This is a genomic window from Shinella sumterensis (assembly GCF_004514425.2).
Classification (GTDB): domain Bacteria; phylum Pseudomonadota; class Alphaproteobacteria; order Rhizobiales; family Rhizobiaceae; genus Shinella; species Shinella sumterensis.
In genome coordinates, this window is the sequence record NZ_MYFN02000002.1 from 559,272 (window position 1) to 613,961 (window position 54,690).

General features: G+C 63.9%; 60 protein-coding genes (2 of these 60 running past the window's edge). 24 read left to right on the plus strand and 36 right to left on the minus strand.

From position 1 onward, the window contains the following. Positions 1-430, plus strand: the end of a protein-coding gene (locus B5M41_RS06465) for a hemolysin family protein (RefSeq protein WP_134647016.1). The gene continues 851 nt to the left of window position 1, outside the view; only the last 430 of its 1,281 coding nucleotides appear in the window; the start codon falls outside the window, past its left edge; the stop codon is at positions 428-430. Between the two features lie 6 nt (positions 431-436). Here B5M41_RS06465 and soxR read toward each other — a convergent pair whose 3' ends face one another. Continuing rightward, complete coding sequence (gene soxR / locus B5M41_RS06470; RefSeq protein WP_134647017.1) at positions 437-907, minus strand: redox-sensitive transcriptional activator SoxR; 471 nt, start codon at positions 905-907, stop codon at positions 437-439. Between the two features lie 70 nt (positions 908-977). On the opposite strand from soxR, the gene B5M41_RS06475 reads away from it, so the two are divergent. Next, positions 978-1,550, plus strand: a complete 573-nt coding sequence (locus B5M41_RS06475; protein WP_134647019.1) for an NADPH-dependent FMN reductase — start codon at positions 978-980, stop codon at positions 1,548-1,550. Then, positions 1,547-2,782, plus strand: coding sequence for an MFS transporter (locus B5M41_RS06480; RefSeq protein WP_134647021.1), 1,236 nt, complete (start codon positions 1,547-1,549; stop codon positions 2,780-2,782). The genes B5M41_RS06475 and B5M41_RS06480 overlap by 4 nt, the downstream gene beginning before the upstream one ends. 19 nt (positions 2,783-2,801) lie before the next feature. On the opposite strand, the gene B5M41_RS06485 is transcribed toward B5M41_RS06480, so the two are convergent. Next, positions 2,802-3,263: a tRNA (cytidine(34)-2'-O)-methyltransferase gene (locus tag B5M41_RS06485; protein ID WP_134647023.1), complete on the minus strand. Its 462-nt coding sequence runs from the start codon at positions 3,261-3,263 to the stop codon at positions 2,802-2,804. A 429-nt stretch (positions 3,264-3,692) separates the two neighbouring features. Between B5M41_RS06485 and B5M41_RS06490 the strand changes: the two genes are divergently transcribed. Then, complete coding sequence (locus B5M41_RS06490; protein ID WP_134647025.1) at positions 3,693-5,549, plus strand: ABC transporter ATP-binding protein; 1,857 nt, start codon at positions 3,693-3,695, stop codon at positions 5,547-5,549. Positions 5,550-5,585: 36 nt separating this feature from the next. On the opposite strand, the gene B5M41_RS06495 is transcribed toward B5M41_RS06490, so the two are convergent. Both B5M41_RS06495 and B5M41_RS06500 read right to left on the minus strand, forming a co-directional pair. After that, positions 5,586-5,876, minus strand: coding sequence for an addiction module antidote protein (locus B5M41_RS06495; RefSeq protein WP_134647027.1), 291 nt, complete (start codon positions 5,874-5,876; stop codon positions 5,586-5,588). Position 5,877: 1 nt separating this feature from the next. Continuing rightward, on the minus strand, positions 5,878-6,105 hold the full coding sequence (locus B5M41_RS06500; RefSeq protein WP_329959079.1) for a type II toxin-antitoxin system RelE/ParE family toxin: 228 nt from the start codon (positions 6,103-6,105) through the stop codon (positions 5,878-5,880). A 190-nt stretch (positions 6,106-6,295) separates the two neighbouring features. Here B5M41_RS06500 and B5M41_RS06505 point away from each other — a divergent pair, with 190 nt between their 5' ends. From B5M41_RS06505 to B5M41_RS06525, 5 genes are all read left to right on the plus strand, one after another. Then, complete coding sequence (locus tag B5M41_RS06505) at positions 6,296-8,164, plus strand: ABC transporter ATP-binding protein (RefSeq protein WP_134647029.1); 1,869 nt, start codon at positions 6,296-6,298, stop codon at positions 8,162-8,164. A gap of 265 nt (positions 8,165-8,429) precedes the next feature. Continuing rightward, positions 8,430-9,008 carry a ubiquinol-cytochrome c reductase iron-sulfur subunit gene (gene petA, locus B5M41_RS06510; protein WP_134647031.1) on the plus strand — a complete coding sequence of 193 codons (579 nt, stop codon included), beginning with the start codon at positions 8,430-8,432 and terminating at the stop codon, positions 9,006-9,008. 14 nt (positions 9,009-9,022) lie between these two features. Next, entirely contained in the window at positions 9,023-10,291 is a 1,269-nt protein-coding gene (locus B5M41_RS06515; protein WP_134647033.1) for a cytochrome b, read from the plus strand. A gap of 26 nt (positions 10,292-10,317) precedes the next feature. Next, positions 10,318-11,196: a cytochrome c1 gene (locus B5M41_RS06520; RefSeq protein WP_134647035.1), complete on the plus strand. Its 879-nt coding sequence runs from the start codon at positions 10,318-10,320 to the stop codon at positions 11,194-11,196. A gap of 107 nt (positions 11,197-11,303) precedes the next feature. Next, on the plus strand, positions 11,304-11,846 hold the full coding sequence (locus B5M41_RS06525) for an adenine phosphoribosyltransferase (protein WP_134647037.1): 543 nt from the start codon (positions 11,304-11,306) through the stop codon (positions 11,844-11,846). A gap of 35 nt (positions 11,847-11,881) precedes the next feature. Here the strand turns inward: B5M41_RS06525 and B5M41_RS06530 are convergent, their stop codons facing one another. Continuing rightward, positions 11,882-12,349, minus strand: a complete 468-nt coding sequence (locus B5M41_RS06530; RefSeq protein ID WP_134647039.1) for a MaoC family dehydratase — start codon at positions 12,347-12,349, stop codon at positions 11,882-11,884. Then, entirely contained in the window at positions 12,336-12,806 is a 471-nt protein-coding gene (locus B5M41_RS06535; RefSeq protein ID WP_370359282.1) for a MaoC family dehydratase, read from the minus strand. The genes B5M41_RS06530 and B5M41_RS06535 overlap by 14 nt, the downstream gene beginning before the upstream one ends. Positions 12,807-12,918: 112 nt before the next feature. Here B5M41_RS06535 and B5M41_RS06540 point away from each other — a divergent pair, with 112 nt between their 5' ends. Further along, positions 12,919-14,034: a hypothetical protein gene (locus B5M41_RS06540; RefSeq protein ID WP_134647043.1), complete on the plus strand. Its 1,116-nt coding sequence runs from the start codon at positions 12,919-12,921 to the stop codon at positions 14,032-14,034. A gap of 37 nt (positions 14,035-14,071) precedes the next feature. Here the strand turns inward: B5M41_RS06540 and ychF are convergent, their stop codons facing one another. Then, a complete protein-coding gene (gene ychF / locus B5M41_RS06545; RefSeq protein ID WP_134647045.1) occupies positions 14,072-15,175 on the minus strand; it encodes a redox-regulated ATPase YchF in 1,104 nt (367 codons plus the stop codon). A 157-nt stretch (positions 15,176-15,332) separates the two neighbouring features. Between ychF and clpS the strand changes: the two genes are divergently transcribed. Beyond that, positions 15,333-15,644 carry an ATP-dependent Clp protease adapter ClpS gene (gene clpS, locus B5M41_RS06550; RefSeq protein WP_134647047.1) on the plus strand — a complete coding sequence of 104 codons (312 nt, stop codon included), beginning with the start codon at positions 15,333-15,335 and terminating at the stop codon, positions 15,642-15,644. A gap of 26 nt (positions 15,645-15,670) precedes the next feature. On the opposite strand, the gene pth is transcribed toward clpS, so the two are convergent. From pth to B5M41_RS06570, 4 genes are all read right to left on the minus strand, one after another. Continuing rightward, the gene (pth, locus tag B5M41_RS06555) at positions 15,671-16,384 is read right to left on the minus strand and encodes an aminoacyl-tRNA hydrolase (RefSeq protein WP_134647049.1); all 714 of its coding nucleotides are present in this window, start codon (positions 16,382-16,384) and stop codon (positions 15,671-15,673) included. Between the two features lie 74 nt (positions 16,385-16,458). After that, positions 16,459-17,208, minus strand: a complete 750-nt coding sequence (locus tag B5M41_RS06560) for a substrate-binding periplasmic protein (RefSeq protein WP_167718813.1) — start codon at positions 17,206-17,208, stop codon at positions 16,459-16,461. Positions 17,209-17,230: 22 nt separating this feature from the next. Continuing rightward, positions 17,231-19,615 carry a putative bifunctional diguanylate cyclase/phosphodiesterase gene (locus B5M41_RS06565; protein ID WP_134647250.1) on the minus strand — a complete coding sequence of 795 codons (2,385 nt, stop codon included), beginning with the start codon at positions 19,613-19,615 and terminating at the stop codon, positions 17,231-17,233. A 217-nt stretch (positions 19,616-19,832) separates the two neighbouring features. Beyond that, a complete protein-coding gene (locus tag B5M41_RS06570; protein WP_134647053.1) occupies positions 19,833-20,441 on the minus strand; it encodes a 50S ribosomal protein L25/general stress protein Ctc in 609 nt (202 codons plus the stop codon). 230 nt (positions 20,442-20,671) lie between these two features. Here B5M41_RS06570 and B5M41_RS06575 point away from each other — a divergent pair, with 230 nt between their 5' ends. After that, on the plus strand, positions 20,672-22,126 hold the full coding sequence (locus tag B5M41_RS06575) for a hypothetical protein (RefSeq protein WP_134647055.1): 1,455 nt from the start codon (positions 20,672-20,674) through the stop codon (positions 22,124-22,126). Here the strand turns inward: B5M41_RS06575 and B5M41_RS06580 are convergent, their stop codons facing one another. Further along, on the minus strand, positions 22,127-23,311 hold the full coding sequence (locus B5M41_RS06580) for a benzoate/H(+) symporter BenE family transporter (protein ID WP_134647252.1): 1,185 nt from the start codon (positions 23,309-23,311) through the stop codon (positions 22,127-22,129). A 200-nt stretch (positions 23,312-23,511) separates the two neighbouring features. Here B5M41_RS06580 and B5M41_RS06585 point away from each other — a divergent pair, with 200 nt between their 5' ends. From B5M41_RS06585 to B5M41_RS06595, 3 genes are all read left to right on the plus strand, one after another. Further along, positions 23,512-24,471, plus strand: coding sequence for a helix-turn-helix domain-containing protein (locus B5M41_RS06585; RefSeq protein WP_134647057.1), 960 nt, complete (start codon positions 23,512-23,514; stop codon positions 24,469-24,471). 150 nt (positions 24,472-24,621) lie between these two features. Beyond that, positions 24,622-26,130: an aldehyde dehydrogenase gene (adh, locus tag B5M41_RS06590; protein WP_134647059.1), complete on the plus strand. Its 1,509-nt coding sequence runs from the start codon at positions 24,622-24,624 to the stop codon at positions 26,128-26,130. A 134-nt stretch (positions 26,131-26,264) separates the two neighbouring features. Then, positions 26,265-26,639: a DUF779 domain-containing protein gene (locus B5M41_RS06595; RefSeq protein ID WP_134647254.1), complete on the plus strand. Its 375-nt coding sequence runs from the start codon at positions 26,265-26,267 to the stop codon at positions 26,637-26,639. A 59-nt stretch (positions 26,640-26,698) separates the two neighbouring features. On the opposite strand, the gene B5M41_RS06600 is transcribed toward B5M41_RS06595, so the two are convergent. The 7 genes from B5M41_RS06600 to lgt form a co-directional block, all read right to left on the minus strand. After that, positions 26,699-27,379: a Kazal-type serine protease inhibitor domain-containing protein gene (locus B5M41_RS06600; protein WP_134647061.1), complete on the minus strand. Its 681-nt coding sequence runs from the start codon at positions 27,377-27,379 to the stop codon at positions 26,699-26,701. A 143-nt stretch (positions 27,380-27,522) separates the two neighbouring features. Then, positions 27,523-28,455: a ribose-phosphate pyrophosphokinase gene (locus B5M41_RS06605; protein ID WP_134647063.1), complete on the minus strand. Its 933-nt coding sequence runs from the start codon at positions 28,453-28,455 to the stop codon at positions 27,523-27,525. Positions 28,456-28,580: 125 nt separating this feature from the next. After that, positions 28,581-29,354 (minus strand): hypothetical protein, encoded by a 774-nt coding sequence (locus B5M41_RS06610; protein WP_134647256.1) that lies wholly within the window; start codon positions 29,352-29,354, stop codon positions 28,581-28,583. Between the two features lie 108 nt (positions 29,355-29,462). Then, positions 29,463-30,614, minus strand: coding sequence for a M24 family metallopeptidase (locus tag B5M41_RS06615; RefSeq protein WP_134647065.1), 1,152 nt, complete (start codon positions 30,612-30,614; stop codon positions 29,463-29,465). A 37-nt stretch (positions 30,615-30,651) separates the two neighbouring features. Further along, positions 30,652-31,443 carry a peptidoglycan editing factor PgeF gene (gene pgeF, locus B5M41_RS06620; RefSeq protein WP_134647067.1) on the minus strand — a complete coding sequence of 264 codons (792 nt, stop codon included), beginning with the start codon at positions 31,441-31,443 and terminating at the stop codon, positions 30,652-30,654. Positions 31,444-31,543: 100 nt separating this feature from the next. After that, positions 31,544-32,644 carry a class I SAM-dependent methyltransferase gene (locus B5M41_RS06625; RefSeq protein WP_134647069.1) on the minus strand — a complete coding sequence of 367 codons (1,101 nt, stop codon included), beginning with the start codon at positions 32,642-32,644 and terminating at the stop codon, positions 31,544-31,546. Positions 32,645-32,657: 13 nt separating this feature from the next. After that, the gene (gene lgt, locus B5M41_RS06630; RefSeq protein ID WP_134647258.1) at positions 32,658-33,470 is read right to left on the minus strand and encodes a prolipoprotein diacylglyceryl transferase; all 813 of its coding nucleotides are present in this window, start codon (positions 33,468-33,470) and stop codon (positions 32,658-32,660) included. Between the two features lie 238 nt (positions 33,471-33,708). On the opposite strand from lgt, the gene B5M41_RS06635 reads away from it, so the two are divergent. From B5M41_RS06635 to B5M41_RS06650, 4 genes are all read left to right on the plus strand, one after another. Further along, complete coding sequence (locus B5M41_RS06635) at positions 33,709-33,966, plus strand: accessory factor UbiK family protein (protein ID WP_134647071.1); 258 nt, start codon at positions 33,709-33,711, stop codon at positions 33,964-33,966. A gap of 391 nt (positions 33,967-34,357) precedes the next feature. After that, a complete protein-coding gene (locus B5M41_RS06640; protein WP_134647073.1) occupies positions 34,358-34,858 on the plus strand; it encodes a type III secretion system chaperone family protein in 501 nt (166 codons plus the stop codon). Between the two features lie 2 nt (positions 34,859-34,860). Beyond that, positions 34,861-35,679 carry a pyrroline-5-carboxylate reductase gene (gene proC, locus B5M41_RS06645; RefSeq protein WP_134647075.1) on the plus strand — a complete coding sequence of 273 codons (819 nt, stop codon included), beginning with the start codon at positions 34,861-34,863 and terminating at the stop codon, positions 35,677-35,679. Positions 35,680-35,787: 108 nt separating this feature from the next. Continuing rightward, the gene (locus B5M41_RS06650; RefSeq protein WP_134647077.1) at positions 35,788-36,129 is read left to right on the plus strand and encodes a tRNA-binding protein; all 342 of its coding nucleotides are present in this window, start codon (positions 35,788-35,790) and stop codon (positions 36,127-36,129) included. A gap of 7 nt (positions 36,130-36,136) precedes the next feature. Here the strand turns inward: B5M41_RS06650 and B5M41_RS06655 are convergent, their stop codons facing one another. The 4 genes from B5M41_RS06655 to B5M41_RS06670 are packed head-to-tail and all read right to left on the minus strand — an operon-like array spanning position 36,137 to position 39,367. Next, on the minus strand, positions 36,137-36,721 hold the full coding sequence (locus B5M41_RS06655; protein ID WP_134647079.1) for a DUF1349 domain-containing protein: 585 nt from the start codon (positions 36,719-36,721) through the stop codon (positions 36,137-36,139). Positions 36,722-36,733: 12 nt separating this feature from the next. Further along, a complete protein-coding gene (locus tag B5M41_RS06660; protein WP_134647081.1) occupies positions 36,734-38,116 on the minus strand; it encodes an ATP-binding protein in 1,383 nt (460 codons plus the stop codon). Positions 38,117-38,147: 31 nt separating this feature from the next. Then, a complete protein-coding gene (locus B5M41_RS06665; protein ID WP_134647083.1) occupies positions 38,148-38,855 on the minus strand; it encodes a response regulator in 708 nt (235 codons plus the stop codon). Between the two features lie 23 nt (positions 38,856-38,878). After that, the gene (locus B5M41_RS06670) at positions 38,879-39,367 is read right to left on the minus strand and encodes a MarR family winged helix-turn-helix transcriptional regulator (RefSeq protein WP_134647260.1); all 489 of its coding nucleotides are present in this window, start codon (positions 39,365-39,367) and stop codon (positions 38,879-38,881) included. A gap of 254 nt (positions 39,368-39,621) precedes the next feature. Between B5M41_RS06670 and B5M41_RS06675 the strand changes: the two genes are divergently transcribed. Then, positions 39,622-40,509 carry a branched-chain amino acid aminotransferase gene (locus B5M41_RS06675; RefSeq protein WP_134647085.1) on the plus strand — a complete coding sequence of 296 codons (888 nt, stop codon included), beginning with the start codon at positions 39,622-39,624 and terminating at the stop codon, positions 40,507-40,509. Positions 40,510-40,573: 64 nt separating this feature from the next. Here the strand turns inward: B5M41_RS06675 and B5M41_RS06680 are convergent, their stop codons facing one another. Continuing rightward, positions 40,574-40,843 carry a hypothetical protein gene (locus B5M41_RS06680; RefSeq protein ID WP_134647088.1) on the minus strand — a complete coding sequence of 90 codons (270 nt, stop codon included), beginning with the start codon at positions 40,841-40,843 and terminating at the stop codon, positions 40,574-40,576. 290 nt (positions 40,844-41,133) lie between these two features. Between B5M41_RS06680 and B5M41_RS06685 the strand changes: the two genes are divergently transcribed. Beyond that, the gene (locus B5M41_RS06685; protein WP_160869681.1) at positions 41,134-41,298 is read left to right on the plus strand and encodes a hypothetical protein; all 165 of its coding nucleotides are present in this window, start codon (positions 41,134-41,136) and stop codon (positions 41,296-41,298) included. 74 nt (positions 41,299-41,372) lie between these two features. Continuing rightward, positions 41,373-42,014 carry an MBL fold metallo-hydrolase gene (locus B5M41_RS06690; protein WP_134647262.1) on the plus strand — a complete coding sequence of 214 codons (642 nt, stop codon included), beginning with the start codon at positions 41,373-41,375 and terminating at the stop codon, positions 42,012-42,014. A gap of 49 nt (positions 42,015-42,063) precedes the next feature. On the opposite strand, the gene B5M41_RS06695 is transcribed toward B5M41_RS06690, so the two are convergent. The 6 genes from B5M41_RS06695 to B5M41_RS06720 form a co-directional block, all read right to left on the minus strand. Beyond that, positions 42,064-42,498, minus strand: a complete 435-nt coding sequence (locus B5M41_RS06695; protein ID WP_134647090.1) for a BA14K family protein — start codon at positions 42,496-42,498, stop codon at positions 42,064-42,066. Between the two features lie 136 nt (positions 42,499-42,634). Continuing rightward, positions 42,635-42,850 (minus strand): cold-shock protein, encoded by a 216-nt coding sequence (locus B5M41_RS06700; protein WP_134647092.1) that lies wholly within the window; start codon positions 42,848-42,850, stop codon positions 42,635-42,637. A gap of 400 nt (positions 42,851-43,250) precedes the next feature. Then, positions 43,251-44,153, minus strand: coding sequence for a DMT family transporter (locus B5M41_RS06705; RefSeq protein WP_134647094.1), 903 nt, complete (start codon positions 44,151-44,153; stop codon positions 43,251-43,253). 87 nt (positions 44,154-44,240) lie between these two features. Then, complete coding sequence (locus tag B5M41_RS06710; RefSeq protein WP_230640005.1) at positions 44,241-45,410, minus strand: PQQ-dependent sugar dehydrogenase; 1,170 nt, start codon at positions 45,408-45,410, stop codon at positions 44,241-44,243. 72 nt (positions 45,411-45,482) lie between these two features. After that, entirely contained in the window at positions 45,483-45,686 is a 204-nt protein-coding gene (locus tag B5M41_RS06715; RefSeq protein WP_134647098.1) for a hypothetical protein, read from the minus strand. A gap of 175 nt (positions 45,687-45,861) precedes the next feature. Continuing rightward, positions 45,862-46,770, minus strand: a complete 909-nt coding sequence (locus tag B5M41_RS06720) for an EAL domain-containing protein (RefSeq protein ID WP_167718819.1) — start codon at positions 46,768-46,770, stop codon at positions 45,862-45,864. Positions 46,771-47,094: 324 nt separating this feature from the next. Between B5M41_RS06720 and B5M41_RS06725 the strand changes: the two genes are divergently transcribed. Further along, positions 47,095-48,297: a pyridoxal phosphate-dependent aminotransferase gene (locus B5M41_RS06725; RefSeq protein WP_134647101.1), complete on the plus strand. Its 1,203-nt coding sequence runs from the start codon at positions 47,095-47,097 to the stop codon at positions 48,295-48,297. Between the two features lie 112 nt (positions 48,298-48,409). Here the strand turns inward: B5M41_RS06725 and B5M41_RS06730 are convergent, their stop codons facing one another. The 5 genes from B5M41_RS06730 to trxB all read right to left on the minus strand — a co-directional run bounded on the left by B5M41_RS06730 (position 48,410) and on the right by trxB (position 53,616). Further along, a complete protein-coding gene (locus B5M41_RS06730; RefSeq protein ID WP_134647103.1) occupies positions 48,410-49,504 on the minus strand; it encodes a calcium:cation antiporter in 1,095 nt (364 codons plus the stop codon). A 148-nt stretch (positions 49,505-49,652) separates the two neighbouring features. After that, positions 49,653-50,774: an alkene reductase gene (locus tag B5M41_RS06735; protein WP_134647105.1), complete on the minus strand. Its 1,122-nt coding sequence runs from the start codon at positions 50,772-50,774 to the stop codon at positions 49,653-49,655. Further along, positions 50,771-51,115 carry an ArsR/SmtB family transcription factor gene (locus B5M41_RS06740; RefSeq protein ID WP_134647107.1) on the minus strand — a complete coding sequence of 115 codons (345 nt, stop codon included), beginning with the start codon at positions 51,113-51,115 and terminating at the stop codon, positions 50,771-50,773. Before B5M41_RS06740 ends, B5M41_RS06735 begins: the two co-directional genes overlap by 4 nt. A gap of 501 nt (positions 51,116-51,616) precedes the next feature. Then, positions 51,617-52,513: a LysR family transcriptional regulator VtlR gene (locus B5M41_RS06745; protein ID WP_134647264.1), complete on the minus strand. Its 897-nt coding sequence runs from the start codon at positions 52,511-52,513 to the stop codon at positions 51,617-51,619. A gap of 113 nt (positions 52,514-52,626) precedes the next feature. Beyond that, positions 52,627-53,616: a thioredoxin-disulfide reductase gene (trxB, locus tag B5M41_RS06750; protein WP_134647109.1), complete on the minus strand. Its 990-nt coding sequence runs from the start codon at positions 53,614-53,616 to the stop codon at positions 52,627-52,629. 252 nt (positions 53,617-53,868) lie between these two features. Between trxB and B5M41_RS06755 the strand changes: the two genes are divergently transcribed. Beyond that, positions 53,869-54,336 (plus strand): Lrp/AsnC family transcriptional regulator, encoded by a 468-nt coding sequence (locus B5M41_RS06755; RefSeq protein ID WP_134647111.1) that lies wholly within the window; start codon positions 53,869-53,871, stop codon positions 54,334-54,336. A 6-nt stretch (positions 54,337-54,342) separates the two neighbouring features. On the opposite strand, the gene B5M41_RS06760 is transcribed toward B5M41_RS06755, so the two are convergent. Next, positions 54,343-54,690 carry the final stretch of a glycosyltransferase family 4 protein gene (locus B5M41_RS06760; RefSeq protein WP_268998284.1) on the minus strand. 720 nt of this gene lie beyond the right edge of the window, so 348 of the gene's 1,068 nt are visible here — the last part of the coding sequence; the start codon falls outside the window, past its right edge — the gene reads right to left on this strand; it ends in the stop codon at positions 54,343-54,345.

Genomic DNA, 54,690 nt, shown 5'->3' on the forward strand with positions numbered 1-54,690 from the left:
GCCGATCGTGCCGGATACGATGGATGCGATGCGCGTTCTGGAAACGCTGCGCAATTCGGAAGTGCCGATCCTGCTCATCCACGACGAGTACGGCCACTTCGAGGGCGTCATCACGCCCGCCGACGTTCTGGAAGCGATCGCCGGCGTGTTCCGCTCCGATATCGAGGAGGGGGACGACGAGTACGCGGTCCAGCGCGACGACGGTTCGTGGCTCATTTCCGGCGCCATGCCGATCGACGAGATGGCCGACCGGCTCGGCCTGTCGCTTCCGGCCCGCCGCAGTTACCAGACGGCCGCCGGCCTGGTCATCGAATCGCTGCAGAAGCTGCCGAAGACAGGTGAGGTCACCGAAACCCAGGGCTGGCGCTTCGAGGTGGTCGACATGGACGGCCGCCGCGTCGACAAGCTGCTGGTCACCCGCCTGGACTGACCTCGGCTAGACGGCATCGGGCTCGAGCAGTCTCGGGCCCGGGCCTTCCGCGCCAAGCGTATCCATCGGGTTGCGCAGCGGGCACTCCTGCATGGACAGACATCCGCAGCCGATGCAGCCGTCGAGCTGGTCGCGCAGCCGCGTCAGCCGCTCGATGCGCTCGTCCAGCGTGCGGCGCCAGGTCCTGGAGAGCGCGCTCCAGTCCTTCACGGTCAATGGCCGGTCGTGCGGCAGCACGGCCAACGCTTCAGCGATTTCGGCAAGCGGTATGCCGGTGCGTTGCGCCACCTTGATCACCGCGACGCGCCGCAGGATGCTGCGTGGGTAGCGCCGTTGGTTGCCGCGGTTGCGCTCGCTGCGGATCAGCCCCTTCTCCTCATAGAAATGCAGGGTGGAAACCGCCACCCCGCTGCGTTCGGCGACCTCGCCGACGCTGAGTTCCCGGGACATCACGCCGTTGGGACATTTTTCCGTCATGGTGTTGACCTCAAGTTTGGTTGAGGTTTTATACCACGCGCTCCCAGTTTTCAAACGGAGCCCAAAACACATGACGACACGACTGACCATCGCCCTCATCTATGGCAGCGGCCGCGAGGGGCGTTTCGCTGATACGGTCGCGGGGTGGCTGGAACCGGAGCTCGCCGGCTTTTCGCACTATGATATCGTGCGTATCGACGCCGCCGAGCTGGCCTTCACGCCCGGCGGTCTTGACGAGGCGTCGGCGGCGCTGGTGGAAAGCCGCATTTCGCAGGCGGACGCCTTCCTCATCGTCACGCCCGAATACAACCACGCCTATCCGGCGGCGCTGAAGGCGATCATCGACAGCTGCTTCCGCCCCTGGCATGCCAAGCCTGTTGCCTTCGTATCCTATGGCGGCATCTCGGGCGGTTTGCGCGCTGTCGAGCAGTTGCGGCTGGTCTTCGCGGAGCTGCATGCGGTGACCATCCGCGAAACGGTCAGCCTCGCCCATGCATGGACGCAGTTCGACCCCGCCGGCAATCCGTTCCGCCCCGGCATATTGAACGGCCAGCTCGCCATGCTGATGTCACGCCTTGCCTGGTGGGCGCATGCCTTGAAGACGGCGCGGATCGCAACGCGCTACGACGAGGTGGCGGCATGAGACCGGCCAAAGCCGCGCAGATCGCGCATTCGCCGCAGGACTATCGCCGGAACACGACGATGCTTCTGGTCAGCACGCTCACCATCATGTCGGGCGCGACGATTTCCGCCTCTTTGCCGGGCATCGCTGCGCGTTTCGCCGATGTCGATAACGTGGCGCTGCTCAGCCGGCTGGTGCTGACGCTGCCGGCGGCGTTCATCGCGCTCTTTTCGCCAGCCGCCGGTTTTCTGGTCGATCGTTTCGGCCGCAAGCCGCTCCTGCTCGCGTCGCTTCTCCTCTTCGCGCTGGCCGGGGCGTCTGGTCTCTTTGCCGACACTCTGCCCGGACTGCTGGCGGGGCGTGCCATGCTCGGTATCGCGGTCGGCGGCATCATGACGGTGATGACGGCGCTTGTCGGCGATTTCTTCCAGGGAGCCGCACGTGATCGCTATATGGGTTTGCAGCAGGCCTTCGTGGGGATCGGCGGGACGATCTTCCTGACAGGCGGGGGCTTGCTGGCGGAGGTTCACTGGCGGGGGCCGTTCCTCATCTACACGGTGGCGATCCTGCTTCTGCCGGCAGCCGTCGCCTTCCTGCCGGAGCCGCGTCGCATGCCGGCGAAGGGGCCGGTCGAAGGCGCGGGGCGGCTTGGCGGGCGCGAGGTGGCGTTGCTCGCGCTGCTGTTTGGAGCGGCGATCATCAACATGATCGCGTTCTACATGATCCCGACGCAGCTGCCGTTCTATCTGGCGTATCTCGGTTTTGCGGCGCCGAGCCTTGCAGGGACGGCGATCGGCGCCGGCCAGCTTGTCGGGGTGGTCTGTGCGCTTGCCTTCGCGCCCGTCCGGCGCGGGCTCGGCATCATGGGCGTGTTCGGCCTCGGCTTCGTTTCCGCCGGGCTCGCCTTCCTTCTGCTGTCGAATGCCGAAAGCTATGCGGGCGTGCTGGTCGCCATGGCCGTCTCCGGCGTTTGCATGGGCACGATCATGCCGAATTTCGCGGCCGCCGCGATGGTTCTGGCGCCGCCTGCACTGCGCGGCCGCATCTCCGGCCTGCTGGTCGCGAGCATCTTCGCGGGCCAGTTCCTGTCGCCTGTGGTTTCGCAACCGCTCATTTCCGCCTCGGGTTTCGAGGGTGCATATGCTGTTGTCGGAACCATTGTTTTGGTCGTCGGCATCGCGGCCTTCGCGGCCCGGCTTCTGCTTCGGAGACAGGATGATAGGAGTGCGCGGGCACGCGGCGAGCATGCCTAGCGATCTGTCGGAACGCGCTTCAGGCGAAACCGGTCTGGCGCAGCGCCTCACCGCAGATCATCGCGGCGGAGAGGGCGACGTTGATGGAGCGCTGGCCCTCGACCATCGGGATGAGAACGCGCCCGTCGGCGATGTCGTGCACATGGTCCGGCACGCCGGCGCTTTCGCGGCCGAAAAGCAGGATGTCGTCGGGGCGGTAGGCGAAGTCGGTGTAGAGGCCTGCGGCCTTGGTGGAGGCGAGGATCAGGCGGCGGCCGGTCTCATTGCGCCAGTCCTCGAACCTGTCCCAGCTGACATGGCGCGTCAGCGTCACCGCGGCGAGATAGTCCATGCCGGCGCGCTTCAGGCTGCGGTCGGAAATGTCGAAGCCGGCCGGCTCGATGATGTCGACGGAAAGACCCATGCAGGCGGCGAAACGCAGCATCGTGCCGGTGTTGCCGGCGATGTCGGGCTGGTAGAGGGCGATGCGCAGTGCAGACATGCGCGCTTCGCTACAGCAATTCACGATCCGATGCGATGCCGTTCTGCAAGCCGCGCGGCGAAATGGTGGGAGACACAGCGCCTGGGGAGGCGGGGCCGATGGATGTGGCGGCAGGGCAACAGGATTGGCCGCAGATGGGAAATCGCGCCGAAGCGTCTGGAAAATTGCATCGTTTCGGGTTAACCACGGCACATCTGAAACGCGAGAAAGGGAGGAACATGATGATTAATGCCCATCGGCTGCGCCTCCCGGCTGGAATCACGCCTCTTCTCGCTTAGGCATTTCGCCGCCCCCATTTCCTTCGTGCCTGCATATCAATTCGCCGTGTGACGCTTTCGTCGCCCCGCGGCACACCAAGCGGAATCCCGCTCCCGACTGCGCCCCTTTGCGCCGTCCGTGCCGGTTCCGTCCCATATTACGGAGAAAGCCATGTTCGGCTGGTTCGAAAGACGTTTGAATCCCTACCCCTCGGCGGCGCCCTCGCTGCCGCCCAAGGGGATCATCCCCTTCGTCTGGCATTATACGCGCCCGGCGGCCCCCTGGCTTGCGGTGCTGGGCTTCTGCTCCATGGCGCTCGGCATCGCCGAAGTGCTGCTGTTCCAGTTCCTCGGCAACATCGTTGACTGGCTCTCGGCCGGTGACCCCGGCACGTTCCTCGCCCGCGAGGGCGGCACGCTGATCTGGATGGCCGTGCTTCTGCTCGTGCTCATTCCGCTTTTCGGCGCGCTGCACACGATGACCATGCACCAGGCGCTTGCGGGCAATTTCCCGATGATCGCCCGCTGGCAGATGCATCGTTATCTCATCCGCCAGAGCATGACCTTCTTCTCCAACGAGTTCGCCGGCCGCGTCTCGACGAAGGTGATGCAGACCTCGCTTGCCGTGCGCGAAACGGTGATGAAGATCATCGACGTCTTCATCTATGTGGTGAGCTATTTCGTCTCGATGATCGCCATCATCGCGTCGGCGGACCTGCGTCTCGTGGTGCCGCTGCTCGTGTGGTTCGTCGTCTATATCTGCATCCTGCGCTACTTCGTGCCGAAGCTCATGCGGGTTTCGCGCGAGCAGGCGGATGCGCGCTCCATGATGACGGGCCGGATCGTCGACAGCTACACGAACATCGCGACCGTGAAGCTGTTCTCGCATGCGGGCCGCGAGGAAACCTATGCCCGCGAAGGCATGGACGAGTTCCTGCAGACGGTGCACAAGCAGATGCGCTTCATCACGGCCTTCAATATCGCCATCGACGTCAACAACGTCATCGCGATGTTCTTCACCACGGCCATTGGCATCTATTTCTGGATGTCGGGCGACGTGACGGTCGGTGCCGTCGCGGTGGCGGCCGGCCTTGCCATGCGCATCAACGGCATGTCGCAGTGGGTGATGTGGGAAGTGACCGCGTTGTTCGAGAATATCGGCACGGTCTATGACGGCATGGGCATGATGACCAAGCCGCACGACATCAAGGATGCGCCCCAGGCGCCGGCGCTGCCGGCGGCGAAGGGCGCCATCACCTTCGATCACGTCCGCTTCCACTACGGCAAGAACAAGGGCGCGATCGAGGACCTGTCGCTCGACATCGCAGCCGGTGAGAAGGTCGGCCTTGTCGGCCGGTCCGGTGCCGGCAAGACGACGCTGATGAATGTGCTCCTGCGCTTCTATGACCTGGAGGCTGGCCGGATCACGATCGACGGCAAGGACATCGCCACGGTCACGCAGGACAGCCTGCGCTCGCAGATCGGCGTGGTGACGCAGGACACGTCCCTGCTGCACCGCTCCATCCGCGACAACATCGCCTATGGCAAGCCGGATGCGACCGATGCCGAGATCATCGAGGCGGCCAAGCGGGCCAATGCCTGGGACTTCATCGAAAGCCTGAGCGACCACCAGGGCCGCAGCGGCCTCGATGCCCAGGTCGGCGAGCGCGGCGTAAAACTCTCCGGCGGCCAGCGTCAGCGTATCGCCATCGCCCGCGTCTTCCTGAAGGACGCGCCGATCCTGGTGCTGGACGAGGCGACCTCGGCGCTCGATTCGGAAGTCGAGGCGGCGATCCAGGAAAACCTCTTCGCCCTCATGCAGGGCAAGACGGTGATCGCGATCGCCCACCGCCTGTCCACGCTGACGGAGATGGACCGCCTCGTCGTGCTCGACAAGGGCCGCATCAGCGAGATGGGCACACATGCCGAACTGGTCGCCCGGGGCGGCATCTACGCCGACCTCTGGACCCGCCAATCCGGCGGCTTCATCGCCGATGATGCAGCCGAGACCGAGGCGGCGGCGCAGTAAAAACAGGTGCCCCCGGTTGCTGCCCGGGGGCACTCGTCATGTGCCGGATCGTTTGGACGTCAGTTCCAGCCCGAGCGCTTGCATGACGGTGAGCATGGATTTGAGCGTCGGATTGCCATCACTGGCGAGTGAACGGTAAAGCGCTTCACGGGCAAGGCCGGTTTCTTCCGCCACTTTGCTCATGCCTCTTGCACGCGCCACAACGCCAAGCGCATGCGCGATATAACCCGCATCCCGGGTTTCGAAGGCGTCTTTCATGAAGACATCCGCGGCCTCATCGGATGTGAGTGCTTCCGCAGGATCGTAGTTGCGTAGTGTTTCGTTCATTTCAGTCGTCCAATTTGGCAGCTAACGTCTTTGCGGCCGCTATGTCTCGTTTCTGGCTGCCCTTGTCGCCACCGCAGAGCAGCACGATGATCTCGTTACCCCTGCGGGTGAAGTAAATACGATATCCGGGGCCATGATGGATGCGGATTTCGCTGATGCCGTCCCCCAGGGATTTGACATCGCCAGGCAATCCATAGGCGATACGGGTCAGTCGCGCCGCGATCAGCACACGTGCTTTGCGATCGCCTGCTCCCAGTTCCGGAAAGTCTCGGTCTGTTTGATCTGCAGCGCCATGGCGTGTAACTTTAACATTACAGTTTCGGAAAAATCAAGATTCGCGCACGATGCCTCGACGGTAGCCCGTTTTTCCTTTCCGAACTTTAATTTGCCGCCCGGCCAAAACGGCCTATATCGGGGGCATGATCTTGCGGCCGCTTTTCTCCTTCTTCGAGACCTGGATAAAGCCATTCGAGCGGCGCGATGACCTGCGGCCGCCGGCGGGGCTGTTTGCCTTCGTGTGGTTCTACGTGCGGCAGGCCAAGGCGCCGTTTGCGGCGCTGCTGGTGCTGGGCGGCATCACGGCGGGGATCGAGGCGGCGACCTTCTGGTTCGTCGGACGCCTCGTCGACATGCTGGCGACGGTCAGGCCGGGCGAGGGGTGGGGCGGCCTGCTTGCCGCCCATGGAACCGAACTGCTGCTGATGCTCGGCCTCATCGGGATCGTGCGCTTCGTCGTGGCGTTTCTCACAGCGCTGGTGGACCAGCAGGTCATCACGCCGGGCTTCTACAATCTCGTGCGCTGGCAATCCTATGTGCATGTCGCGCGCCAGTCGCTGTCGTTCTTCCAGAACGACTTCTCCGGCCGCATCGTCACCAAGGTCTGGTCGGCGGGGCAGGCGACGGGCGACGTCATCACCTCCTTCATGGAAAGCATCTGGTTCGTGTCGATCTACACGGTCTCGACGCTCGTGCTGCTCGGCCAGCTCGACTGGCGGCTGGCGGCCGTGCTGTTGGCCTGGCTTGCCATCTTCGCCGTGCTGGCGCGCCATTTCGTGCCGCGCATCCGCGAGCATGCCCGCCAGTCGGCCGAGGCCGGGTCGATGATCAGCGGCCGCATGGTCGATGCCTATTCCAATATCCAGACGCTCAAGCTCTTCGGCCGCGACGATGCGAACGACCGCTACATGCGCGATGGCTTCGATATCTTCCAGGCGACGATCCTGACATTCACGCGGCTGCTGACGTCGCTGCGCGCGTCGCTTGCCTTCCTCTCGGGCCTGATGATAGCCGGCATGGCGGTGCTGTGCATTCACCTCTGGCTGACCGCCGTCATCAGCTCGGGCGCCGTCGCCTTCACCATGGCGCTGGTGCTGCGCCTGAACTTCCTGCTCAACCGCCTGATGACGCAGCTCAACAGCATCATGCGCAATGTCGGCACGATCCAGAATTCCGCAGACCTGATCTCCCAGCCCATCGGCCTCGTCGACAGGCCGGATGCGACGGCGCTCAAGGTCGTGAGCCCCGATATCCGTTTCGAGAACGTACGCTTCCATTATGGGCGCCAGTCCGGCGTCATCGACGACCTGACGCTGTCCATCCGGCCGGGCGAGAAGGTCGGCATCGTCGGGCGCTCGGGGGCGGGCAAGTCGACGCTCGTCAACCTTCTTCTGCGGTTCTACGACCTGGAGGGCGGCCGCATCCTGGTCGGCGGACAGGATATTGCCGCCGTCACCCAGGAAAGCCTGCGCGCCAGCATCGGCATGGTCAGCCAGGATACGGCGCTGCTGCACCGCTCGCTGCGCGACAACATCCTCTTCGGCAACCCGGATGCCAGCGAAGAGCAGATGATCGAGGCCGCCAGGAAGGCGGAGGCGCACGATTTCATCCTCCAGCTGGAGGACCAGCGCGGGCGCCGGGGCTATGACGCTCATGTCGGCGAGCGCGGCGTGAAGCTGTCGGGCGGCCAGCGCCAGCGCATCGCGATTGCGCGCGTCATGCTGAAGGATGCGCCCATCCTCGTGCTGGACGAGGCGACCTCGGCGCTCGATTCTGAGGTCGAGGCGGCCATCCAGTCCAATCTCGAGCGGCTGATGCGCGGCAAGACCGTGCTGGCCATCGCCCACCGTCTCTCGACCATCGCTGCCCTCGACCGCCTGATCGTGATGGATCGCGGCCGGATCGTGGAGGAGGGCACGCATACCGCGCTCGTCGCGCGCGGCGGGCTTTATGCGGACCTCTGGTCACGCCAGTCGGGCGGTTTTCTCGGGCAGGCGGAAGCGGCGCAATAGGACCGCCGCACGGTCGTAAACAGGCACGCCTTTGTGCCTTGAAAGGGCTGCGCTTTCCGGTGCCGTCCTGATCGATGTCAAGCCCTTACGGTTTTCCCGCGACAATGTGCCCACCTCCCCTTGCCAAGGCTGGACATAATTTGCGATCAAGCATAGAACGCGCCGGATTGACGGGGAATCTATGGCCGTATTGTGTCCGGATATTGCCGGTTCCCAGGGGGCGTTGCGGTTTTCCGCAGACTTTGCGTGAGAGGATGGTTTAGCCGTGAGCGAACACGAGACAACAAGCGAATCCCATGGCGAGCCCACTCGCCGCGATTTTCTTTACCTGACCACCGGTATGGCGGGCGTCGTGGGCGGCGTCGCCGTCGCTTGGCCGTTCATCGACCAGATGCGTCCGGACGCGTCCACGCTGGCGCTCGCTTCCATCGAGGTCGACGTCTCCAGCCTGACGCCGGGCATGTCCCTGACTGCCAAGTGGCGCGGCAAGCCGGTCTTCATCCGCAACCGTACGGACCAGGAAGTCGAGGAAGCCAAGGCCGTCGCGCTCGCTGACCTGAAGGACCCGGTCGCGCGCAACGCAAACATCGCGCCCGACGCCCAGGCGACGGATATCGACCGCTCCGCCGGCGAAGGCAAGGAGAACTGGATCGTCATGATCGGTTCGTGCACGCATCTCGGCTGTGTTCCGCTCGGCCAGGCCGGCGATTTCGGCGGCTGGTTCTGTCCCTGCCATGGTTCTCACTACGATACGGCCGGCCGTATCCGTAAGGGTCCCGCCCCTGAGAACCTGGCTGTGCCGACCTTCTCGTTCGTATCCGACACAGTCATCAAGATCGGTTGAGGGGACACCTGATAATGAGTGCTGAACATTCCACCTACCAGCCGACGACTGGCATCGAAAAATGGGTCGATTCGCGCCTGCCTCTGCCGCGCATGATCCATGACAGCTTCGTTTCCTACCCGGTACCGCGCAACCTGAACTATGCCTACACCTTCGGCGCCATGCTGTCGGTGATGCTGATCGTGCAGATCGCCACCGGCATCGTGCTGGCCATGCACTACGCCGCCGAAACCACCGTCGCGTTCAACTCGGTCGAAAAGATCATGCGCGACGTGAACCACGGCTGGCTCTTGCGCTACATGCACGCCAACGGCGCGTCCTTCTTCTTCATCGCGGTCTACCTGCACATTGCCCGCGGCCTCTACTACGGCTCCTACAAGGCGCCGCGCGAAATCCTCTGGATCCTCGGCGTCGTCATCTACCTCCTGATGATGGCAACGGGCTTCATGGGCTACGTTCTGCCCTGGGGTCAGATGTCCTTCTGGGGCGCGACCGTCATCACCGGCTTCTTCTCGGCCTTCCCCTGGGTCGGCGAGTGGATCCAGCAGTTCCTGCTCGGTGGCTTCGCCGTCGACAACCCGACGCTGAACCGCTTCTTCGCGCTGCACTACCTGCTGCCCTTCATGATCGCGGGCGTCGTTGTCCTGCACATCTGGGCGCTGCACGTCACCGGCCAGACGAATCCGACCGGCGTCGAGGTGAAGTCCAAGACGGACACGGTTCCCTTCACGCCCTATGCGACGCTGAAGGACGCCCTTGGCGTATCGGTCTTCCTGATCGTCTTCGCCTGGTTCATCTTCTACATGCCGAACTATCTCGGCCACCCGGACAACTACATCCCGGCTGACCCGCTGAAGACCCCGGCCCACATCGTTCCGGAATGGTACTACCTGCCGTTCTACGCGATGCTGCGCGCCATCACCTTCAACATCGGCCCGATCGACTCCAAGCTCGGTGGCGTCCTGGTGATGTTCGGCTCGATCATCATCCTGTTCTTCCTGCCGTGGCTCGACACCTCCAAGGTTCGTTCCGCCGTCTACCGTCCGTGGTACAAGCTGTTCTTCTGGATCTTCGTGGCCAATGCCATCATGCTCGGCTGGCTGGGCGCCATGCCTGCCGAAGGCATCTACGTCATCCTCTCGCAGCTCGGCACGGTCTATTACTTTGGCTTCTTCATCATCCTCATGCCGTTGCTCGGCCTGATCGAGACCCCGAAGCGCATTCCGAATTCGATCACGGAAGCGGTTCTGGAAAAGAAGAACGCCAAGGCGGCCAAGGCCTGAGACGGGCGACGAAAGGAACCATGACAATGAAAAAGCTTGTTGCAGGCATTCTGTCGCTCGCCCTCGTCGCCGGTCTGGGCGTCTCCTTCGCTACGGCGGAAGAGGCAGCGCCCGCAGCCGGTGCGGAGGCCGAACACGCCACGCCGCACTATCCGTTGCATAAGCCCAAGCAGCAGGACTGGTCCTTTGCCGGTCCGTTCGGCAAGTACGACAAGGGCCAGCTTCAGCGCGGCCTGAAGGTCTACACCGAAGTCTGTTCGGCCTGCCACTCGATGAACCTCGTCTCCTTCCGCACGCTGGAAGGGCTTGGCTACTCCGAGGCCCAGGTCAAGGCCTTCGCAGCGAACTACGAAGTCCAGGACGGCCCGAACAGCGACGGCGAGATGTACATGCGGAAGGCCGTGCCCTCCGACCACTTCCCGTCGCCCTATGCCAACCACGAGGCGGCTGCCGCTTCGAACAACGGGGCGGCTCCGCCGGACTTCTCGCTGATCGCCAAGGCGCGCGGCATCACCCGCGGCTTCCCGCAGTTCGTCTTCGACATCTTCACCCAGTACCAGGAAGGTGGCCCGGACTACATCTACTCGCTGCTGACGGGATATGAGGAAGAGAAGCCTGCGCATCTCGAAGTCGCCGAAGGCACGCACTACAATCCGTACTTCGCCAATGCCGCGGCACTCGCCATGGCAAAGCCGATCTCCGACGACCAGGTCACCTATGACGACGGCTCGCCGCAGACGGTCGACCAGTACGCACATGACGTCGCCGCCTTCCTGATGTGGGCCGCCGAGCCGCACCTCGAGGAGCGCAAGCGCACCGGCTTCATGGTCATGGTCTTCCTGCTGATCTTCACGGGCCTGATCTATCTGACGAAGAAGTCGGTCTACGCGAACAAGGAACACTGAGCGATCTTATCGCCCGGTTCGAAAGGCGGCCTTCGGGCCGCCTTTTTTGTTGTGGGGCGGTGCCGCACCTGCAATAACCGGTCCTTCTTCCGCAGCCGGGAAATGCCATGTCTACCGTTGAACAAGAACTCGTCGCCGCGATCCGCAACATTCCGGACTATCCCAAGCCCGGCATCATGTTCCGCGACATCACCACATTGCTCGGCAATCCGCGTGCCTTCCGCCGCGCCGTGGACGAGCTGGTGCACCCTTACGCGGGCATCGGCATCGCGAAGGTCGCCGGCATCGAGGCGCGCGGCTTCATCCTCGGCGGCGCCATGGCGCATCAGCTGTCGACCGGCTTCGTTCCCATCCGCAAGAAGGGCAAGCTGCCGCACGAAACCGTGCGCATCGCCTACAGCCTGGAATACGGCGTGGACGAGATGGAGATGCACAAGGACGCCATCAAGCCGGGCGAGAAGGTGATCCTCGTCGATGACCTGATCGCCACCGGCGGCACGGCGGAAGCCGCCGTGAAACTGCTGCGCCAGATGGGCGCCGACATCGTCGCCGCCTGCTTCGTCATCGACCTGCCGGAAATCGGCGGCCGCAAGAAGCTGGAAGCGCTCGGTGTGGAAGTGCGCACGCTGGTGGCCTTCGACGGGCATTGAGGCGGGCCAGAGGGGGGGTAACTCCAGGCCCCTTGTTAAACGAACTCCAGCACCGTGCTCTCGAACCGGATGACCGGCTCGCCGTTCTGGTTTTCGCCCGCGCAACGGATCGTGTTGAGCACCCGGTCCTTGCGCGTCGCCAGTTCGCGCGAGGCGAGCAGCGTGACCGAGTAGCTGATCGTATCGCCGGCGAAGACGGGTCTGAACCACCCGAGCTTGGTGAAGCCGGGCGAGGGGCCGAGCTTCGGCGGCGCGATGCCCTCGGCGGCCAGACGCCGGCATTCCGCGGTCCAGAACGCGACGAAGCATTTCATCCAGCCGGCGCTGGTGTGCCAGCCCGAGGCGCACAGGCCGCCGAACAGGCTTTGCCGGGCGAGCTCGGCATCCAGGTGAAAGGGCTGCGGATCGAAATCCCGGGCGAAGCGGATGATGTCTTCCGCCGTGAAGGTGTTCGAGCCGATCGCGACCGTCTCGCCGAACGGATAAAGCTCAGCCATCCGCATGGGCGGCATCCTTTCCGGCAAGGCGCATCATGTTGACATATTCCGAGATGGCGACGATCTCGCCGCGCTGGTTGGTCACTTCGGCGCGCAGTCGCACGATGCCGATGTCCGGCCGCGAGCGTGAGACGCGTGCCTCCAGCACCTCGCAGTGGCCGCCGAGCGTGTCACCGGCCAGCACCGGGCGCTTCCATTCCATCAGGTCGACGCCGGGTGAGCCCTCGGAGGTGGAGCCGTCGATATAGGCTTCGCAGAGCATGCGCATCATCACCGCGCTGGTGTGCCAGCCGGAGGCGGCCAGTCCGCCGAGAATACTGGCACGGCCGGCCGCTTCGTCGAGATGCATGGGCTGCGGGTCGAATTCCCGGGCGAAGGCGATGATCTCGTCTGCCGTCAGCGTGCGCTCCCGGAAGGTGAAGCGGTGTCCGGGTGTGAAATCTTCAAAGCTTCTGTCGGCCACGATCCGTTTGTCCTGTTGCGGGCATGAGAATGGCGGTCATGACATTGTTTTGCAAGGCTTGTCAGGGGCAGGCGCGGCGCTATGGTGCGCGGGCAACAGGAGACGACGCGCGATGCAGACTTTGAAATCGGTTCTCGACGGCGCGGCCGGCGAGGGCATCATTTCCGGCGAACAGGCCGGCGTGCTCCTGCCCTATATGGAAGCGCGCGGCGTCGGCCTACATGTGCCGACGCGTGCCGATGCGCTCGATATCGGCGGGCCGGCGGAGGATCGGGCCATCGCGCCGGTCGAGGATACCGAAGCGCCGCGCTTCATTCGCGGTTTCCACGATGTGCTGATCACCATCGGCGTCGCCATCGTCATGGCGGGCGTCTGGGGCATCGGCGCGTTTCTCCTGGCGTTGCCGGCCATCATCATCCTTGCGGAAATTCTCGTGAAGCGGCAGCGCCTTGCGCTTCCCGCCGTGCTGCTGACGGCGCTCTACGTGCATTGGATCCTCACGACGTCGCTCCTGATGCAGGATGAGGCGGTCGGACAGCAGGATGCGATCGTCGGCTTCCTGCTGACGGTGGCGCCGCTCTGCGGGCTCCTGCCGCCGTTCTACTGGCGCTACCGTATCCCGCTGTCATTGAGCCTCTGGTATCTGTCGCTGGCGGCTCTGGCGCTCGGCATCGTCTTCCTCGTGCTCGGGCGGATGCTTCATAGCACCGACCTTTTCACCGAGCACTCGACGCTATGCGCCGGCATCTTCCTTGTCACGGCACTCGCGCTGTTTGCCGTGGCGATGCGCTATGATCTGTCGGATCGTTTCCGTGTCGCGCGCCGCTCCGATATCGCCTTCTGGCTGCATCTCGTCACCGCACCGGCGCTGCTCTATTCGACGCTCAGCTTCGTCTTTCTCGGCGACTTCGCGAACAACACGTTGTTCAGCAGCGACAAGGGCCTGCCAGATGCGCTGGTCATCGTTGGAATCGTCGTCGTGCTCATGGGCATCGGGCTTGCCATCGACCGCCGCGCTTTCGTGACCTCGGGCCTGCTGTCGCTCGGCCTTGCCACGGCAAGCCTGCTTCAGCGCACCACCGCTGCCCCGGAAACCTATATCTTCCTGTCGCTGCTGATCGTCGGGATTGTCGTCTTGACCATCGGTATCGGCTGGCCGCATTTCCGGCGCTGGGTTTTGACGCCGCTGCCGCTCGCGCTCAAAGAAAAACTGCCGCCCCTCCGCTGAGGGACGGCAGTTCGAAAGTCGTCGGTCCGGCGCGACCTTACGTGTTGAAGCGGAAGTGGATGACGTCGCCGTCCTGCACCACATATTCCTTGCCTTCGTCGCGGCCCTTGCCGGCTTCCTTGGCGCCGACCTCGCCCTTGTAGGCGATGTAGTCGTCATAGGCGATGGTGAAGGCGCGGATGAAGCCGCGTTCGAAATCCGTATGGATGACGCCGGCGGCTTGGGGCGCCTTGGTGCCGCGCACGATCGTCCAGGCACGCGTTTCCTTGGGGCCGACGGTAAAGTAGGTGATCAGGTCGAGCAGGTGGTAACCGGCCCGGATCAGGCGGTCGAGGCCGGCTTCGTCGAGGCCGAGCGCGGAGAGGAATTCCGTCGCTTCCTCTTCCGGCAGCTGCGCGACCTCGGCCTCGATCGCAGCCGAGATGATGACGCATTCCGCACCCTGTTCCTTCGCCATGGCGGCGACGGCTTCGGTGTGCGCATTGCCGTTCACCGCATCGCCTTCGGCGACGTTGCAGACATAGAGGACCGGGTGGGAGGTGAGCAGGTTCAGGCCTTTGAGGATTTCGATCTCCTCCGGCGCCAGCGTCTTGAGGAGAAGACGCGCCGGCTTGCCCTCGTTGAGCAGCTTCACCACGGCTTCCATGATCGGCAGCTGGGCAAGCGATTCCTTGTCCTTGCCGGTGGCGCGCTTGCGGGTCTGCTCGACGCGGCGCTCGAGGCTTTCGAGGTCGGCGAGCATCAGCTCGGTCTCGATGGTCTCGGCATCGCCGACCGGATTGATGCGGCCTTCGACATGGGTGATGTCGTCGTCCTCGAAGCAGCGCAGCACATGCACGACGGCATCGACTTCGCGGATATTGGCGAGGAACTTGTTGCCGAGGCCTTCACCCTTCGATGCGCCGCGCACGAGGCCGGCGATATCGACGAAGGAGATGCGCGTCGGGATGATTTCCTTGGAGCCCGCGACGGTGGCGAGCGCCTTCATGCGCGGATCCGGCACGGCGACTTCGCCGGTGTTCGGCTCGATGGTGCAGAAGGGATAGTTCGCCGCCTGGGCGGCAGCCGTCTTGGTGAGTGCGTTGAAGAGGGTCGACTTGCCGACATTCGGCAGGCCGACGATACCGCATTTGAAGCCCATGGAGATGGTCCATTCGTCTTGATAAAATCGTTGCCACCGCTATGGGGGAAGGACGGGGCAGGGTCAAGACCCGGACGGCGCGGGGCCTTGAACTCCGCCCGCCTGCGGTGCACAATGAGCGCACACTGCTCGAAGCCAATGTCGTGAGGAGCTTCCGATGAGCAATGGCGACACCATCCTCGACCCGAAAACCACCACCAAGCCCAGGCTCGAAAGGCCGAAGCTCTACAAGGTGCTTCTCGTCAACGACGACTATACGCCGCGCGAATTCGTCGTGCTGGTGCTGAAGGCCGTGTTCGGCATGGCGGAGGAGACCAGCTACCGCGTCATGATGACGGCGCACAAGATGGGGACCTGCGTGGTCGTCATCTGCGCCCGCGATATCGCCGAGACCAAGGCCAAGGAGGCGACGGACCTTGCCAAGGAGGCGGGCTTTCCGCTGCTCTTCCAGACCGAGCCGGAAGAATAGGTTTTCGCGCCTGTTCGGCCGGGACGTCAGTCGCCCTTGTTGCCGAACAGCTTCTTCAGCATGTCGGCCATCGGGCCGCTCGTCGGCAGCGCCTTCGGCTGGGCATGGTTGCGGGCGGCGCGGATATGGGACTGGCCGGCCGGTTTCTTGGTGGCCTTGTCCTCTTCCGGCTTGCTTCCCGTGGCAAGAGCCAGTTTGTTCATCAGTTGTGAGTCTTCGCCGCGCACCAGCATGTCGGCGTGGATCGCAAGCTCGTCGAGCAGCGGATCGAGCCAGATGTGATCGGCCTTGGCGAAATCGCCGAGCACATGGTTCGTCACGAGTTCCTTGGTGCCGGGATGGCCGATGCCCAGACGCAGGCGGCGGTAATCCTTGCCGCAATGGGCATCGAGCGACTTGATGCCGTTATGCCCGCCATGGCCGCCGCCAACCTTGATGCGGGCCTTGCCGGGCAGCAGGTCCAGCTCGTCGTAGATGGCGACGATATCCTTGGGCGCGAGCTTGTAGAAGCGCATGGCTTCGCCGACGGATTCGCCCGACAGGTTCATGAAGGTCTGCGGCTTGACCAACAGGACCTTGTCGCCGGCAAGCTCGCCCTCGGAGATTTCCGCCTTGAACTTCTTCGACCAAGGCGAGAACGGGTTCTTGCGATGAATGGCATCCAGCGCCATGAAACCGATATTGTGGCGGTTGCCCGCATATTTCGCGCCCGGATTGCCGAGGCCTGCGATGATCAGCATGGATTGCTCCGCCAAATCCTGTCGTTTCGCCTTCACCACCGCGAATGCGCGCGGAAGTCAACCATGAGCGCGCATTATTTGTGGGCGCGGGTCTGGGACGTGCGCGGGTTCGGCGGCAGGCCGTAGGCCGCAAAGATGCGATCCTGCTCGCCGCTGACGATCAGCTTGTCGAGCTCGGCCTGCATGCGTTCGACAAGATCAAGGGGCGTATCCTTGTTGCAGGCGACGCCGTAGACCTGACCGGCCAGCATCATGGCCTTTTCCACGGGAACGCCATCCAGCCGCATCTTCTCATAGGTCTTGACCGAGGTCGGCATCAGGTCGATGCGGCCGCTCAACAGCTTGCGCAGGGTGACGTCGATATCGGCGGCAAGATCGATGTCATGGAAGCCGATCTGCTCCAGCGCTTCCACCGCGAAGTCGCCGCGCTGCGAACCGACCCTGAGCTCCCGTGCCTTGACGATGGTGAGGTCGTCATAGACGGCATCCTGCCGTTTGAGCATGACCATCTGGTCCTTCAGCAGCGGCTTGATCCAGAGGAAACGGGTGGCACGGTCGCGATTGTATCCTGTCGTGAAGACACAATGCATCGGCTGTTTTTCGGCGAGGGTAAAGGCGCGCGCCCAGGGCATGATCTCCAGCGTGTAGTCGATGCCGGCGCGCTCTGCGACGTGCGTCATCTGGTCGACCGAGATGCCGGTGATCGCGCCGGCTTTTGTATAGTTGAAGGGCGCATATTCCTCGGTGAGGAGATGGATGGTCTGGCCGCAGGCGGACGAGAGCGGTGCGAGTGAGAGGCCGAGCAGCAGAAAGAGTGTCTTCATCATCCTGTTCCCGGCTGCTTCCTCAGGAGGCTACTTTTTGCGTGTGTGCGTCCGATGGCGGCAGTTCGTCCAGTTTGGCGAGAAGCGCTTCGGGCGGCAAGGGCCGGCTGAAAAGGTAGCCCTGGCCGAACTCGACATTCATGGCCTGGAGCATGAACCATTGCTCCTCGGTCTCGATGCCCTCGGCGACGACGGCGCAGCCCATCTGGTGCGATATGGTGCGGATGCCCTCCACGAGCATGCGGCTTTTGCGGCGCACGTCCTGCTGCTCGCTTGTCAGCGAGCGCGTGAAGGACTGGTCGATCTTCACGATATCGACCGGGAAGCGGTTGAGATAGCTCAGCGACGAGAAGCCCGTGCCGAAATCGTCGAGTGCGATGCGGCAGCCCAGGCCGGAGAGCGCATCGAGCACGGAGCGCACGACGGGATTGTCGAGCATCAGCACCGCCTCGGTGATTTCGACGACGATGCGCGAGGGCGGGAGGCCGGCTTCCATCAGGAGCGCTGCGACGCGCGACGGCAGCGCCGGTTCGAACTGCAGCGGAGAGAAATTCACCGCGAGATAGCTTTCGCCCAGCCCTTCCAGCTTCGAGATGGCGGACAAATGGGCAATGGCCCTGGAGAGAATGCGGTCGCCGATCCGGCCGATCGAACCGTTTTCCTCCGCGATGCCGATGATGTCGGCAGGGGAGAGCAGGCCACGTTCGGGATGGTTGAGGCGCATCAGCGCCTCGAAACCGGCGACGCGCCCGTCCGATAGCGCGACGATGGGCTGGAGGTAAGCGTCGAACCAGTCCTCGCGCAGGCCCTGCTCGATGAACTGTTCGGTTTCCAGCCGCTTGCGGGCGATATCCACCATGTCGTTGTCGAAGAGCTGGACGCCGTTCTTGCCGCCGCGCTTGCGGGCATACATGGCCATGTCCGACTTCTGCAGGAGGCAGGCGGCCGTCGTGGCGTGATCGGGATAGACGGCGATGCCGATGCTCGCGCTGACATTCAGCTCCGCGCCGTTGATGATGAGTGGCGCGCGCATGCCTTCGACCAGCCGTTCGCTTATGTCGGTGGCGAGCCGGCAGGCGTCGGGCGCGCAGAGCAGGATGGCGAACTCGTCGCCGCCGAGGCGGGCGATGACGTCGTTGCCGCGCAACTGGCCCCGCAGGCGCTCCGCCATTTCGCGCAGCACCGCATCGCCTGTCGCATGGCCGAGATTGTCGTTGATCGACTTGAAACGGTCGAGATCGACGAAGATGCAGGCGAGTTGCTGGCCCAGCCTGTCGGCATCGCCGATCAGGTCGTCCAGCACGATTTCGAAGCCCTGGCGGTTGAGCAGGCCGGTCAGATGGTCGGTGATGGCCTGCCGGTGATTGCGGTTTTCGGCGTCCTTCAGGCTGGTCACATCGGTCATGACGGAAAGCGACAGCGACGGCCGTTCGTCGCCTGTCGCCATGTCCGTTTCCAGGATGAGAACGTCGATCACGCTGCGGTCAGCGCGCCGGAAGCGCAGGGTGACCTCGCGGATGCCATTTCCTTCCGTCTGCGCGAGATGGCGCTGGTTATAGGTGTCGCGGCAATCCTCGACGAGGAAATCGGTGAAGGCGCGGCCGATCACGTCGTCGCGGGTATAACCGGTGGCCGTCAGCCAATAGTCGCTCACGGCGGTGATGCGGCCTGTCGCATCGATGGAGAACAGCATGGCCGGGGTAAGATTGTAGATTTCCGTCGTCCGTGCGTGGGCAAGCTTCAGCTCGGCGTCCTCACGTTCGAGCTGGCTCTGCATCTCGTTGAAGTTATGCGCGAGTGCCCCCATCTCGTCCTTCGAGGTCCAGTCGACATGATGGCGCGAGCCAAGGCGGCGCGTCGCTTCGATTGCCGCCGTCAGGCGCATGAGCGGGCGTATGATGGTGATCCGGTTGCCGATGATGGCGGCGGTGAAGAGCGTCGCGACGGCGAAGAAGAAGATGGCGAAGATCGCCATTTCGTCCTTGCTGAAGCGGGAAAGCAGGCCCTGCTTTTCGAGCCAGATTTCCGCCGTGCCGACCTTTTTGACGCCGTCGCTGGCCCGGTAGAGGATGTCCGCATTGACGACGGAGCGCGCGTCCTCGATGGCGGGACGGTCCGCGGGCCGGCTGATGTCGATCATCTCGCCGGTGTCGCGCACGCGCACGAAGCTGATGTCGGCATTGCCTTCCAGGGATGCGACGATCTGGGCAACGCTGTCGATATCGAAATCCCACACCGGCTTTCCGAGTGTTTCGACATTGGCCCTGAGCAGGGCTTCGGTGCTTTCCGTTCGTTCGCGGGCGACGCGGTCGGACGACAGGATGAGAAAGAGGACGAAAAGCGGTGCGACGAAAACCAGGAGCGCACCGATAACGATGGCAATGAACCGGCTCTCCACCGAATGCATCTTCATGCCGGTTGCTCCCCCGCCGGTCCGCGAAGCCCGCCCGTTGTGTCTTTGGCTTTCGTCATGCCGGTCAGCGTTTCACCAAAAACTTAAAGGTTGCTGAAATATCCGTCAGTAAAAGTGCCGATAATTCAAACTTGCCAGATGTTTGGGCCAAAGAAAAACCCCGCCTCCTGGGAGACGGGGTTTTCTACTAGAGGCTGCTTCTGAGAAAAGCTTATTCCTCGGTTGCTTCCACTTCTTCTTCTTCAACGCCGGCAGCCGGGACAGCGATCGTCGCGATCGTGAAGTCACGGTCGGTGATGACGGGGCTCGTGCCCTTCGGCAGCTTGATGTTGGAGATGTGGATGCCATCGCCGACCTTGAGGCCGGTGAGGTCTGCCGTCAGCGAATCCGGAATGTTGCCGGCCAGAGCGTGCAGCTCGACAGCGTGGCGAACGATGTTCAGGACGCCGCCGGCCTTGATGCCCGGGGACTTCTCTTCGTTGATGAAGTGAACCGGAACTTCAACGACGACGTGGGTGTTGCCCGAGACGCGCAGGAAGTCGACATGCATGGTGAAGTCGCGGACCGGATCGAGCTGGTAGTCCTTCGGGAGAACCTTGATCTTCTCGCCGTTGACGTCGATCGTGGCGACGGTCGTCTTGAAGCCGCCGGCGTAGATGCGCTGGGTGACTTCCTTCGTGGAGATGGCGATAGCGAGGGGGGCCTGCTTCTCACCATAGATGACTGCCGGAATGAGACCGTTGCGGCGAAGTTCACGGGAGGACCCCTTACCAACCCGTTCGCGCGTTTCGGCCTTAAGCTCGTAGGTATCGTTGCTCATGGCAAAACCTTTCATGTGTTACTGGAGAGTTTTCCCCGGCAGGCGTCTTCGCCGGCCGCGCAAAACTTGAGGATTTCGTGAAAGCCTCATCCGCGTTGCCTCCAAGGGTGTCTACGCGGACGGGGGCTCGATAAACGAGAATCCCCGGAAATGCAAGGCCGCGACCGGATTGACACATCCCCGCAGTATATGGAAGTTCCGCCCAGTTCGTTTTTGGCAAGGAGACCATGATGATAAGACAGACCCTGATGGCTTCGGCCGCCGTTGCGCTCGTTTGCGCAGGCACGGTCCATGCCCAGGAGGTTTCGGTGTCCGAGGCCGCAAACATCCAGAAGCGCCTGACGCATTACCTGCCGAAAGACCTGGTCGATGCCGGCATGGTCACGGTCCGGGCCGCGACGTCTTTCTACGAATTGCGCTTCGATCCCGCGCCGCTTTTGGCAAAGGCGAAGAACGGGGCGCTCAATGTCGAAGGCCTGAAGCCGATGGTTTCCCATCTGCGGCCGATGCCCGAGGGGACCTACCGCATCGAGTCGAACGACAGCCTCGACATCAAGGGCACGATCGACACGCCGGCGGACGCCACGTCGTTTTCCTACGTGATCGACTCCATGAAGCTCGACGGGATCTATGACCCGGAGATCCTCTACTTCACCTCGGCCGACTGGTCGGCCAACAAGATCGCCTTCTCCAGCGTCACGCCCAAGGAAAGCGTTTCGGCGACCTTCGGCCAGTCGGTGATGTCGGTGGCGACGGAGAAGAAGACTGCCGATACGCTCGACATTTCCACGAAGGGCGTCATGCAGGCCTTTGCGGAGACCATCACCAGCAAGGATTCCGGCAAGGTGGATATCAGCGCCGACAAGGTGGATATCGACGTCAGCATGGACGGTGCACGCTACAAGACGGTGCAGGACATTGTCTTCTTCATCCTCGACAACATCGACAAGCCTCAGCTCGACCCGCCTGAAACCGCGCGTCTCAAGCAGCTCCTTCGCGATTCCCTTCCGGTCTTCGACAATCTGAAAGAGACGATCCACGCTTCCAATGTTGCCATCGGCACGGACAAGGGAAATTTCGGCGCCGATGGTCTCGTCTATAACATCGACATGAACGGCGTCGCCCATTCCACGCGTGTCGGCTTCGGCATCGATATCGACAAGCCGAAGCTTCCCGCCGGTGTGGTGCCCGCGGCCTTCGAGAGCGCGGTGCCGGAACACGCGACCTTCAAGATGGCCGTCGCCAATCTCGATCTTGCCGGCGCCGTCACCTACATGCTTGACCATGGCGACTTCTCCAAGAAGGAGCCGTTCACCCCGGAGCAAAATGCCGAACTCGGTCGCATCGTGCTGCCTGACGGCATGATGACGTTCGAGCTCGAGGATGTCTCGGCCGTTTCGCCGATCTATGACGTGCGCCTCACCGGGACGATGCAGGTCCATATCGAGGACAAGGACCGCCGCAAGGCCGACCTGACGCTGACGATGCGCAAGTTCGACGAGACGGTTGCCTACCTCCAGAAGAATGCGGCGATCGTTCCGGAATTCGGCCAGGCCTCCTTCGGGCTCCTGATGATGAAGGGCCTGGCGCGCGATGCGGGCGACGGGGCGCAGGCCTGGGATGTCACGGTCGGCGAGGACGGCAAGGTGCTGATCAACGGCCGCCCGTTGCCGTTCCAGCCGTAATCAGCGCCGGCGCCGGGCCATGAGATGGGCGAGGCCGAGCATCAGCCCGCCCGCCAGCAGGCCCCAGAAGGCGCCGGAAATGCCGAGGAACGAAACGCCGGAGGCGGTGACGAGGAACGTCACCGCCGCGGCTTCGCGGCCCTCCGGCTCGCGGAAGGCGTTGAGCGCGGAAGCGGCAAAGGCGCTGATCAGCGCAAGGCCGGCGACGGCCTGGATGAGGATCGGCGGGGCCAGCGCGACGAAGGCCGTGACCGCACCGGCCGCCAGCCCGAAGATCACATAGAAGACACCGGCATTGATCGCCGCCCAGTAGCGTTTCGCCGGGTCGGGATGCGCATCGCTGCCCGCGCACATGGCGGCGGTGATGGCGGCGAGATTGACGGCATGGCCGCCGAAGGGGGCGGACAGCAGCGAGAACGCACCCGTCACGGCAAAGAGCGGCCCGGGTTTCGGCTCGTAGCCGTTGACCTTCAGCACGGCGATGCCGGGAATGTTCTGCGAGGCCATGGTGACGATGAAGAGCGGCAGGGCGATGCCGATCAGCCCGGCCATGGTGAAGAATGGCGCGACGAGTTCGGGTTTCGGCAGCAGCGATGCGGCAAGGCCGCTCAAGGCGCCGTCCGGGATGTCGACGCCGAAGGCCAGCACCGCGATGAAGGCGACGAGCGCGGCCGGCACGGCGTAAAGCCGGTTGATGCTGCCGACGATCGCCCAGGCGAGCACGATCGGCAGGCCGAGCAGCGGATCGAAGGCGATGGCCTTCACCGGGGCGAAGCACAGGCCGATCAGCACGCCCGCCAGCATCGCATTGGCGAGCGTTGCGGGAATGGCGGCGACCATGCGGCCGAGCGGCTTCCACAGGCCGGCGATGACGATCAGCAACGCACAGATGATGAACCCGCCCACCGCCGTCGAGAAACCGCCTTCGATGGCGCCTGACGTCGCGAGCAAAGCGGCGCCGGGCGTCGACCAGGCGATGGATACGGGCAGCCTCGTCGCGACGCTGAGCACGATGGCGCACAGGCCCATCGAGACCGAGAGCGCCATCAGGCCGGAGGCGGCTTGCGCCTCGGTGGCGCCGACCCCGATGAGACCATGCAAAACGACGGCGAAGGAACTGGCGAAACCGACAAAGGCAGTGAGAAGGCCCATGAAAAGGGCTTGGGCGGAAAAATCGCGAAACATGGCAGGATCGATGCTGGAAAAGGATATGCACTGGTAACAGGCGGCGGGACGGTTGGAAACAGCCTTGTTGTGCGGGTCCCCGCTGCCCATATCCGTGTTGAACCTTCGTTCCGCTGGACCTTTCGCTGCGAACGGTTCTATAGTTCGCGGCATTGTATTCCAGTGCGACGGTCGGTCGGAAGCTTTCGGGAGGAGAGCCGATGCCTGTGCGTTTCGATCACGCGGATCATGTCCAGACCGTGGTGGCCCATGCCTCGGCGGCTGCCAATTCACCCGTTGCGGCGTCCTGGCGGCGTTGTTTGACGCTGCATGGGCTGTCGCCGGAAGAGGCACGCGTACCTTGGCGGCTGACCGAGAGCGAGTTCCGGCAGGCCCGGTCCCGCTCCAGCGATCTCATCGAGGAAGCGCGCGGCGAAATCGACCGCCTGTTCGCCACCGTCGGCAAGGCCGGCTGCTGCCTGCTCCTGACCGACGAGAACGGCATTGCGCTGGAACGGCGCGGCGCCGCCGGGGACGACCGCGATTTCCGCGGCGTCGGCCTCTGGTCCGGCACGGTCTGGAGCGAGGCGAGCGTCGGCACCAACGGCATCGGCACGGCCCTTGCCGACGAGCGCGCGGTCCTCATCCTGCGCGACCAGCATTTCCTGTCGCAGAACACCCGGCTTTCCTGCACCACGGCGCCGATCCGCGATCATACGGGCCGCATTGCAGCCGCCATCGATATTTCCACCTGCCGCGACGACGCCAATGAGATGACCATGTCGATCCTCTCGCAGGCCGTGCGCGATGCCGCCGCACGCATCGAGGCCGGGCTGTTCCGGCGCGCCTTCTCCGCGGCCCGCATCCTGCTCGTGCCGGTGGAGGGCAGGGCCTCGCCGGCGCTCCTGGCCGTTGACCGGGACGATCTGGTGCTCGGCGCGACACGCGCGGCCCGCCAGGTGCTCGGGCTCGACGACCGGCGCATCGCCACCGGCATTGCCGCCTCCGACCTTCTGAAAGAGGATCGCGTGGAGGAGGGCCGGGATCTCGACGATGCCGAGCGCGCGGCGCTGCGCCGCGTGCTGACGCGTGCCGGCGGCAATGTCAGCCATGCGGCCGATCTGCTTGGCATCAGCCGGGCGACGCTCTACCGGAAGATGAAGAAGCTCTCGATCAACTGATGCTGCGGCGCAGCACAGCCTGCCGCATTGCCCTGTCTCAATTCTGAAACAGTCGCGCCCGCCATCGGCGCCGTCTCCCTATCGCGAAAGCGCAAAGCACCGCACCATTCCTCCCACGGCCCATCCGGGCCTTTCATGGGAGGAATGACAATGCTGCATCAGAAGATCGTCGAGAATCCGTACAAGGCGAAGTACGGCAATTTCATCGGTGGCGAGTGGAAGGAGCCCGTCGCGGGCCGCTACTTCGACAACATCACGCCGATCACCGGCGGCAAGCTCTGCGAAGTCGCACGCTCCGACGCCGCCGATATCGAGCTGGCGCTCGACGCCGCCCACGCCGTCAAGGACAAGTGGGGCCGCACCTCTTCGACGGAGCGCGCCAATATCCTGATGAAGATCGCGCAGCGCATGGAGGACAACCTCGATCTGCTTGCCCGCGCCGAGACCTGGGACAACGGCAAGCCGCTGCGTGAAACCATGGCCGCCGACATTCCGCTCGCCATCGACCACTTCCGCTATTTTGCCTCGTGTGTACGTGCGCAGGAAGGCACGATCGGCGAAGTCGACCACGACACGATCGCCTATCACTTCCACGAGCCGCTCGGCGTCGTCGGCCAGATCATTCCCTGGAACTTCCCGATCCTGATGGCCGCCTGGAAGCTCGCGCCCGCGCTTGCCGCGGGCAATTGCGTGGTGCTGAAGCCCGCCGAGCAGACGCCGTCCTCGATCCTCGTCTGGGCCGAGCTGATCGGCGATCTCCTGCCGGCCGGCGTGCTCAACATCGTCAACGGCTTCGGCCTCGAGGCCGGCAAGCCGCTCGCCTCCAACCCGCGCATCGCCAAGATCGCCTTCACCGGCGAGACGACGACCGGCCGCCTGATCATGCAATATGCCAGCCAGAACCTCATTCCGGTCACGCTGGAACTGGGCGGCAAGTCGCCGAACATCTTCTTCGCCGATGTGATGAACGAGGACGACGACTATCTCGACAAGGCGCTGGAAGGCTTTGCGATGTTCGCGCTCAACCAGGGCGAGGTCTGCACCTGCCCGAGCCGCGCGCTCGTGCATGAAAAGATCTACGATCGCTTCATGGAAAAGGCCATCAAGCGCGTCGAGAAGATCGTGCAGGGCAATCCGCTCGACACGGCGACGATGATCGGCGCGCAGGCGTCGTCCGAGCAGTTGGAGAAGATCCTGTCCTATATCGACATCGGCCGGCAGGAAGGCGCGGAAGTGCTGACCGGCGGCGGCCGCAACGATCTCGGCGGCGATCTGGCCGGCGGCTACTACGTGAAGCCGACCGTCTTTCGCGGCAACAACAAGATGCGCATCTTCCAGGAGGAAATCTTCGGGCCGGTCGTTTCGGTGACCACCTTCAAGGATGATGCGGACGCACTCGCCATCGCCAACGACACGCTCTACGGCCTCGGCGCCGGCGTGTGGAGCCGCGATGCCAACCGTTGCTACCACTTCGGCCGCGACATCCAGGCCGGCCGCGTGTGGACCAACTGCTACCACGCCTATCCGGCGCATGCCGCGTTCGGCGGCTACAAGCAGTCGGGCATCGGCCGCGAGACGCACAAGATGATGCTCGACCACTACCAGCAGACCAAGAACATGCTGGTCAGCTATTCTCCCAAGGCGCTCGGCTTCTTCTGAGCCGCCGCCGGCCTTCTCCTACCCCCCGGGGAAGGCAACCGCAGGGCAGGGCGCTTTCTCCGTGACCTGCCTTCTCCCTCTCTCCGGGGTTCCGGAGGGAGGGAAACCTGTTTCGGGAGGCCACGATGACAGACATGCCAGAAGCCATCACGCAGCCGCGGGTCGTCGCGACAGATGCGGCGCTTGCGCTCATCCGGGAAATCCAGGCGGATTATCCCGATATCCTCTTCCACCAGTCCGGCGGCTGCTGCGACGGCTCGTCCCCCATGTGCTATCCGGCTGACGACTACATCGTCGGCGACCGCGACGTGAAGCTGGGGGAGATCGGCGGCGTGCCCGTCTATATCAGCGAGAGCCAGTTCGACGTGTGGAAGCACACGCAGCTCATCATCGATGTCGTGCCCGGGCGCGGCGGCATGTTCTCGCTCGATAACGGACGGGAGAAACGCTTCCTCACCCGCTCGCGCCTGTTCGACGGTGGCGAGGCCTGCCCGCTGCCGCCGCGCTGAACACAAGAAAAAGCCCCGCCTTGCGGGCGGGGCGTGCTGTCTGTCGCGTCAGGTCGTGATCAGTAAGCCTGGCATTCGCCGGGCCGGACCACGCGATAACCTGCGGCATCGGCCGAGCAGGAATTGCCGAAGGTCTTCAGGTCGCGGCCGCGCTGAGCGCAGACCGGATTGTATTCCATCGTGCACATGCGCTGGCCGCCGCCGCTGCCGCCGCCGACATTGCCACCGCCCCAGTCGTTGTCACGATCGCGGTCACGGTCACGGTCACGATCGCGGCCCGGGCGGTCGCGTCCGCCGCCGTCGCCCCGCTGGTCGCCCGGCCGGCCGAACTGGCATTCGCCGCGGACCATGATGTCATAGCCGCTCTTGCGCGCCTCGCAGGCGTTGGCGAAGGTCTGGCGATCGCGTCCGCGCGCGCCGCAGACCGGTGCATATTCGCGCGTGCAGGCACGATCCGGATCGGGATAGGGCTCCGGACGGCCGCCATCGCGACGGCACTCGCCGGGGCCGGCGACGCGGTAGCCGCTTTCACGTGCCTCGCAGGCATTGGCGAAGGTCTGGAGATCGCCGCCGCGTGCGCCGCAGACCGGGCGGTACTCCCGCGTGCAGGCCTGCGGGCCGGGGCGGTAACCCCCGCCGCCCTGATCGACGTCGACCTGGCAGGCTGCGAGCGTGCCGGCCGCAAGAAGAATGGCGATGCGTCCGGCAAGCCGGCGAAGGAAAGGCGACGTCACGGTCATGGACTCCTCCTGTGAGACTGATGGAACCTAGCGCAGATTCGGCGGACGCAAAATCGGGTTCTGCGCGGAAAGATGCCGGAGACGAAAAGGCCCGCGCGACCGGGTGCCGGTGCGCAGGCCTCGAATGGGAGAGGGGAACCGTATCAGTCGAAGAGGCTGGAAACGGATTCTTCCGCGCTCGTGCGGTTGATCGCCTCGCCAAGCAGGTTGGCGGTCGAGATGACGCGGATATTGTGCGCGGACTGCACGGCCGTGGTCGGCTGGATCGAGTCGGTGATCACGAGCTCCTTGAGCTTCGACGAGGTGACGCGGGCAACCGCGCCGCCCGAGAGCACGCCATGCGTGATATAGGCGGTGACGCTGGTCGCCCCGTTCTTCAGCAGCGCTTCGGCCGCGTTGCAGAGCGTGCCGCCGGAATCGACGATATCGTCGATCAGCAGACAGTCCTTGCCGGTCACGTCGCCGATGACGTTCATGACCTCGGACTCGCCGGCGCGCTCGCGGCGCTTGTCGACGATCGCCAGCTGGCAATCGAGCCGCTTGGCGAGCGCACGGGCGCGCACCACGCCGCCGACGTCGGGCGAGACGACCATGACGTTTTCGAGATTGTAGTTTTCCTTCACGTCGCGCGCCAGGATCGGCACGGCGTAGAGGTTGTCGGTCGGGATATCGAAGAAGCCCTGGATCTGGCCGGCATGCAGGTCCAGCGTGAGCACGCGGTCGGCGCCGGCTTCGGTGATCAGGTTGGCGACGAGCTTGGCGGAGATCGGCGTGCGCGGACCCGGCTTGCGGTCCTGACGGGCATAGCCGAAATAGGGGATCACGGCCGTGATGCGGCGCGCCGAGGAGCGGCGCATGGCATCGATCATGATCAGCAGTTCCATCAGGTGGTCGTTGGTCGGGAAGGAGGTGGACTGGACGACGAAGACGTCCTCGCCGCGCACGTTCTCCTGGATTTCAACGAAGATTTCCTGGTCTGCGAAGCGTCTGACCGTGGCGCGGCCAAGCGGAACATTCAGATAATTGCAGATCGCTTCGGCCAGAAGCCGGTTCGAATTGCCCGCGAAAACCTTCATTTATGGTCCGCCTGTTATTCTGCTGATGGGGGGCCTTTAAGCGGCAAAAACTGCGAATGCAAGGCCCCAAGCGGCTTGAAAAAGCGATTCTTCGCATTTCGCTGTGATTTACCGTTTCGAGGGTCTTAACCGGGCGCGGCGTCGCGCCAGTCGAGGTACTGGCGAATAGTTTTCTGCGCGATGGCCTCCATCGTCCGCGGGGGGACAGCTGCCCAGGGATCGGATTGCGTGCCATTGACGCTTTCCTGGCCCTGGATGCGATGCAGCCGCGCGCCGGAGCCGTCCAGTACGTCCCAGACATAGATGACGGTGGTCTTGCCGGCGTCGTTCATCGCCGAGAAATAGCCCTTGAGGATATGGTTTGCGGAAGTGTCGGAGGCGCTGCGGATCGTCAGTCCGCTGGAACGGGCTTCCGTCCCCAGCCGTTTGGAGAGCGGCGTCACGGCCTGCACCGGTGCGCCGATGATCGGCAGGAAACGGATCGTCTCGCCGCCCGCGGCCTTGGCCGGCGGAAGCGCCGCAAGCTCTTCCGCGCCTTCGGATGTCTCCGCCGCAAGCGAACGCTGCGCGGCCGTGCGGCTCAGTTCCGCTTCCGTCGTCGAGACGCTTGCGCCGCCCTGGTTGCGGGCAAGCGCATCGGCCTGGCCCTGAAGGGTGCCGGCGGTATCCGCGCCGGTCGAGCCGCCGCCGATGCCGGGCGAGGCGAACGCCGTTTCCGCGGATGTGCCCGCCACCGGACCGGTATCGGCGCTCATCCGGTCGAGATCGCTCTGGGTGACCGGCGGCGAATTGAAGTTTCCCCCGACATCGGCGCGCGGGATCAGCGCATCGGTGCTGTTACAGCCGGCCAGGATTGCCATGAGGCCGATCAGTGCCAGCCGCTTGTTCAGCTTCTGCATTGTCATCGTCCGTGTCCTGCGGAGGTGGTGCCCTCCGTTCCCCGCATCGAGTTATGCGGGATGGCTCCGGGCCCTGTCAATTACAGGATGTTGCCGGTGAAAACCCCGTCAGACCTCGATGAAGTCGAGCCCGTAGCGCGACAGGGCCTTCGGCGTGTCGGTCGTCGTCAGGTATGTCTGGCCGAGCGTCATCGCGGTGCCGCTGTCGGAATCGAACAGCAGCGTGTGCACGAACAGCGACATGTTCGGCTCGATCTCCTGCGGATTGCCGAGCAGGAAGGACTGATGGTCCATCCAGGAGGGGGCAAAACGCGCGCCGACGGAGTAACCGCATGTGTTAAGCCGGTGGCGCGCAAGGCCGCGCTCGTCGATGAGCCGGGTGAAGGTCTCGAAGACCGTGCCGAAGGTGTTGCCGGGCCTGAGCACCATTTCCATCGCCTGCAAGGCCTCGCGGCAGGCGCTGTAGAGCTCGCGGTGGCGGCTCGTCGGCTCGCCGACGATGGCGGTGCGCATCATCGGCGCATGATAGCGTGCGCTCACACCGGACCATTCGAGCGTCAGCTGGTCCTGCGCATCCAGCCGGCGCCGGCCGGATTTCGACCGGCAGAGCAGGGCGTCGGCGCCCGAGCCGATGACGAATTCGTTGGCGGCATAATCGCCGCCGCCGGCCAGCACCGCATTCTGCAGGGCGGCGAGGATCGCCGCTTCGTCGGCGCCGGCGGCGATCAGCGGGCGCGCGGCATCGAGCGCATCGTCGGAGAGGGCTGCGGCGCGCTCGACATAGGCGATCTCCGCCGGGCTCTTGATGAGACGCAGGCGGCTGACGATGCCGGACGCATCGACGATCTCGCCGAAGCTCTGGAGCTGGTTGTCGAGCAGGCGGGTGTTGCGGCCCGTCAGCCCGTGCGTGTCGTATTCGATGCCGATGCGGCAGCCGAGCAGGTCGAGATCCGAAAGCAGGTTCTTCAGGTCCATCGTCGGGTCCGCATTGACGCGGTCGACCCAGATCTCGATCTTTTCGATATTGGAGGTGTGGCGGGCCTGGCGCAGGTCGGCCGAGCGCGTCAGCAGCACCATGCTGCCATCGGCCTTCACGACGAGCGTCTGGAAGAAGCAGTAGCCGAAGGTGTCGTAGCCCGTCAGCCAGTACATGCTCTCCTGCGCAAAAAGCAGGACGGCGTCGAGCTTGTCCTCCCGCATGCGGGCGGTGAGCCGCTGGAGCCGGTTGGCGTATTCCTCGCTGTCGAAGTGAAGTGCCATGGCGGTGTCTCCCTCGTCTTCGTCTGTTGTTTGCGCTTCAGCCCGCGACCATGATCGCCGAAATCTGGCGGCCGTAATCGGGCTCCTGCCGGTGCGTGGTGCGCCGATAGGAGAAGAAGCGATCTTCGTCGGGATAGGTGCAGATGTCGAGATTTTCGGCCGTCACGCCGGCGTCGTTAAGGCGCTGCGTGGTGAAGGCCGGCAGGTCGAACATGCTGTGGCCGGGTTTCCCCGAAGGCGTGAAGTAGCGGCCATATGCCGGATCGATGGCCAGGAAACGCTCCACGAATTCCGGCCCGACCTCGTAGTTTCGCCGGCCGATCGACGGGCCGAGGCTGGCGACGATTGCGTCACGGCGTGCGCCGAGCGCCTCCATGGTGGCGATGGTGTTTTCCAGCACGCCGAAGAGCGCGCCCTTCCAGCCCGCATGCGCCGCGCCCACGATGCGGGCCTCCGCATCACAGAACAGGATCGGGCCGCAATCGGCTGCGAGAACGCCGAGCACGACGCCGGGCGTGGCCGTGACGAGCGCATCCGCTTGCGGGCGGCTGCCGTCATAGCCGGCATCGACGGTCACGACATCCGGCGAGTGGACCTGGTGCACCGTCGCGAGCCGGTCCGGTTCGACGCCGAACCAGCGGGCGACACGGGCGCGATTCTCCTGGACGTTCTCTCGCGCGTCGTTCGAGCCGAGGCCGACATTGAGGCCGCGATAGATGCCTTCCGAGACGCCGCCGGCGCGCGTGAAGAAGCCGTGGCGCACCAGGTCTCCGGCGCGTTCGGCGATCAGCGGGCTCTGGATCGGGGAGGGAAGCGCTTGGTCCTTCATGGTCTCTCGGCTGGGCTTGGAGGGGCCGCCAGGCAAGGAACTCGGCCGGGGCATGCGGGGTGCAAATCGGGCCGGATGTTGTCCGCCCGAGGCCGGCCTGTCAATCCGGCTGGCGGAACGGAAACAGTGCAAGCGGTTCGCTGCCGACCGCCAGGACCTTGAAAAGATCGCCCATTCGGCCTGCGCCGGAACCGGCGAGACGGGCAACATCGTTCAGGATCTGCTGCTGCGCCGCCTCGTCGCGATTGCGCCCGAGCGCGGAGGCGCGCTCGCCGATGCCGAGGCCGACGAGGAAATCCCCCTGGTGCAACATGCCGTGAATGTGGAGGCCGGAGGCCGCCGCGGCAGCCGCCAGACGCTCGAAATCGACGTGGCTCGTCAGGTCCGCCTCGCCGGGATGGGCAAGCGGCGGATCGAAATCGTGCTTGAGGACGGCCTGAAGCGTATCGCCGAATCCGCTGACGAAGTGACCGTAGTCGATGATGAGGGCGGTGCCGCCGAAGCGGGCGATGCGCTCGCCGATCGTCGCCATCACCGCTTCGCGCGCCGGGGCGATCTCGAAGATCGTGCCGTTCGCGACCGTCTTGTGATTGTCCGGCAGCAGCGCGGGGTCGATGCCCGCGACGCCAGCGGCAAAGGTGAGTTCGTCTTCGGCATCGAGCCCGACCAGGCGTTCGCGGAAGCCGGTGGGCGTCTTGACGAACTGGCGGATGGGAATGGCGTCGAACAGCTCGTTGGCTGCGAGCAGAACGAAGCCGTCGGGCAACTCCTCGAAACTGTCGTGCCAGCTGACGCGGCCGGCATGAAGCCCAAGCGTCTCCTGCTGGATTTCGCGCAGCCTGGGGCTCGTCTCCACGAGGTGGAAGGTCGCGCTCTCGTAGAGTTGCGGCGCCAGCTTGGCGACGACGCGCAGCATGTCGGACATCATGGTGCCGCGGCCGGGGCCGATCTCGGCGATGCGCACCCGTTCCGGCCCGCCATGCTTCTGCCAGGCATGCACGAGGAAGATGCCGAGCATTTCGCCGAAGAGCTGGCTGATTTCAGGCGCGGTGACGAAATCGCCGGCGCGGCCGAACGGGTCCCGGGTGCGATAGTAGCCATAGTCCGGGTCGGCGAGGCACAGCGCGAAATAGTCCGTGATGCTGATCGGACCGTTGGTGTGGATCAGCGCCTTGATCTTGCGGGCGAGCGGTGTCGGCATGGTGTTGATCCGTTCAGGCGCTGGCCGGCTCGGCCGGGCGCGCGCGCAGGATGGCCCAGATGCCGAGCGCCAGCATGGGCAGCGACAGCACCATGCCCATGGTCAGCCATCCGCCGAAGAGATAGCCGAGTTGCGGATCCGGCTCGCGGAAGAATTCGACCGTGATGCGCGACAGGGCATAGCCCGCGACGAAGATGCCGGTCACGAGGCCCGGACGCTTCAGCGCGCCGAAGCGATAGATCGCAACGGCGATCACGGTAAGCAGCACGATACCCTCGAGCCCGGCTTCGTAAAGCTGGCTCGGATGGCGTGCGAAGGGACCGGCCTCCGGAAAGATCACCGCCCAGGGCGCATCCGACAGCCGCCCCCAGAGCTCGCCGTTGACGAAGTTGGCGATGCGGCCGAAGAACAGGCCGATCGGCACGACGGCGGCGACGATATCGAACAGGCTCCACAGCGGGATCTTGTGACGCCGTGCGAAGAGGATCATGGCAAGCGTCGTGCCGGCGAAGCCGCCATGGAACGACATGCCGCCTTTCCACACCTGAAGGGCGCGCAGAGGGTCGGCCGCGACATTCGGGAAATCGTAGAACACGATATAGCCGATGCGGCCGCCCAGAATGATGCCGACGGCGGCCCAGACGAGGAAGTCGTCGAGCTGGACGCGGGTGATCGGCGCTTCGCCCGCCCACAGGCGCGGCGTTTCGATCAGCCTGCGGGCGTAAAGCCAGCCCAGCATGATGCCCGCGACATAGGCGATGCCGTACCAGTGCACGTCGACCGGGCCGATGGAGAAGGCGATCGGGTCGATTTCGGGATAGGGCATGATGGCAAAGAGCTGCGCGATATTGGTCAAGCGTGGAACATCCTCGTTTCGGGCGGAAGATGGCGAGGCGTTGCGGCAGGGTCAAGGCGGGAAATGGCGATTGCCGGCGCCCGTCCCGTCCCTGACAGAGCGATCCACCGGAATCCGCTTGCAAGCAGCGGTCCAAGACCCTACCTCAAAGACAGAATGCGGGCGCGAGCGCCTGCCGCAACCATCGACACCCGAGGAGGGAAGGCCCATGACCACCGGTGCGAACCGCATTTTCGACGATTTCGCCAAGCTGATGACCGATGCCGCTGGAGCCGCCCAGGGCATGCGCAAGGAAGCCGAAACGATGTTCCGCGCGCAGGCCGAACGCTTCATCAACGGGCTCGACCTCGTCAAGCGCGAGGAGTTCGAGGCGGTGCGCGAAATGGCCATCAAGGCACGCGATGAAAACGACGCGCTTTTGAAGCGGCTCGAAGCCCTGGAAGCGCGCCTCAACGCGGGCAACTGAACCGTTTCGCGACAGGTTTCGACAGCACGGACTCGGTTGGCGTGATTCACATCGCGCCAACCGTTTTTTTTAATAAAATTTTTACCCCTGTGGACACTTGCGAAAAGCCCTTTTGGCAGAGTCTCTTAAGCGCTCGACCTGAATCTTTTTCGGAGCCGCTTTCCACAACCGTCCGGGGAAAACAGGTGCTCAGGGGCTGGCGTCGTGACTCCGCCGTTATACACTGATTTTAAATGATGATTCGAAACAGGCGGCGCAAGCTTCGGACAGGGTAGGTCGTCCAGTCTGCGTGCAGTGCCTAGCAATCATTCAGTGTTGTATCCGGAGTAAGGTTTGCCGCGTCGTGTGTGTGAGCGCGATGATGCATGCCTGCCGGCCTTGAAGGTGACGCATGAGCCTTATGGAATTGGATATCGGGCGCCAGTCCAACCCGGTCGACATGATCGAATTCGTCGCGGCGAACAACGACTGGACGTTCGAGCGGTCGGGCGAAGACGAGATCGCGATGACCGTCGAAGGCAAGTGGACGGACTACCACGTCTCCTTCTCCTGGATGGAGGAATTCGAGGCGCTGCACCTGGCCTGCGCCTTTGACATCAAGGTTCCCGAGAGCCGGGTCAACGAGGTCATGTGCCTTCTCTCCCATGTCAACGGACAGGTGCTGATGGGGCATTTCGACCTCTGGCGCCGCGAGGACGTGGTGATCTTCCGCCAGTCGTTGCTTCTTGCAGGCGGCGCGGAGCCCACCAACCAGCAGGTCGAGGTGCTGCTCTCCAGCGCGCTCGAATCCTGCGAAGCCTATTTCCAGGCCTTCCAGTTCGTCGTGTGGTCCGGCATGGATGCCCAGTCCGCCGTCGACGCCGTGCTGTTCGAGACGGTCGGGGAGGCCTGATCATGAGCGTGGCCGCGAGCGGACCGATCGTTCTCATCGGCGCCGGCAATATGGGCGGCGCCATGCTCGCCGGCTGGCTGAAGAGCGGCATTTCCGGCGCGTCGGTCATCGTCATCGATCCCGGCCCCCAGCCGGCCATGGCCAAGCTGATTGCCGATAACGGCGTGCGCCACGAGACCGCGGCCCCCGAAGGCGTCAAGGCCGGCGTCATCTTCGTCGCGGTCAAGCCGCAGGTCATCGATCAGGTGCTGCCGCCGCTCAAGGGATTGGTCGGCCCCGAGACGGTCATCGTCTCCGTGGCCGCCGGCAAGACCATCGCCAATCTCGAAAGTCATCTCGGCGCAGCCGCCACCGTGCGCGCCATGCCGAACACGCCGGCCATGATCGGCCGCGGCGTGACGGGCGCCTACGCCAATGCGCGCGTGACCGATGCGCAGCGCGATTTCGTGCATGCCCTGCTCAAGGTCAGCGGTCCGGTGGAATGGGTCGCCAGCGAGGGCGATATCGACGCCGTCACGGCGGTTTCGGGCAGCGGCCCGGCTTATGTCTTTTATCTCGTCGAGTGCATGGCAGAGGCAGGCCGCAAGGCGGGCCTGCCGGCGGACCTCGCCATGCGCCTCGCACGGGAAACGGTCGCGGGGGCTGGTGAACTGCTTCACCAGTCCCCCGACGACGCCAGCCGCCTGCGCCAGAACGTGACCTCGCCGGGCGGCACCACCGCTGCCGCCCTTTCGGTGCTCATGGCCGACGACGGCATGCAGCCGCTGTTCGACAAGGCGATTGCGGCGGCGCGCAGGCGCGCGGAGGAACTGGCGGGTTAAGCCGTTTTCCTGAATCGCGGGAATCGGTTAGTCCGTTCTTTTCATCCGGTTCCTTGCGGACTTCATGTTCCCCGGGAATTGCACTGAACGATTGCAGGATCTTTCTCCATGACCGAGACCATTGCCTATGCCGATTTCGAGCGGGTCGATATTCGCGTCGGCACCATCATCGAGGCGCTGCCGTTTCCCGAGGCGCGCAAGCCCGCCTACAAGCTGACCATCGACTTCGGCCCTGAAATCGGCACGAAGAAATCGTCGGCCCAGATCACCGTGCATTACACGCTGGAACAGCTGGTCGGACGCCAGGTGCTTGCCGTCGTCAATTTCCCGCCGCGCCAGATCGGGCCCGTCCGTTCGGAGGTCCTGACACTCGGTTTCGAGGATGAAGCCGGCGCGATCGTTCTGGCCGGCGTGGACCAGCCGGTGCCGAACGGCAAGAAGATGTGCTGACACCGTTTTAGTGAATGTCGCGTGAGAGCGGCGGGCCCAGCCGGAAATCCGTGAATTCGGCTTCGAAGCCCGCGCGCTGCGGCGAGCAGGCCATGACGCCGACCGAGAGATCGGCATATTCCGTCGGGAAGTAGGCGAGGCGGGCCATCCGCCATTCCACCATGGCGTCGGTCCTGTACTGGATGAAGAGCGCATCGCCATTGCGCGTGACGCGGACGGAGATCAGGTCGAAATCATCTTCGACGCGGAAGGCCGACCAGTCGGAATGGCCGCGCGTGACGACGACGCTGAAATGCTTCGCGCCATCGGTGAACTCGATGCCGCATTTCACCCAGGCCGTTTCATCGTAGCGGATCATCAGGCCGGCCTGGTCGTAGAGCGTTTCGTAGCGGCCGTGAAAAGTCGTCTCCAGGGTGAAGTCGCCGGACCATCGGCGGTGCAGGAAATGCCCGCTGTCGGGCTGGAATCCGTAATAGGTGCGTTGCCAGAAATCCGTCTTGAGGCCGGTGCGTACATGCAGGCTGCCCTCCCGCACGTCCGCGGCGGGCGGCGGATTGAGCCAGACGAGATCATCGAACGGGGCTTTGCTCATCGGGTCTTCCTGTCAAACGGGAACGCGGATCGTCACGCGCAGCCCGCCCAACGGGCTATCCGAGAGCGTGACATTGCCGCCGTGGCTGCGGGCGATATCGAGCGCGATGGCAAGGCCGAGACCGGTGCCGGAGGCATCGAGGTTGCGGGCCTCATCGAGGCGGAAGAACGGTTTGAACACGTCCTCGCGGACGTTTTCCGGAATGCCGGGGCCATCGTCGTCGACGGTGATGGTCAGCCATTTGGCGCGATGGCGCGCCTCGACATGCACGGTCTTCGCATAGCGCAGCGCGTTGGAAACGACGTTGCCGACGAGGCGCGTGAAGGCATTGGGCCGCACCATGATCTCGTCGTCGCCGTCGATCGCGCTGGAGAAGGCCCGCTCGTGCAGTTCCGCTTCGAGCGATAGCCGATCTATGAGGTCGGAGAGGCGCAATTTGCCGACATCCTCCTCCGCGTCGCCGCGCGCGAAGGAGAGGTAGCCTTCCAGCATGGTCTGCATGTCCTCGACATCCTTGCCCATGCCCTGAAGCTCGGGTTTGTCGCCGGCGAGTGCCAGCTGCAGCTTGAAGCGCGTGAGGATCGTGCGCAGGTCGTGGCTGACGCCCGTCAGCATGGCGGTGCGCTGTTCGATCTGGCGCTCGATGCGTTCGCGCATGAGAATGAAGGCGAGGCCGGCGCGGCGCACTTCGTCGGCGCCGCGCGGCGCGAAACTCTCCGGCATCCTCTGCCCCTTGCCGAAGCTTTCGGCCGCCTGCGCCAGGGCGAGGATGGGACGGATCTGGCCGCGCAGGAAGAGGATGGAGATGAGGATCAGCACCAGCGACGCCCCGACCATCCAGAGAAGAAAGATATGGGTGTTCGACGCGTAGGCCTGGTTTCGCCGCGCATAGACGCGCAGTATCTTGTTGTCGAGCAGGATGCGGATCTCGACGACCTTGCTTTCGCCCACCGTGTCGATCCAGAACGGGCGCCGGATCTGGCGGACGATCTCTTCGCTCAGGATCTCGTCGAGGATGTTGAAGAAGGGCTTGCTGCGCGGCGGCGGCAGCGTCGTGCCCTGCTCGACGGAGATGATCAGCTCCAGTCGCTCGCGGGCGATGCGGGTGATCTCGGCATAGTCGTCGTCCTGCGGATAGGTCTCGATCAGGTCGATGATCGCGGCAATGTCGCGGGTGACGGCCATGGAGAGGCGCTGCGTGACGAGCTGCCAGTGGCGTTCCATGAACACGAAGGCGACGACCGCTTGGAGAAGCACCATCGGCAGGATGATGATGAGCAGCGAGCGGGCGTAGAGGCCGGTCGGCATCTGGTGGCGCAGCCAGCGCGTGAAGCGCTTCCAGCCGGCGGACGGCGCACGCTCGATATCCCGCCGGAAAGCCGAAAACAGGGTCATGTGGCCACACTCCCCGACGGACCGCGCACGGTCAACCCTGCTCCACGCTCAGGCGATAGCCGATGCCGCGCACGGTCTGGAGCCAGACCGGATTGGACGGGTCCTCCTCGATCTTGCGGCGCAGGCGGTTGATCTGCACGTCGATGGTGCGCTCGCCCACCTCCGTCTCCTCGCCGATCAGCTCGTGGCGCGGGATCGTTTCGCCGGCACGCTGGGCAAAGAGCAGCATGATGTCCTGCTCGCGGTCGGTGAGGCGGATGGGGTCGCCGCCGCGCTTCAGTTCCTTGCGCACGATGGAGAAGGTGTAGGGGCCGAACATGACCTGCTCGATCTTCGGCCCGGCGGGGGCCGCATTGCGCTTGAGGATGTTGTTGATGCGCAGCACGAGTTCGCGCGGCTCGAAGGGTTTGGACAGGTAGTCGTCCGCGCCGGCTTCCAGACCCTCGATGCGCGCGCGGGATTCGGCGAGCGCCGTCAGCATGAGGATCGGCACGGGCCGGATCTCCCGCAGGCTCTTGGTGAGCGACAGGCCGCTTTCGCCGGGCATCATCACGTCCATGATGATGAGGTCGAAGTCGAGGCCGCGCAGCTTGCGTCGCGCCTCGTCGGCATCTGCCGCCACGGTGACGCGGAAACCCTGCTCCACGAGGTAGCGGCCGAGAAGGTCGCGGATGCGGGTGTCGTCATCGACGACGAGAAGGTGGGAAGCATCGTCGGAAGGCGCGCCGGCAGCCGTCATCGTCTTCAATCTCCTGAAACCGGTCAGTCGCTCTTGGCATTCTGCATGCCGGCGAGGAACCGGATTACGGTGCGCCGATCGTCCGGCCCCATTTTCTCGAATGCACGGGCGATGCGGCGGGATTGCGGCTCGGCCAGTGCCAGCGCCAGTTCCCGCCCGGTGCGGGTGGGGTAGAGCTTGCGCTGGCGGCGGTCCTCGGGGCCTGCCACCTGGTGGATATAGCCGGAATCCACGAGCTGCTTCAAGACGCGGGCCAGGCTCTGCTTGGTGATCTTCAGCGTGTCGAGGAGATCGGCGACGGTCATGCCGGGCTCGCGGTTGACGAAGTGCACGACGCGGTGATGGGCGCGCCCGAAGCCGCTCTTCTCGAGAATGGCGTCGGGATCGGAAACGAAGTCGCGATAGGCGAAGAACAGACCCTCGATGATCTCCATGTCGATGCGGCCGTCGCCGGTCATCGCGTCCTCGTGCAGCTCGTTCTTGCCGTCTTTGTCCGGCATCTGTCGGGCCACGGTGTCATTTCCTTTCATGTCGCCTCACCCTTGCGTAATATTCGGCAAGATATGTCAGCTTTGTTGACATATTTTTCCGCGATTGCTAAGGGTTCCCATCGTTTTTGCGGTCCCGGGGCACCGTTGCGCGGTGTTTGCCCGATTCTCAATCTGGACTACCTTTCCACTCAGGTAATCCCGCCGTTTCTGGTTAGACCGCAATTGGCGAAACAATCAACAGAAAGAATGGCGTGAGAGCGCCGGAGGATGACACGATGGCAGTTCCCTTCGATCAACTGGATGGACAAATCTGGTTCAACGGTGAGTTCGTCGACTGGAAGGATGCAAAGATCCATGTGCTGACGCATGGCCTGCACTATGCAAGCGCCGTGTTCGAGGGCGAGCGCGCCTATGGCGGGCGCATCTTCAAGCTGACCGAACATAACCAGCGCCTGCACGCCTCCGCCGAAATTCTCGGCTTCAAGATTCCCTATTCCGTCGAGGAGCTCGATGCCGCAAGCGTGGAACTCCTGAAGCGCCAGGGTTTCTCCGAGGCCTATGTCCGCCCGATCGCCTGGCGCGGATCGGAAATGATGGGCGTTTCGGCGCAGAACAACCGCATCAACGTCGCCATCGCCATCTGGCAGTGGGGCAGCTATTTCAATCCGGCCGAAAAGCTGAAGGGCATCCGTCTGGACATCGCCGAGTACCGCCGTCCCGACCCGCGGACCGCGCCGTCGAAGTCGAAGGCGGCCGGCCTCTACATGATCTGCACCATCTCCAAGCATGCCGCCGAGGCCAAGGGCTATGCGGATGCGATGATGCTGGATTATCGCGGCCAGGTGGCCGAGGCGACCGGCGCCAATATCTTCTTCGTCAAGGATGGCGTCATCCACACGCCGACACCGGACTGCTTCCTCGACGGCATCACGCGCCGCACGGTCATCGGACTGGCCAAGCGCCGGGGCTATCAGGTCGTCGAGAGGGCGATCATGCCGGAAGAGCTGTCGGACTTCTCCGAATGCTTCCTGACCGGTTCGGCCGCCGAAGTGACGCCGGTTTCCGAAATCGGCCCGTATCGCTTCACGCCTGGCACGATCTGCGAAACGCTGATGAACGACTATATGAAGGAAGTCTATCCGGTCGCTGCGGCTGCCGAGTGATCTTTCAGCCAGTCATCGCATGCAAGTCGGCGGCCCCTGCGGGCCGCCGTTTTCTGTTCTGCGCTCAGGCCGCTTTCTTGCCGAGAACCGCGCCGACGATCGCGGTGAGCACGCCACCCCCGGCCAGGCCGCCGATACCGTTGGCGACCAGGCCGCTCAGACCTGCTTCGCCGCCGAGCAACTGCAGCAGCATGCCGCCGCCGACGCCGCCGATGGCGCCGACAATGGTGCGAACGATAACGCTGACGGCCGCCTGCTTCAGGGCCGCACCGGCGACGTTACCTCCGACGGCGCCGGCAATGAGCTGCGTGATAATGGGCATCAATGCTTCCATGGAATTCCCCTCCTGATCGTCCGCCGAGGGTTACCCCAGGCGGACAGGTTGCCCTCGGACCGCAGCCCCCTCGGGACGCGCCCCGCGCCGATAGACTCGGCAGTCGAAAGGTGCGGCCAATTTTGCGGCCTGTCAATTTATCCGTGTGAGCTGCATGGCGCATTCGCCGGCAGGTGCAGGGAAGATCCCCTGTATCCGCAGGAACAGACACGTTTTGCGCATCGTCGTAAAAGACGGTGGAACAAAGATGCCGCACGGCTATTTCCTGAGCACAATCAAGGAGACGGACAATGCTTTCCAAGACAACGACGCCGCAGGATACGGTTGCCCGGGGGCTGCGGCCGGTGGTTTTCCTTTATGCCATGCTCAATATCGTCGTCGCCACGGTTCTGCTCTCGACCGTCTCGCTTTCGCCCGTCGCCGGCCCCGCCGAAGAAATGGCAAGCCTGCGCTGACGTCCCGCTTGGTGTGAAGCGCCCCTTCCAGCTATAGGTGGGACAAGCGGCAACCAAGCGAGGACCCCATGGGCATGCTTCAGGCGGGCATCATTCCCGTCACCCCCTTTCAGCAAAACTGCACCATCCTGTTCGATACGGAGACCAAGCAGGGCGTCGTCGTCGATCCGGGCGGCGATGTCGATGCCATTCTGCGAACGGTCGAGGAGAACGGCATCACGTTGACGGCGATCTGGCTGACGCATGGCCATATCGACCATGCGGGCGGTGCGAAGGAACTCAAGGAAGCGCTCGGCCTCGACATCATCGGCCCGCACAAGGACGACCTGCCGTTGCTGCAGGCGCTGGAGACGCAGGCGCAGCGCTTCGGTGTGGAAATGAAGGTCTCGAACGTCGTTCCCGACCGCTGGCTGGAAGACGGCGACACCGTTTCCCTCGGGGAACACGAATTCGAGGTGTCCCACACACCCGGCCATGCGCCGGGACACGTCATCTACTTCAACCGCAAGCAGGGCTTCGCCCATCTCGGCGACGTGCTGTTCCAAGGATCGATCGGCCGGACGGACCTGCCGGGCGGCAACCATGAGCAGCTGCTCCAGTCGATCCGCGACAAGGTGCTCCCGCTCGGAGACGACGTCGGGTTCCTGTGCGGACACGGACCGGGCGGCCGTATCGGCGAGGAACGACGGACCAACCCGTTCCTGCGCGGGCTCTGAAACGAAAACGGGCGCCGTCAGGCGCCCGTTTTTCTTCATGTGCGTGATGTCAGCCCGCGGTGCAGAAATGCTCGCGGCCGTCATAGCCGACGAAGGTGCCGCTCTGCGGGTCGAACGAGCGATAGCGGCGTGCGCAGTAATCGTACCAGGACCGGGTCCAGGGCTCGTAGCTCGGGGCCGGACGGTAGATCACGCGGCGCTCGGGTTCCGGATAGTATTCCGGCTCGACATAGCGGCGCTCGATGTAACGCGGTTCGTCGTAGCGGGGCTGGGAGGCGATCGCGCCGCCGATGATGACGCCGGTGGCAAGACCGAGCGCGCCGCCGATGAGGGCGTCGCGGTCACGGTGGCGGCGGTGTTCACGATAGCCGCCGTCGCGCCAGTAGCCGTCGCGGTCGCGCGCCTGGGAAACGCCGGCAGTTGCGGTCAGCGCCGTCGCGGCGACGGCAACGGACAGGACCAGGGCCTTCATTGTGTTCTTCATGGCATCGTTCCTTTGGACGCCGGCTTTTGCCGGTCGATGACAATACCAAACTAGACGATTTTGGCTGAACGCAGGCTGAACGAAAAAACCCGGCATCACTGCCGGGCTCCAACTCAAAAATCCTGAAATAACCGGTTCAGCCGGCAATCTCGAGGTTGACCGCCTTCGGGCCTTTGCCGCGGCGATCAGGTTCCGTGTCGAAGCTTACCTTCTGGTTTTCGGAAAGGCCGTTCAGGCCGGAAGCCTGTACAGCAGAGATGTGTACGAAAATATCCGCACCACCATTGTCGGGCTTGATGAAACCAAAGCCCTTCTCAGTGTTGAAGAATTTTACAATGCCAGTTTCGGCCATGCGTCAGGTCCTTTTCTCTCTGCCCGTATATTGGCGGCGGGCAGAACGTCAGTTTTGCCCCGAAGGGCGTTAGGCAGGCAGTTCTCGAGGTTGAGGAAAGGGTCCTGTTTTCACCGCAGCCAGCCAACCATATGACCCTGGGATCATCCAGATGTTGACTGCCCGGAATTATTTCGCGTCTCCGGCGCGCTTTTATTAAAGGTCTTCCCGTGTCCGCAAATTGCCCGAACAAAGGAAGATTGATGTGTTTGTGGCAAATTGGCAAGCAAAAGTTTTGGCGGGCATTTGACATGCCTCACTTTGGTCAAATTGCGGGCGATTGCCGAAAAAGTCGCCGCCTTCCATGATGGGGCAGGTTCCCGGCCAAATCTATATTGTGCGGCTGCGGGAAACCGCCGCCTCATACTTCGGCGGGCATGTCCCGGCGACGGTCGCGCAGAAGTTCCGGCACCAGTTCCACAGCAAGCATGGCGAGGAAGATGATGCCGCAGCCAATATAACCGGCCGTGCTGATGGTCTCGCCGAGCAACAGGACGCCGAAGAGCGCCGCGAAGAGCGCCTCGCTGGACAGGAAGATCGCCGCCTGCGGCGCGGTCGTGTAGCGCTGGGCAATGTTCTGCACGATGAAGGCGAGGCCGCTGGAGAACAGGCCGGCATAGAGGATTTCCGGCAGCGCGCCCGTGATGGCGGCGAGGCTGATGGGCTCGAACAGCGCACCGACGGCGCAGCCCAGCGCCCCGCAGATGGCGAACTGGACGAGCGATAGCGCCAGCGGCCGCCCGGAGCGCCCGGCGAAAACGCCCACGCAGATCATCTGGACCGACCAGAGAACCGCACACAGGATGGTCAGCATGTCGCCGACCGTCAATGCCGCAAGGGTGCCTCCCGACAACAGGAAGATGCCGACGGACGCCATGACGGCGGCCGGCCAGATGACCCAGTGCGGCCGGCGGCGCAGTATCAGCACGGTGAGAATGGGCGTGAAGACCACATAGAGCCCGGTGAGGAAGCCGGAATTGGTGACCGTCGTCGTCAGCAGGCCGACCTGCTGGGAGCTGGCGGCGGCGAAAAGCGCAAGGCCCGTCAGCACGAAACCGGCCATGTCCCTGCGGCTGACGGGGGTTTCGGCGCGCATCTGTTCCCATCGGGCGAAAGGCAGGGCGACGAGGGTTGCCACCGCAAAGCGCAGGCCGATGAACCAGATCGGCCCCAGCGTCTGCATCGCGGTCGACTGGGCGATGAAGCCCGCGCCCCAGATGGCGCCGGCCAGCAACAGGAGAAGGTTCGCCTGAACGCGCGTCATGTCATTCCACCCTGATGGAGGTAACCGGCGCGGAAGGCGCCCTTCATCCTGCTAGCAGGCGCCCGTTTTTTGGGCAAGGGTGGTGGTTCAGTCCGTGGCTGCGGCTCGTGACACGCGCAGCAGGGCTCCGTCATCCTCGTCGGTCAGAAGGAGAAGGGCTCCATCCGGTGCGACGACGACATCGCGGATGCGGCCGAACTCCCCGCCGAACATGCGCTCCTCCGAGAGGATCGCGCCGTTTTCGTCGCGCTCCAGCCGGGCAACCAGCTGATAGGCGAGGGCGGCGACGATCAGGTTGCCGTCCCATTCGGGGAACATCGCGCCGCGATAGACGGCGATGGCGCCGGGTGCGATGGAGGGGTCCCAGTAATAGAGGGGAGGCTCGTAGCCGTTGGCCGTCGAGCCGAGCTCGAATTCCGCGCCGGAATAGTGCCGGCCGTAGGAGACGCGCGGCCAGCCATAATTGTATCCGGGCCGCGGATTGTTGATCTCGTCGCCGCCGCGCGCACCGTGTTCGGCGGTCAGCAGCGTGCCGTCCCTGGGATCGATGGCGATGCCCTGCGGGTTGCGGTGGCCCTTCGACCAGATTTCCGCCAGCCCGTCCGAGCTTCCGAGGAAGGGATTGTCCGCGTGGGGTGTGCCATCGGGATTGATATGCAGGATGGCGCCGGCATGGTCACGCGGATCCTGGGCGCGTTCGCCTTCGCCGCGGTCTCCGATGCCGAAGAAGAGGCTGCCGTCGCCGGCAACCGCGATGCGCGAGCCGAAATGCTGGCCGCGCGTCGTCAGGCGGCTCATCTGGAAAATGCGGGTCGTGCCTTCGAGCCGGGTCGCGTCTTCCGACAGCCGCGCCCGGGCGACCGCGGTGCCGGTGCCGCCATCGCCGCGCGCGCTATAGGTAAGGAAGAGAATGCGGCTGGTCTCGAAATCGCGCGCAAGGGCAATATCGAGCAACCCGCCCTGGCCGTTCGTCGCCACGTCCGGCACGCCGGATATGGGAGGGGAAATCTTGCCGGACTGCACCCGCCGCAGCGCGCCGCCCTTTTCGGAAACCAGATAGCTGCCGTCCGGCAGCACTTCGACGGACCAGGGATGATTGAGGCCGCTTGCGATGGTTTCGACGGCGAGCGGCGCCTTCTTGCTGGGAATGATGCGAGGCTCGGCCGAGGCCGGCGCGAGAGACAAGGGCAGCGTGACCACAATGGCGAAGGCCGCCCCACCCCATATGCCTATCCTGCGTCCCTGCCGTGCCTGCATAGCCATCTCCCGCGTCTCGCCGTTACCTGACCCAGAGCCGTGCGGCTTGCAAGAGCGGCGGCAGCCGGCGTGTCACTTTTGCGCGGGCTGGACCTGCTGGGACGCTGCATTGCCGATGCCCGAGGTCTTGATCGTGTCGAGGGCGACGGCGGGCGGCGACATCAGGCTGACCACCATGAGCACGCACGCGGCCAGCGCCGTCATGGCGATGAGGAACATGGCGCGCGATTCGCGAAGCTTTGGCGACTTGGCCGGCTTGTCTTCATCCAGAAACATGGTTGTCCCCTGTCTTTGCTTTTTCCTTGAACGGCGTCCAAAAGGCCTGCCGAAATCGGCGCGACAAGGACCGAATTGCGGCAAGGCCCGACATTTATTGTGGCGGAAAAAAGGCATGGTAAAAATGTCACGTTTCCAAATGCTTCAGGCGAATAGAAGAACTGTCTGCGCCGTCTTAGACACCCCTTCTGCCGAAGTGCCGCACGGGTCTTGCGATACGGTTTTCAACGGGCATGACGGCGTCGGAAATGGCGGCGGGCTGGTCCGCCGCGGGGCGCTCCTCGCCGATATCAGGGAAGGTCGTGTTGAAGTGCGTCGGGGCCAGCTCCGGCCGGGCAAGCAGGAAACCCTGCATCAGCGGGTCGCCCATCTCGCGGCAGAGCGCCATGGTCTCCGGCGTCTCGATGCCGCCGACGATGACCTCGATGTTCCTGTCGGCGAACTGGCTTATCATGACGCGCAGGAGCGCCAGGCCGGCGGAGTTTTCCGCAAATTCGTGGAGCCATGACGTGTCGAAGGCCACGAATTGCGGCTTCAGGCGCTCAAGGCGGGCAAGATCACGGTCATCGCCGGTATATTCGTCGATGGCGATGGAGAAACCGGCCTCGTGCAGCCGGTCGGCAAAAAGCGCAAGGGCCTCGGCATCGTCGCCAGGCAGCTGGCGGATCTCGCAGGCGATCCGTTCGGGTGCGATGCCCGCCTCATGGGCGGCAAGCCGCAGCCACTCCACCTCCTGGCGCATGGCGTGCGGCGCGCGATAGAGCCCGGAATGGACGCTCATGATGAGGGCGGCGTCACGCCGGCCGATCAGGCCGGCATTGAGAATGTGAAGGCTGCGGCACAGACCGTCGACGGCGGTGCGCTCCTCCTCCGGCACGCCCTGGAAGAATTCTCCGGGAGACGTCGGCGTGCCGCCGGCGCTGGCGCGGATCAGCCCCTTGAAGGCCGCGATCTGCAGCCGCCCGTCCGGATGTTCGCGGAAGATCGGCTGGAGCGCCGATTGCAGGAGATAAGGGCCGTAGACGGCGCTGTAAGCACCGTCGGCCTGCCGCACGAGATTGGTGAAGATGCTTCTTTCGCCCATGCACAGCACCATCAACAGGAGGGCCATCGACCGGCGGAGGATAGGGCCAATCCGTTAAGGCCTGCTTAATACTTCGCGTCAAAATCTCATCCTTTTCCGTCGCCTCAACCTTTTGGTGTTTGCGCTTTCCCGCTTGCGGGCGATCCATTCGCTTTTGTGATGAGGTGCATGAAATTTTACGCGGAAGCCCGGTTTTCCTGCTTTTTTTTGATCGCGTGCTTGCAAGACCGGCGCAGTTTCGACATAGACCTAACCGCTATGGAGCCCGGCGCTCCGGGTCCATGGCGTCAAGCCGTCTTTGAACCCGATGAGGACATCTCCATCATGGCCTTTCTTGCCGACGCCCTTTCCCGTGTGAAGCCCTCCGCCACCATCGCCGTTTCCCAGAAAGCGCGCGAGCTGAAAGCGAAAGGCCGCGATGTCATCGGGCTTGGCGCAGGCGAGCCGGATTTCGACACGCCTGACAATATCAAGCAGGCCGCCATCGACGCGATCAACCGCGGCGAGACGAAGTACACGCCGGTTTCCGGCATCCCGGAACTGCGCGACGCCATCGCAAAGAAGTTCAAGCGGGAAAACAACCTCGACTACACCGCCGCGCAGACGATCGTCGGCACCGGTGGAAAGCAGATTCTTTTCAACGCCTTCATGGCCACCATGAATGCGGGCGATGAAGTCGTTATCCCAACACCTTACTGGGTTTCCTACCCGGAAATGGTGTCGCTTTGCGGCGGCACGCCGGTCTTCGTCGCGACGACGCAGGAAAACAAGTTCAAGCTGAAGGCGGAAGACCTGGAAAAGGCGATCACGCCCAAGACCAAGTGGTTCATCTTCAACTCGCCGTCCAACCCGTCGGGCGCCGCCTATAGCCACGACGAGCTGAAGGCGCTGACCGACGTGCTGATGCGCCACCCGCATGTCTGGGTGCTGACCGACGACATGTACGAGCACCTGACCTATGGCGACTTCAAGTTCGCCACCCCGGTCGAGGTCGAGCCCGGCCTTTATGACCGCACGCTCACCATGAACGGCGTCTCGAAGGCCTATGCGATGACCGGCTGGCGTATCGGCTATGCTGCCGGCCCGCTCAACCTCATCAAGGCCATGGACATGATCCAGGGCCAGCAGACCTCCGGCGCGTGCTCGATTGCACAGTGGGCGGCTGTCGAGGCGCTGAACGGCACGCAGGACTTCATTCCCGAGAACAAGAAGATCTTCGAAGGCCGCCGCGATCTCATCGTCTCCATGCTCAACCAGGCCACGGGCATCGAGTGCCCCTCGCCGGAAGGCGCCTTCTATGTCTATCCGTCCTGCAAGGGTCTGATCGGCAAGACCGCGCCGTCGGGCAAGGTCATCGAGACGGACGAAGACTTCGTGTCCGAGCTGCTGGAAGCGGAAGGCGTCGCCGTCGTGCACGGTTCGGCCTTCGGCCTCGGCCCGAACTTCCGCATCTCCTACGCGACCTCGGAAGCCCTGCTCGAGGAAGCCGGCAAGCGCATCCAGCGCTTCTGCGCAGCCTGCAAGTAAGCCTCCAAGGCCGTCAACCTATCCTCCGTCATCCTCGGGCTTGACCCGAGGATGACGGGTGGTGGGGAGGCAACGGCGTCATGTCCAGGGTTCCCATTGTTGCTGCCCCTTTTCATAGCCCGATCAGCGTCAGCATGACGAAGGTGGCGAAGAGGATGAAATGCGTCATCCCCTCGATGGCGTTCGTCTCTCCATCGTTGAGGTTGATGGCGGCGGCGATGAGCGTGATGGTCACCATCACCGTCTGGACCGGCGACATCGCCATGATGAAGGGCTGGCCGGTATAGAGCGCGATGGCCTCCATCACGGGCACCGTGAGGATGACCGTCGACAGCGAGGCGCCCATGGCGATGTTGACGACGGACTGCATGCGATTGGCCAGCGCCGCGCGCAGCGCCGTCAGGATTTCCGGCGCGGCCGAAATCGCGGCGACGATCACCGCCATCAGCGCCGGCGGCGCGCCGGTGCCCTTGAGCCCGGCGCCGAGCAGCACGGACATCACTTCCGCCATGGCGCCGATCAGCACCACGCCCGCGATGATGACGAGGATGGAGACGGTCGCGGATTCCTCTTCCTCCAGCGGGCCGCTTTCGGGGTGCTCCTTCCGCTCGGCGCGCGGATAGGCATAGCTGAAGAAGTAACTGTGCGCGCCCACCTGCATGCGCAGGAACACGGCATAGAGCGTGATCATCGCGCCGATGGTGAAGAGGGAATAGAGGTGCCAGCTTTCGCGCGGCACGAATTCCGGCACCACCATGGAGATGCCCATGGCCGTCAGGATCATCACGCCGTAGGTCTTGCCGGAATCGTCATTATAGGGTTGCTCGCCGTGGCGGATGCCGCCGAGCAGGGCGGCAAGCCCGAGAATGCCGTTGATGTCGAGCATCACGGCGGCGTAGATCGTGTCGCGCACGAGCGTGGGGGAGGTCTCGCCCTGCATCATGATGGCGAGGATCACCACCTCCACCAGAACCGCCGACAGCGTCAGGATCATCGTGCCGTAGGGATCGCCCACCTTCGAGGCGAGGATTTCGGCGTGATGGGCCACGCGGGTGGAGACCAGCACGATGACCGCGATCAGCGCGAAGGCCGCCGCCAGCATCGCCGGACGTCCCATCTCCAGCAGGCTGTGTTCCGTCGCATAGGCAAGGACCGCCGCGGCGAGGCCGGCAAAGAGGAAACGTTCCTTGGTGAGGCTGGAAAGCATGGGCGGACGGCTCCGTGGCAGATGATCCAAGGGTAGATGTAGCCGTGCCGCGCAAAAAGAAAACGCCCGCGTGCTGCGACGCGGGCGTTTTCTCGTGGGTGAATGACGGGCCAGAGGACGTTGGCCCTCCAGTTATGGCCTCAACCGGTCAGGCGACGTTTTCCAGCGCCGGATAGTCGGTGTAGCCCTTCGCGCCGCCACCGTAGAAGGTATCCTTGTCCGGCGCGTTGAGAACCGTGTCGTTCCTCAGGCGCGTCACAAGGTCGGGGTTGGAGATGAAGAGCTTGCCGAAAGCGACGAGGTCTGCCTTGCCCTCCTCGATCGCATCGATGGCCATTTCGCGGTTATAGCCGTTGTTGACCATCCAGGCCGCCGTGCCGCCCGCGGCCCGGTAGGCGGCGCGCAGCGCGTCGTAATCGAACGGGGCGTCACCCTGCTGGAAATCGCGCGGACCGCCCGTGGCCCCCTCGATGACGTGGATATAGGCGAGGCCGTGGCGCGCGAGCCCTTCGACGACATGGGTGAAGAGCGTCTGCGGCGCCGGATCGAAGACGTCGTTGGCGGGCGTCACCGGCGAGATGCGGATGGCGGTGCGCCCGGCGCCGATTTCGGAGGCGATGGCATCGACCACCTCGAAGAGGAAGCGGGCACGGTTTTCGATCGAGCCGCCGTAGTCGTCATCGCGCTGGTTGCTGCCCGAGCGCAGGAACTGATCGATCAGGTAGCCGTTGGCGGCGTGGATCTCGACGCCGTCGAAGCCGGCTTCGATCGAGGCGCGGGCGGCGCGGCGGTAGTCTTCCACGATGCCGGCGATCTCTTCGTGGGCAAGCGCCCGGGGCTCGGATGTCTCGGCGAAGGAGCCGCTGCCGTCGGCATTGATGAGGTAGGTCTTCGACTTGGCCTGGATGGCGGAGGGGGCGACCGGCTTGCCGCCGTTCGGCTGCAGGCTGTCATGGGAGACGCGACCGACATGCCACATTTGCACGACGATCTTGCCGCCGGACTTGTGCACGGCATCCGTGACCTGGCGCCAGCCGGCAAGCGCTTCCGGCGTGTAGAGGCCCGGCACGTCGGCATAACCCTGGCCCTGCTGGCTGATCGGCGTGCCTTCGGTGATGATGAGGCCTGCCGATGCGCGCTGCTCGTAATAGGCGGCGTTGAGCGTGTTCGGCACCGCGCCCGGAGAGCGGTTGCGCGTCAGCGGCGCCATGACGATACGGTTGGCAAGCTGGATGTCGCCGATCTTGATAGGGTCGAAGAGCGAGGTCATGGAGTATCCTTTTTCTGGCTGGATGCCGGCTCGAGAGTGCTGTTGATGTGGTGGAGAAACGCCGCGATCTTGTCTTCGTCGCGTCTGAAGAACACCCACTGGCCGACCTTGCGCGTCGTCACGAGACCGGCGCGCTGCAATGTGGCGAGATGGGCGGAAACGGTGGATTGCGAAAGATCGCAGCGCTTTTCGATCTGTCCGGCGCAGACGCCGAAATCCAGCGGATGCTCCTGACCGGCGAAATAGGCCTGCGGCTCCTTCAGCCAGGCAAGGATCTCCAGCCGCGTGGGATGGGCAAGCGCCTTCAGGATCTCGTCTGTGTCGGTTTCGGGGGCGGTCATGCCTGTTGCGTCCGATCGGTGTATATCGCTTTTATCCGATATTGGGATCGTGTTTGCGCGATACAAGGGGCAGGACGAGGGGCAGGGCAAAAAAAGAGGGCCACAAGCATAAGCCTGGGCCCTGCAAAGTTTGAAGGTCAAGAACCTCCAGAGGGGAACAGCCAGCGCGCGGTACTGGGAGGAGAAAGACCGCAAGTGCGTTGGCTGAGATGAATATGGGGCAGCGCTTGCGTTTCTTCAAGGCAAACGCGTGCCAAGTTTTGCGAGAAACTTGGAAATTCCAACTTGGTTAATGAAAGGCAAAAAAAGAGGGCCACAAGATCAACTTGGGCCCTTTATAGTTTTGAAGGTAATAAAACCTCCAGAGGGGAACAGCTGGTGCGGTGGCACTGGGAGGAAAAAGCCACCGAAATGCATCAGCTGGGCGCGATATGATGGTTTTTTGAGCAAGCGGCAACCATTTTATGTGCATGCCAGCCATGCATGAGGCGCAGGTCTTGCTCAGAAGTTCCAGTTGCGCGCCTTGGCGACGATGAAATCCCTGAAAACCTTGAGTTTCGCCGAGTTTTTCATTTCACTTGGATAGCAGAAATAGGTGTCGAAGGAGGGAATATCCGCGCTCAGCGGAAGCTGAAGCAGCCCCGGGTCGCGTCCGACGATGTAATCGGGAAGCATTGCGACGCCTATACCCAGCAGGCAGGCGCGCTTGATCGAGGTCTGGCTGTTGATTTGCAGGATGGAGGGGCGGGGATTGTCCGAATCACGCCCGGCGATCTCCAGCCAGTTGACGTCGAGCAGGTAGTTGGGTGCCGGCTCGCCGAAGGTGATGATCCTGTGATTGTCGAGGTCGTCGATCGACTGCGGTTCGCCGTAGCGGTTGATGTAGGACGGCGCGGCATAGATATGCATGTGCACCGTGAAGAGCCGCCGCTGGATGAGATCCGACTGCTGCGGTTCGCGCAGGCGGATGGCGCAGTCGGCGTGGCGCATGTTCACGTCCAGCTCCTCGTTGTCGAGGATGAGCTGGACCTGCATGTCGGGATAGAGCGCGAGGAATTCCTGCACCTTGTCGGTCAGCCAGCCCTGACCGAGGCCGACGGTCGTGGTGATGCGCAGCTTGCCGCTCGGCTTTTCGGTGTTTTCCGTCAGCTGGACGCGCACGCCTTCGAGCTTCATCAGCACGTCGTGCGCGGTGCGATAGAGGATTTCGCCCTGCTCGGTGAGGATCAGCCCGCGCGCATGGCGGTGGAACAGCTTGATGCCGACATCCTGCTCCAGCGCACTGACCTGCCGGCTGATGGCCGATTGAGACAGGTGCAGCTTGTCCGCCGCATGCGTGAACGAGCCGGCCTCGGCCGCGGCGTGAAATATCCGCAGCTTGTCCCAATCGAGCGGCATTCTATCCCCCATAAGTCCCTCCTGCGGGCAGACGACGTCTCCCGCTCGGTCGCTGATTCAACTGTTCCCACGTGGGAGGTCGGGTGGTGCCCGCCTCCCTTGGTTGGCGGCTTCTACTCGGCCGCAATTGCGACAGGCATATGACCTGCAAGGTACTTTTCGGTTTCCAGGGCGGCCATGCAGCCCATCCCGGCGGCCGTCACGGCCTGGCGATAGATGTCGTCGGTGACGTCGCCTGCGGCAAAAACGCCCGGCACGTCCGTCGCCGTGGAATCGGGTGCGGTCCACAGGTAGCCGTTCGGCTTCAGGCGCAGCTTGCCCTTGAAGAGTTCGACGGCCGGCGCATGGCCGATCGCCACGAAGACACCGTCGGTCGCCATGTCACTGATGTCGCCCGTCTTGACGTTGCGCAGGCGCACGCCGTTGACGGAGGCCGGCATCGGCGGCTTGGGGTCCGCGCCGAGATATTCCAGAACCTCGTGGTCCCAGACGATCCTGACGTTCTCCTTGGCGAAGAGGCGCTCCTGCAGGATGCGCTCGGCCCGGAAGGTGTCGCGGCGGTGCACGACGGTCACGGTTTTTGCGAGGTTGGCGAGGTAGAGCGCTTCTTCCACGGCCGAGTTGCCGCCGCCCACGACGATGACGTCCTTGTTGCGGTAGAAGAAGCCGTCGCAGGTCGCGCAGGCAGAAACGCCGAAGCCCATGAACTTGTGTTCGGTCTCGATGCCCAGCCACTTGGCCTTGGCGCCGGTGGCGATGATCAGCGCGTCGGCGGTCCATTGGGTGCCGCTGTCGGTGGAGATGCGGAAGGGGCGCACGTCGAGGTCGACATTGGTCACGAGGTCGTTGACGATCTCGGCGCCGACATGGCTCGCCTGCTTGAGCATCTGCTCCATCATCCACGGGCCCTGCACCGGATCGGCATAGCCCGGATAGTTTTCCACATCCGTGGTGATCATCAGCTGGCCGCCCTGTTCCATGCCGGCGATCAGCACGGGTTCCAGCATGGCGCGGGCCGTGTAGATGGCGGCGGTGTAGCCGGCGGGGCCGGAGCCGATGATCAGCACCTTGACGTGGCGCGAATTCGCGGAGGCGGCGGACATGGTCGTTCCTTCCGGGGCGTTCTGCCCCAATCGGCCCGCCGCGCGGCGTCGTCGCGCAGGCCAAGGCCAGCATTATCGATGTTCAGCTCTCATTTATGAGGGGACTGCCGCGAGTTTCAAGTGCGCGCGGGCCGTTGCCAACAAGCAAGCGGACCCCCGTGACATATTTGTGCCTCTTGCAGTAACAATGTTGCGCTGTTGCGCCGATTCGGATCACTTCCGGTCGCCCTCCCGAAAGGTCTGTAAATTTCCATGTTTCGTGCCGAACTCGATGCCATCGACATCCGTATCCTGAAGGAGCTTCAGGCGGATGGCCGGATGACCAATGTGGAGCTTGCCGCGCGCGCCGGCATTTCCGCGCCACCCTGCCTGCGCCGCGTGCGCAAGCTGGAGGAGGCAGGCATCATCGAGGGCTATACGGCGCTCCTGAACGCGCCGGCGCTCGGCTACGATCTCGTCGCCTTCTGCATGGTCGGGCTCAAGCACCAGTCGGAAGCCAATCTCAAGGCCTTCGCGGCGGCCACCGGCGAATGGCCGATGGTGCGGCAGGCCTGGATGGTGTCCGGCGACAGCGATTACCTGCTGCATTGCGTGGCGGAAAACCTCACCCGCTTCCAGGATTTCGTCATCGAGGAACTGACCGCGAATGCGCAGGTCGATACGGTGCGCACCATGCTGACGATCCGCCAGGTCAAGAAGGTCGGACTGGTTGCGCTTTAAGCCCGCTCAACGCCCGATCGCGCGGGCATAGACTTCGCCCAGCCGCCGGGCTTCGTTCTCGATCGCAAAATGGGTCGCGACATGGTGTCGTGCCCGTTCGCCGGCGGCCTCACGGCGGGCATCGTCGTCCATCAGGGCCGCAGCCGCCGAGGTCATCGCCGACAGATCATTTGCGGCGATGAGCGTGCCGGTCTCGTCCGCGCCGCGCACGATCTGCTCGCTGAAGGCCCCCACATCCGTCGCGACGACGGGAACGCCGCTTGCCATCGCCTCGAGCGGGGTGAGGCCGAACCCTTCCCATCGCTGTGGCGCGATGAACAGATCCAGCGCCCGGTACCAGTCATTGATATTGGT

Coding starts and splice junctions, on each gene's coding strand:
- B5M41_RS06560 (WP_167718813.1), bottom strand. CDS start 17,208: ATGAAGACACTCTTTCTGCTGCTCGGCCTCTCACTCGCACCGCTCTCG.
- B5M41_RS06665 (WP_134647083.1), bottom strand. CDS start 38,855: ATGACGGCTGCCGGCGCGCCTTCCGACGATGCTTCCCACCTTCTCGTC.
- B5M41_RS06720 (WP_167718819.1), bottom strand. CDS start 46,770: ATGGGCGAAAGAAGCATCTTCACCAATCTCGTGCGGCAGGCCGACGGT.
- clpS (WP_134647047.1), top strand. CDS start 15,333: ATGAGCAATGGCGACACCATCCTCGACCCGAAAACCACCACCAAGCCC.
- B5M41_RS06480 (WP_134647021.1), top strand. CDS start 1,547: ATGAGACCGGCCAAAGCCGCGCAGATCGCGCATTCGCCGCAGGACTAT.
- B5M41_RS06600 (WP_134647061.1), bottom strand. CDS start 27,379: ATGACCGTGACGTCGCCTTTCCTTCGCCGGCTTGCCGGACGCATCGCC.
- B5M41_RS06520 (WP_134647035.1), top strand. CDS start 10,318: ATGAAAAAGCTTGTTGCAGGCATTCTGTCGCTCGCCCTCGTCGCCGGT.
- B5M41_RS06725 (WP_134647101.1), top strand. CDS start 47,095: ATGGCCTTTCTTGCCGACGCCCTTTCCCGTGTGAAGCCCTCCGCCACC.
- B5M41_RS06610 (WP_134647256.1), bottom strand. CDS start 29,354: ATGCAGAAGCTGAACAAGCGGCTGGCACTGATCGGCCTCATGGCAATC.
- B5M41_RS06595 (WP_134647254.1), top strand. CDS start 26,265: ATGCCAGAAGCCATCACGCAGCCGCGGGTCGTCGCGACAGATGCGGCG.
- B5M41_RS06700 (WP_134647092.1), bottom strand. CDS start 42,850: ATGGCCGAAACTGGCATTGTAAAATTCTTCAACACTGAGAAGGGCTTT.
- pgeF (WP_134647067.1), bottom strand. CDS start 31,443: ATGAAGGACCAAGCGCTTCCCTCCCCGATCCAGAGCCCGCTGATCGCC.
- ychF (WP_134647045.1), bottom strand. CDS start 15,175: ATGGGCTTCAAATGCGGTATCGTCGGCCTGCCGAATGTCGGCAAGTCG.
- B5M41_RS06715 (WP_134647098.1), bottom strand. CDS start 45,686: ATGTTTCTGGATGAAGACAAGCCGGCCAAGTCGCCAAAGCTTCGCGAA.
- B5M41_RS06525 (WP_134647037.1), top strand. CDS start 11,304: ATGTCTACCGTTGAACAAGAACTCGTCGCCGCGATCCGCAACATTCCG.
- B5M41_RS06490 (WP_134647025.1), top strand. CDS start 3,693: ATGTTCGGCTGGTTCGAAAGACGTTTGAATCCCTACCCCTCGGCGGCG.
- proC (WP_134647075.1), top strand. CDS start 34,861: ATGAGCGTGGCCGCGAGCGGACCGATCGTTCTCATCGGCGCCGGCAAT.
- B5M41_RS06695 (WP_134647090.1), bottom strand. CDS start 42,498: ATGAAGAACACAATGAAGGCCCTGGTCCTGTCCGTTGCCGTCGCCGCG.
- B5M41_RS06650 (WP_134647077.1), top strand. CDS start 35,788: ATGACCGAGACCATTGCCTATGCCGATTTCGAGCGGGTCGATATTCGC.
- B5M41_RS06625 (WP_134647069.1), bottom strand. CDS start 32,644: ATGCCGACACCGCTCGCCCGCAAGATCAAGGCGCTGATCCACACCAAC.
- B5M41_RS06540 (WP_134647043.1), top strand. CDS start 12,919: ATGCAGACTTTGAAATCGGTTCTCGACGGCGCGGCCGGCGAGGGCATC.
- B5M41_RS06735 (WP_134647105.1), bottom strand. CDS start 50,774: ATGACCTCGCTCTTCGACCCTATCAAGATCGGCGACATCCAGCTTGCC.
- B5M41_RS06675 (WP_134647085.1), top strand. CDS start 39,622: ATGGCAGTTCCCTTCGATCAACTGGATGGACAAATCTGGTTCAACGGT.
- B5M41_RS06660 (WP_134647081.1), bottom strand. CDS start 38,116: ATGACCCTGTTTTCGGCTTTCCGGCGGGATATCGAGCGTGCGCCGTCC.
- B5M41_RS06495 (WP_134647027.1), bottom strand. CDS start 5,876: ATGAACGAAACACTACGCAACTACGATCCTGCGGAAGCACTCACATCC.
- trxB (WP_134647109.1), bottom strand. CDS start 53,616: ATGTCCGCCGCCTCCGCGAATTCGCGCCACGTCAAGGTGCTGATCATC.
- soxR (WP_134647017.1), bottom strand. CDS start 907: ATGACGGAAAAATGTCCCAACGGCGTGATGTCCCGGGAACTCAGCGTC.
- B5M41_RS06505 (WP_134647029.1), top strand. CDS start 6,296: ATGATCTTGCGGCCGCTTTTCTCCTTCTTCGAGACCTGGATAAAGCCA.
- pth (WP_134647049.1), bottom strand. CDS start 16,384: ATGCTGATCATCGCAGGCCTCGGCAATCCGGGCGCGAAATATGCGGGC.
- B5M41_RS06685 (WP_160869681.1), top strand. CDS start 41,134: ATGCTTTCCAAGACAACGACGCCGCAGGATACGGTTGCCCGGGGGCTG.
- B5M41_RS06575 (WP_134647055.1), top strand. CDS start 20,672: ATGATAAGACAGACCCTGATGGCTTCGGCCGCCGTTGCGCTCGTTTGC.
- B5M41_RS06655 (WP_134647079.1), bottom strand. CDS start 36,721: ATGAGCAAAGCCCCGTTCGATGATCTCGTCTGGCTCAATCCGCCGCCC.
- B5M41_RS06565 (WP_134647250.1), bottom strand. CDS start 19,615: ATGCATTCGGTGGAGAGCCGGTTCATTGCCATCGTTATCGGTGCGCTC.
- B5M41_RS06680 (WP_134647088.1), bottom strand. CDS start 40,843: ATGGAAGCATTGATGCCCATTATCACGCAGCTCATTGCCGGCGCCGTC.
- B5M41_RS06755 (WP_134647111.1), top strand. CDS start 53,869: ATGTTTCGTGCCGAACTCGATGCCATCGACATCCGTATCCTGAAGGAG.
- B5M41_RS06570 (WP_134647053.1), bottom strand. CDS start 20,441: ATGAGCAACGATACCTACGAGCTTAAGGCCGAAACGCGCGAACGGGTT.
- B5M41_RS06605 (WP_134647063.1), bottom strand. CDS start 28,455: ATGAAGGTTTTCGCGGGCAATTCGAACCGGCTTCTGGCCGAAGCGATC.
- B5M41_RS06615 (WP_134647065.1), bottom strand. CDS start 30,614: ATGGCACTTCACTTCGACAGCGAGGAATACGCCAACCGGCTCCAGCGG.
- lgt (WP_134647258.1), bottom strand. CDS start 33,470: ATGCCCTATCCCGAAATCGACCCGATCGCCTTCTCCATCGGCCCGGTC.
- B5M41_RS06640 (WP_134647073.1), top strand. CDS start 34,358: ATGAGCCTTATGGAATTGGATATCGGGCGCCAGTCCAACCCGGTCGAC.
- adh (WP_134647059.1), top strand. CDS start 24,622: ATGCTGCATCAGAAGATCGTCGAGAATCCGTACAAGGCGAAGTACGGC.
- B5M41_RS06515 (WP_134647033.1), top strand. CDS start 9,023: ATGAGTGCTGAACATTCCACCTACCAGCCGACGACTGGCATCGAAAAA.
- B5M41_RS06485 (WP_134647023.1), bottom strand. CDS start 3,263: ATGTCTGCACTGCGCATCGCCCTCTACCAGCCCGACATCGCCGGCAAC.
- B5M41_RS06745 (WP_134647264.1), bottom strand. CDS start 52,513: ATGCCGCTCGATTGGGACAAGCTGCGGATATTTCACGCCGCGGCCGAG.
- B5M41_RS06740 (WP_134647107.1), bottom strand. CDS start 51,115: ATGACCGCCCCCGAAACCGACACAGACGAGATCCTGAAGGCGCTTGCC.
- B5M41_RS06635 (WP_134647071.1), top strand. CDS start 33,709: ATGACCACCGGTGCGAACCGCATTTTCGACGATTTCGCCAAGCTGATG.
- B5M41_RS06530 (WP_134647039.1), bottom strand. CDS start 12,349: ATGCGGATGGCTGAGCTTTATCCGTTCGGCGAGACGGTCGCGATCGGC.
- B5M41_RS06710 (WP_230640005.1), bottom strand. CDS start 45,410: ATGCAGGCACGGCAGGGACGCAGGATAGGCATATGGGGTGGGGCGGCC.
- B5M41_RS06585 (WP_134647057.1), top strand. CDS start 23,512: ATGCCTGTGCGTTTCGATCACGCGGATCATGTCCAGACCGTGGTGGCC.
- B5M41_RS06690 (WP_134647262.1), top strand. CDS start 41,373: ATGCTTCAGGCGGGCATCATTCCCGTCACCCCCTTTCAGCAAAACTGC.
- B5M41_RS06580 (WP_134647252.1), bottom strand. CDS start 23,311: ATGTTTCGCGATTTTTCCGCCCAAGCCCTTTTCATGGGCCTTCTCACT.
- B5M41_RS06475 (WP_134647019.1), top strand. CDS start 978: ATGACGACACGACTGACCATCGCCCTCATCTATGGCAGCGGCCGCGAG.
- B5M41_RS06705 (WP_134647094.1), bottom strand. CDS start 44,153: ATGACGCGCGTTCAGGCGAACCTTCTCCTGTTGCTGGCCGGCGCCATC.
- B5M41_RS06730 (WP_134647103.1), bottom strand. CDS start 49,504: ATGCTTTCCAGCCTCACCAAGGAACGTTTCCTCTTTGCCGGCCTCGCC.